The 57,671-nt window shown below is 42.2% G+C and carries 42 protein-coding genes, 1 tRNA gene and 1 pseudogene (1 of these 44 running past the window's edge); 17 read left to right on the forward strand and 27 right to left on the reverse strand.

Annotated features, from left to right (window positions below; genetic code table 11):
• A pseudogene (locus I6E83_RS14830) lies at positions 1-142 on the reverse strand (hypothetical protein); the annotation flags it as partial.
• Positions 143-419: 277 nt separating this feature from the next.
• On the opposite strand from I6E83_RS14830, the gene I6E83_RS04710 reads away from it, so the two are divergent.
• Positions 420-536, forward strand: coding sequence for an AlpA family phage regulatory protein (locus tag I6E83_RS04710; RefSeq protein ID WP_197100184.1), 117 nt, complete (start codon positions 420-422; stop codon positions 534-536).
• Positions 537-900: 364 nt separating this feature from the next.
• The gene (locus tag I6E83_RS04715) at positions 901-1,692 is read left to right on the forward strand and encodes a tetratricopeptide repeat protein (protein WP_197100185.1); all 792 of its coding nucleotides are present in this window, start codon (positions 901-903) and stop codon (positions 1,690-1,692) included.
• A gap of 273 nt (positions 1,693-1,965) precedes the next feature.
• Here I6E83_RS04715 and I6E83_RS04720 read toward each other — a convergent pair.
• Positions 1,966-2,051: transfer RNA gene (locus I6E83_RS04720), tRNA-Leu, on the reverse strand.
• Between the two features lie 159 nt (positions 2,052-2,210).
• Entirely contained in the window at positions 2,211-2,984 is a 774-nt protein-coding gene (locus I6E83_RS04725) for a ferredoxin--NADP reductase (protein ID WP_197100186.1), read from the reverse strand.
• Positions 2,985-3,340: 356 nt separating this feature from the next.
• Between I6E83_RS04725 and tsaA the strand changes: the two genes are divergently transcribed.
• The gene (tsaA, locus tag I6E83_RS04730; protein WP_197100187.1) at positions 3,341-4,198 is read left to right on the forward strand and encodes a tRNA (N6-threonylcarbamoyladenosine(37)-N6)-methyltransferase TrmO; all 858 of its coding nucleotides are present in this window, start codon (positions 3,341-3,343) and stop codon (positions 4,196-4,198) included.
• A 50-nt stretch (positions 4,199-4,248) separates the two neighbouring features.
• Entirely contained in the window at positions 4,249-6,036 is a 1,788-nt protein-coding gene (locus I6E83_RS04735) for a GspE/PulE family protein (RefSeq protein ID WP_197100188.1), read from the forward strand.
• Positions 6,037-6,057: 21 nt separating this feature from the next.
• Here the strand turns inward: I6E83_RS04735 and I6E83_RS04740 are convergent, their stop codons facing one another.
• Positions 6,058-6,729 (reverse strand): acyltransferase, encoded by a 672-nt coding sequence (locus I6E83_RS04740; protein WP_197100189.1) that lies wholly within the window; start codon positions 6,727-6,729, stop codon positions 6,058-6,060.
• A 296-nt stretch (positions 6,730-7,025) separates the two neighbouring features.
• On the opposite strand from I6E83_RS04740, the gene I6E83_RS04745 reads away from it, so the two are divergent.
• Together I6E83_RS04745 and I6E83_RS04750 are read left to right on the forward strand one after the other, a co-directional pair.
• The gene (locus tag I6E83_RS04745; RefSeq protein WP_197100190.1) at positions 7,026-7,814 is read left to right on the forward strand and encodes a TatD family hydrolase; all 789 of its coding nucleotides are present in this window, start codon (positions 7,026-7,028) and stop codon (positions 7,812-7,814) included.
• A gap of 218 nt (positions 7,815-8,032) precedes the next feature.
• Positions 8,033-8,716 carry a TetR/AcrR family transcriptional regulator gene (locus I6E83_RS04750; RefSeq protein WP_110923083.1) on the forward strand — a complete coding sequence of 228 codons (684 nt, stop codon included), beginning with the start codon at positions 8,033-8,035 and terminating at the stop codon, positions 8,714-8,716.
• A gap of 170 nt (positions 8,717-8,886) precedes the next feature.
• On the opposite strand, the gene I6E83_RS04755 is transcribed toward I6E83_RS04750, so the two are convergent.
• The 4 genes from I6E83_RS04755 to ychF all read right to left on the reverse strand — a co-directional run bounded on the left by I6E83_RS04755 (position 8,887) and on the right by ychF (position 13,036).
• On the reverse strand, positions 8,887-9,567 hold the full coding sequence (locus I6E83_RS04755; RefSeq protein WP_110923082.1) for a TetR family transcriptional regulator: 681 nt from the start codon (positions 9,565-9,567) through the stop codon (positions 8,887-8,889).
• 105 nt (positions 9,568-9,672) lie between these two features.
• The gene (locus I6E83_RS04760; protein WP_197100191.1) at positions 9,673-11,106 is read right to left on the reverse strand and encodes a deoxyguanosinetriphosphate triphosphohydrolase; all 1,434 of its coding nucleotides are present in this window, start codon (positions 11,104-11,106) and stop codon (positions 9,673-9,675) included.
• A 79-nt stretch (positions 11,107-11,185) separates the two neighbouring features.
• Positions 11,186-11,815: a hypothetical protein gene (locus tag I6E83_RS04765; protein ID WP_197100192.1), complete on the reverse strand. Its 630-nt coding sequence runs from the start codon at positions 11,813-11,815 to the stop codon at positions 11,186-11,188.
• 129 nt (positions 11,816-11,944) lie between these two features.
• Positions 11,945-13,036, reverse strand: coding sequence for a redox-regulated ATPase YchF (ychF, locus tag I6E83_RS04770; protein ID WP_110923079.1), 1,092 nt, complete (start codon positions 13,034-13,036; stop codon positions 11,945-11,947).
• Between the two features lie 373 nt (positions 13,037-13,409).
• On the opposite strand from ychF, the gene I6E83_RS04775 reads away from it, so the two are divergent.
• Positions 13,410-15,590, forward strand: a complete 2,181-nt coding sequence (locus I6E83_RS04775) for an ATP-dependent helicase (RefSeq protein WP_197100193.1) — start codon at positions 13,410-13,412, stop codon at positions 15,588-15,590.
• Positions 15,591-15,639: 49 nt separating this feature from the next.
• Here the strand turns inward: I6E83_RS04775 and I6E83_RS04780 are convergent, their stop codons facing one another.
• Complete coding sequence (locus I6E83_RS04780) at positions 15,640-20,358, reverse strand: AAA domain-containing protein (protein WP_197100194.1); 4,719 nt, start codon at positions 20,356-20,358, stop codon at positions 15,640-15,642.
• 438 nt (positions 20,359-20,796) lie between these two features.
• On the opposite strand from I6E83_RS04780, the gene I6E83_RS04785 reads away from it, so the two are divergent.
• Together I6E83_RS04785 and I6E83_RS04790 are read left to right on the forward strand one after the other, a co-directional pair.
• Positions 20,797-22,044: an NAD(P)/FAD-dependent oxidoreductase gene (locus I6E83_RS04785; protein ID WP_197100195.1), complete on the forward strand. Its 1,248-nt coding sequence runs from the start codon at positions 20,797-20,799 to the stop codon at positions 22,042-22,044.
• A gap of 59 nt (positions 22,045-22,103) precedes the next feature.
• Positions 22,104-22,442, forward strand: a complete 339-nt coding sequence (locus I6E83_RS04790) for a RidA family protein (RefSeq protein ID WP_197100490.1) — start codon at positions 22,104-22,106, stop codon at positions 22,440-22,442.
• A gap of 755 nt (positions 22,443-23,197) precedes the next feature.
• On the opposite strand, the gene I6E83_RS04795 is transcribed toward I6E83_RS04790, so the two are convergent.
• Complete coding sequence (locus I6E83_RS04795; RefSeq protein WP_197100196.1) at positions 23,198-23,698, reverse strand: lactoylglutathione lyase family protein; 501 nt, start codon at positions 23,696-23,698, stop codon at positions 23,198-23,200.
• A gap of 108 nt (positions 23,699-23,806) precedes the next feature.
• Between I6E83_RS04795 and I6E83_RS04800 the strand changes: the two genes are divergently transcribed.
• Positions 23,807-24,676 carry a LysR family transcriptional regulator gene (locus tag I6E83_RS04800; RefSeq protein ID WP_197100197.1) on the forward strand — a complete coding sequence of 290 codons (870 nt, stop codon included), beginning with the start codon at positions 23,807-23,809 and terminating at the stop codon, positions 24,674-24,676.
• An 84-nt stretch (positions 24,677-24,760) separates the two neighbouring features.
• On the opposite strand, the gene I6E83_RS04805 is transcribed toward I6E83_RS04800, so the two are convergent.
• The 8 genes from I6E83_RS04805 to ppsA form a co-directional block, all read right to left on the reverse strand.
• Positions 24,761-25,894 carry a glycerate kinase gene (locus I6E83_RS04805; protein WP_197100198.1) on the reverse strand — a complete coding sequence of 378 codons (1,134 nt, stop codon included), beginning with the start codon at positions 25,892-25,894 and terminating at the stop codon, positions 24,761-24,763.
• Positions 25,895-25,914: 20 nt separating this feature from the next.
• A complete protein-coding gene (locus I6E83_RS04810) occupies positions 25,915-27,273 on the reverse strand; it encodes a GntP family permease (RefSeq protein ID WP_197100199.1) in 1,359 nt (452 codons plus the stop codon).
• Positions 27,274-27,617: 344 nt separating this feature from the next.
• Positions 27,618-27,842 carry a hypothetical protein gene (locus I6E83_RS04815; protein WP_197100200.1) on the reverse strand — a complete coding sequence of 75 codons (225 nt, stop codon included), beginning with the start codon at positions 27,840-27,842 and terminating at the stop codon, positions 27,618-27,620.
• A 336-nt stretch (positions 27,843-28,178) separates the two neighbouring features.
• A complete protein-coding gene (gene rplI / locus I6E83_RS04820) occupies positions 28,179-28,685 on the reverse strand; it encodes a 50S ribosomal protein L9 (RefSeq protein WP_110923070.1) in 507 nt (168 codons plus the stop codon).
• Between the two features lie 24 nt (positions 28,686-28,709).
• Complete coding sequence (gene rpsR / locus I6E83_RS04825; RefSeq protein WP_010198808.1) at positions 28,710-28,940, reverse strand: 30S ribosomal protein S18; 231 nt, start codon at positions 28,938-28,940, stop codon at positions 28,710-28,712.
• A gap of 16 nt (positions 28,941-28,956) precedes the next feature.
• Positions 28,957-29,361, reverse strand: coding sequence for a 30S ribosomal protein S6 (gene rpsF, locus I6E83_RS04830; RefSeq protein WP_045446907.1), 405 nt, complete (start codon positions 29,359-29,361; stop codon positions 28,957-28,959).
• Positions 29,362-29,652: 291 nt separating this feature from the next.
• A complete protein-coding gene (locus I6E83_RS04835; protein ID WP_227680817.1) occupies positions 29,653-30,636 on the reverse strand; it encodes an RDD family protein in 984 nt (327 codons plus the stop codon).
• Positions 30,637-30,762: 126 nt separating this feature from the next.
• Entirely contained in the window at positions 30,763-33,147 is a 2,385-nt protein-coding gene (gene ppsA, locus I6E83_RS04840) for a phosphoenolpyruvate synthase (protein ID WP_110923068.1), read from the reverse strand.
• A 579-nt stretch (positions 33,148-33,726) separates the two neighbouring features.
• Between ppsA and I6E83_RS04845 the strand changes: the two genes are divergently transcribed.
• The 3 genes from I6E83_RS04845 (at position 33,727) to sthA (ending at position 36,837) form a co-directional block, all read left to right on the forward strand.
• The gene (locus tag I6E83_RS04845; protein WP_110923067.1) at positions 33,727-34,623 is read left to right on the forward strand and encodes a pyruvate, water dikinase regulatory protein; all 897 of its coding nucleotides are present in this window, start codon (positions 33,727-33,729) and stop codon (positions 34,621-34,623) included.
• An 81-nt stretch (positions 34,624-34,704) separates the two neighbouring features.
• Complete coding sequence (locus tag I6E83_RS04850; protein WP_197100202.1) at positions 34,705-35,109, forward strand: DUF4377 domain-containing protein; 405 nt, start codon at positions 34,705-34,707, stop codon at positions 35,107-35,109.
• Positions 35,110-35,187: 78 nt separating this feature from the next.
• On the forward strand, positions 35,188-36,837 hold the full coding sequence (gene sthA, locus I6E83_RS04855; protein ID WP_227680818.1) for a Si-specific NAD(P)(+) transhydrogenase: 1,650 nt from the start codon (positions 35,188-35,190) through the stop codon (positions 36,835-36,837).
• A gap of 156 nt (positions 36,838-36,993) precedes the next feature.
• Here the strand turns inward: sthA and I6E83_RS04860 are convergent, their stop codons facing one another.
• From I6E83_RS04860 to I6E83_RS04880, 5 genes are all read right to left on the reverse strand, one after another.
• On the reverse strand, positions 36,994-38,190 hold the full coding sequence (locus tag I6E83_RS04860; protein WP_197100203.1) for an ABC transporter permease: 1,197 nt from the start codon (positions 38,188-38,190) through the stop codon (positions 36,994-36,996).
• Positions 38,190-39,476 carry an ABC transporter permease gene (locus I6E83_RS04865; RefSeq protein ID WP_197100204.1) on the reverse strand — a complete coding sequence of 429 codons (1,287 nt, stop codon included), beginning with the start codon at positions 39,474-39,476 and terminating at the stop codon, positions 38,190-38,192. The genes I6E83_RS04860 and I6E83_RS04865 overlap by 1 nt, the downstream gene beginning before the upstream one ends.
• 3 nt (positions 39,477-39,479) lie before the next feature.
• Entirely contained in the window at positions 39,480-40,679 is a 1,200-nt protein-coding gene (locus I6E83_RS04870; RefSeq protein WP_197100205.1) for an HlyD family secretion protein, read from the reverse strand.
• A gap of 226 nt (positions 40,680-40,905) precedes the next feature.
• On the reverse strand, positions 40,906-41,772 hold the full coding sequence (locus I6E83_RS04875) for a YihY/virulence factor BrkB family protein (protein ID WP_197100206.1): 867 nt from the start codon (positions 41,770-41,772) through the stop codon (positions 40,906-40,908).
• Positions 41,773-41,822: 50 nt separating this feature from the next.
• Positions 41,823-43,460 (reverse strand): TolC family protein, encoded by a 1,638-nt coding sequence (locus I6E83_RS04880; RefSeq protein ID WP_197100207.1) that lies wholly within the window; start codon positions 43,458-43,460, stop codon positions 41,823-41,825.
• 453 nt (positions 43,461-43,913) lie between these two features.
• On the opposite strand from I6E83_RS04880, the gene glpK reads away from it, so the two are divergent.
• The 4 genes from glpK (at position 43,914) to I6E83_RS04900 (ending at position 48,592) form a co-directional block, all read left to right on the forward strand.
• Complete coding sequence (glpK, locus tag I6E83_RS04885) at positions 43,914-45,497, forward strand: glycerol kinase GlpK (RefSeq protein WP_197100208.1); 1,584 nt, start codon at positions 43,914-43,916, stop codon at positions 45,495-45,497.
• 311 nt (positions 45,498-45,808) lie between these two features.
• Complete coding sequence (locus I6E83_RS04890; RefSeq protein WP_194197425.1) at positions 45,809-46,321, forward strand: hypothetical protein; 513 nt, start codon at positions 45,809-45,811, stop codon at positions 46,319-46,321.
• Between the two features lie 295 nt (positions 46,322-46,616).
• A complete protein-coding gene (locus I6E83_RS04895) occupies positions 46,617-47,645 on the forward strand; it encodes an endonuclease/exonuclease/phosphatase family protein (RefSeq protein WP_197100209.1) in 1,029 nt (342 codons plus the stop codon).
• Between the two features lie 248 nt (positions 47,646-47,893).
• Positions 47,894-48,592 carry a TetR/AcrR family transcriptional regulator gene (locus tag I6E83_RS04900; protein WP_110923056.1) on the forward strand — a complete coding sequence of 233 codons (699 nt, stop codon included), beginning with the start codon at positions 47,894-47,896 and terminating at the stop codon, positions 48,590-48,592.
• Positions 48,593-48,697: 105 nt separating this feature from the next.
• Here I6E83_RS04900 and I6E83_RS04905 read toward each other — a convergent pair whose 3' ends face one another.
• The 4 genes from I6E83_RS04905 to I6E83_RS04920 form a co-directional block, all read right to left on the reverse strand.
• The gene (locus I6E83_RS04905) at positions 48,698-49,471 is read right to left on the reverse strand and encodes a hypothetical protein (RefSeq protein ID WP_110923055.1); all 774 of its coding nucleotides are present in this window, start codon (positions 49,469-49,471) and stop codon (positions 48,698-48,700) included.
• A 135-nt stretch (positions 49,472-49,606) separates the two neighbouring features.
• Positions 49,607-54,925 (reverse strand): SdrD B-like domain-containing protein, encoded by a 5,319-nt coding sequence (locus tag I6E83_RS04910; RefSeq protein ID WP_197100210.1) that lies wholly within the window; start codon positions 54,923-54,925, stop codon positions 49,607-49,609.
• A 131-nt stretch (positions 54,926-55,056) separates the two neighbouring features.
• Positions 55,057-57,204, reverse strand: a complete 2,148-nt coding sequence (locus tag I6E83_RS04915; protein ID WP_197100211.1) for a beta strand repeat-containing protein — start codon at positions 57,202-57,204, stop codon at positions 55,057-55,059.
• A gap of 49 nt (positions 57,205-57,253) precedes the next feature.
• Positions 57,254-57,671 carry the 3' portion of a hypothetical protein gene (locus I6E83_RS04920; RefSeq protein ID WP_197100212.1) on the reverse strand. 50 nt of this gene lie beyond the right edge of the window, so 418 of the gene's 468 nt are visible here — the last part of the coding sequence; the start codon falls outside the window, past its right edge; its stop codon occupies positions 57,254-57,256.

A 57,671-nucleotide genomic window follows, 5' to 3' on the forward strand; every position in this document is an offset into this window, starting at 1 on the left:
AGATGACTTTGCCATCTATGGGACTGGTGTTGTCAAAGTATTCACCATCAACGGGTGCAACCCATTCACCATTGATGAAGTTGTCGTATTTTTCGCGGAATTGGACTTGGCTTTTTTCTGTGTTTGGATAGGGATATAACATTAACTGCTCCTTGTTGTGAGAAAGGCATGTTAAATGCCTTCAACTGATCTTCCTGATCGAGTCTTAATTTCATGCTACTGATATTCTTATTCAAGTTAAAGCTAATTTTTACGTTAAACATTTCAATTATCTATTACTAAAAGTTATAGCTTTAAATAAAGGCGGATGGGTCTCTTTGATAAAACTTTCCATGTTATTTTTTAGTAAAAGTCAAAGGTCAATTTTTTAGTACAAATCGATAATTTTTTATAGCTTAGTTTTTCAGCAGTCACTTTCAATGATTACTGAAAGCTCTGATCGTTGCGATTCAACATTCCCTAAGAAAGTACAGCTGACACAGGTGCGGGTAATGTGGATAGCAAGTGAGATTGCAGAGCAAGTTAATATTGCATAGTGCTCAGCTTAAAATTATTGAACCGCCTTAACGATAAGAATGAGGCGGTTTATTTTTTTTGTATTTATCAGTAACAAGATGAAATAAAAGATGTATTAAAAAACAAATGTTTATATACTTCTATATAGTTATATTTGGAAGGCAGATGTATCGCTAAAGACAAGGTCGAATTGATAGAGTGGTACAGCAAAGCTTTAAAAAATGGGGATATAGTCATTCCACTATAAAAGTATTACAGCATTAACCTCGCTTGAAGTATCACCTATACATCTACACTCGGTTGCCTGGTACTACTTTTAAATCAAATCGACTATAAGCTCAGCTGTGACGCTCATCAAAAACTGAATGAGAAAGAATAGTTATCATGCAAAAACTTAATAAGATATTAATTCATAAAATGATGATAGTAGGATTATCAAGTGGTTTAACCATACCTGCTGTTGCAGATCTTGGCATTGTAAATATGTTAATGAACGAAGGACTCGCTACTACTCAAGCCACTCTTGGCTATATGTACAGTACTGGTGATGATATTAGTCAAGATGATGTTAAAGCATTTGAATGGACTAAAGCCGCTGCTAATAGAGGAAGGGTATTTTCCCAATATACACTTGGAAAGATGTATAGCAATGGCACTGGTGTACGTCAAAACGATGCCAATGCCATTGAGTGGTATGAAAAAGCTGCCAATCAGGGCAATGCTGAGATTCAATTCAATCTTGGAACTTTTTATCAGCACGGTGAAGGTATTCCTCAAGATTATGATAAAGCAGTTCAATGGTATCGAAAATCAGCTGATAAAGGTTTTGCACTAGCTCAGTATAATCTTGCTGGAATGTACGATAAAGGCCAAGGGGTGAGTCGGGATTATGCAGAGACACTCAAATGGTTAAGAAAGGCTGCTGCTCAAGGATATGCGGGAGCTCAAAATAATATTGGTGATATGTACGAAACTGGTAGAGGGGTTAAACTTGATGATGCGAAAGCGGCTGAATGGTATCTGAAAGCTGCCAATCAAGAAATAGCCGAAGCGCAGAACAGTCTTGGCTTGATGTACTTTGAGGGCAGAGGCGTGGAGCAAGATAAAGTTCAATCCCAAGAGTGGTATAGCAAATCTTGTGACAACGGATATCAGCCGAGTTGTGATGAGTTGTAGCCAATTGAATAAGAGAGACTGTGATTTTAAAAACTTAAAATAGATATGTACTTATTAAGTGTTAGTCAAGAGGTTATCATTTGGCATAACTCTGTCAGCTGAAGCCGATGAGTTTTTTGAAAGTATGAGTGTTTTAGCAGAGCAGAATGCTTCTTCAAATTCAGTACACTTAATATGCATAGATAGAGCACGACAGTATAGAACGCCAGATACAACAAAGCCCCTGATATCAGGGGCTTTAGCTATTCTATAAGATAGTATAGAACTATGTATTGGTACCAGTGGTCGGACTCGAACCGACACGCTTATTAGGCAACGGATTTTGAATCCGTCATGTCTACCAATTCCATCACACTGGCATGTTAGGTAATAATATCTATTAGATAGGTATTATCGAATTGGGCTACAGGGTTAACTCTGTATAGGCTGCGTATTATAGCAGGCTATTTTTGATCGTCAAGAATTATTTTAGATAATTTGCGATTAAATCAAAAAAACCGATATATTCTATATGTTATTTATCCTACAAAGGCACGTTCGACCGCATAATCTGCTTGAACACCCATACGTGGTGAAACGGTTAGACCAAAGTCATCCAAAATAGCAGAAACTTCTGCGTTGAATGGCATGCTACCGCAAATCATCACACGATCATCGTCTTTATTCATCGTTGGTAAGCCAATATCTTCAAAGAACTTACCCGATTTCATAAGGTCAGTGATACGGCCTTGGTTTCTAAACTCTTCACGAGTCACAGTCGGATAGTAAATGAATTTTTCGCGGAACCATTCACCAAAGATTTCATCATTGGCCAACTCGGTTTCGAACATCTCACGATAGGCTAAATCTTTGGCATGACGCACGCCATGTACCAAAATGATTTTATCAAAACGCTCGTACACTTCAGGGTCACGTGCTAACGCCAAAAATGGTGCCAGTCCTGTGCCTGTCGATAGCATGTATAAATGCTTGCCTGGTAATAAATCATCTAGTACTAGTGTCCCAGTTGGTTTTTTGCTAACCAACAGCTCGTCGCCTACTTTAATGTGTTGCAGGCGTGAGGTCAGTGGACCATCTGGCACTTTGATAGAGAAAAACTCTAATTGGTCTTCGTAATTAGGGCTAGCAATCGAGTAAGCACGTAATAATGGCTTGCCATCGACGACGATACCAATCATCGCAAATTCACCATTACGAAAACGTAGGCCGTCGTCGCGAGTGGTTTTTATACTAAATAGAGAGTCATTCCAATGACGAACCTCTGTAACCGTTTCGGTGCGAAGTTTTGACATAAAGTCCTCGTTAAGTAGTCGCTGTGTGCGTCAACAGTATTAATTGAATGTGTCATTAGGGGTTAGCACTGCATCAAACTTTTATTATGATGACGATTAAATGGTCAGGCAGTGTCCAAATGTCGACGTATATTTTATATCATTATTAATGAGATAAAGGCCACTATTATCGTGATGCAATCTATTCTCAATAATAATTCTCGCTCATAATACCAAAATTTAAAATAAAAATCCGCCTAGCCGCTACTATGTGGCATGATAAAATGGAATATCGTTAGTGAGTAATTGTGTATCACTGGATAAAACTGGTTTATATTAGCAGGTTTTGGTTATTAGTAGATTTCTTGGAGACTTTTATGTCTGGTGACGATGCACAGTTAGATAGCCATCATCATGCGCCCATAGTGGGCTACCACCGTGCACCATTATCACAAAAATTTGGTGCACCACGTCAGCCAAATTTGGTAGCACTAACCAGTGTTATCGAAATGCTCTCGCCTTACGATACGCCAGCAGCATTCGTGGGCTTGGAAGCGTTTAGCCATATTTGGATCAGTTGGCAGTTTCATCATAACTATATAAAAAAAGACAATTCGGCTAATAAAAATGCGGATACTACAAAAACCACTGGTTTTCGCCCACAAGTACGACCACCACGGTTAGGTGGCAATCAAAAAATAGGTGTGTTTGCCAGTCGTAGTATGTATCGTCCGTCGGCACTAGGGCTGTCTGTCGTCAAGCTGGAGCGCGTAGAGGTTATACAAGGACGAGTATTTCTTATTATTAGCGGTGCAGATATGATAGATGGCACACCGATTATAGATATTAAACCGTATGTGGCGTATAGCGATGCGCTTGTAGAGGCAGAGAGTGGTTTTGCACCTACGGCTCCTACGCTGTTAGCAGTGACGATGACTGAGCCTGCTTATGAGCAGTTTGTAGCGTTAGCTGATACTGGACAGCCTATTGATAATGAGAAAGCGATAAATATAGAGCAGGATACGGTTACGACGCTTATGCAGCAGGTGCAAAGTCAGTTATTACTCTCTGATATCGATATTATTAAGGCACTCATTGCGCAAGATCCTCGTCCAGCGTATCGTCGTACTCAAATAAATATGCCGTTTACTATGCGCTATAAATCTGTTGATGTGAGCTTTCAGTTGATAGCAGTAGATGAACTACAAATAACCGCCGTTGTAGAAGTGATGTAAATTGATATCATTTTTAACCATATATTCTAAAACGATAAAAGAAGAAAAATATGTCTGAGCAGAAATATTCAATAGTGATTGATTTGCGTTGGTGTCTAGATGAGCTATTGGCAGATAAAGTGATTGACCAACGGGGCTATAATTTAGTCATTACTAGTCGCCGTGATAAGACACAGCATCCACTGTTGACGATCAACGAGTTTGGTTTGCCAAATGGCCATGCGCTTGATAATGAATCTGAGAGCAAATTAACATTGCCGTGGCTCAATCAATGGTTGGCAGCTAAAGCGGGTATGCCACTTGTGCGTATCGACCCTCTAAAAGTTGATGTCCCTGCTGTGACGCAGCTGATGTCCTTTGAGTATGCACGCTCACAGCATATTTTGCCCATTGAAGTCACACTGGATGAAGTTGTCATCGGTACAGATCAGCCGTTTCATACCGATTGGCACTCAAATATTGAAAAGCTGATTAAGTCTAAAACTTATCGTACGGTCTATATTAATCCTGAACAGATCAATCGTTATCGACAAGAGTTCTATCAAGTCACACAAGCCATTGCAGGCGCGAATAGTATTCACAAGCGTGCTGCAGCTGATGTCACTAACGTCGAGGCGTTACTGCAGTTAGGTGACAACACCAATCCCGATGCGAACGATCAACATATCGTCAGAGTTGTTGACTGGCTATTGCAATATGCTTTTGAACAGCGTGCCAGTGACATTCATTTAGAGCCGCGGCGTGAGACTGGCAAGGTACGTTTTCGTATCGATGGCGTGCTGCATACCGTCTATGAGATGCCCTTAGCAATTATCGTTGCAGTCACAGCACGAATCAAAATCTTAGGACGACTCAATGTCGCAGAAAAGCGCAAGCCACAAGATGGACGACTCAAAACCCGTACGCCAAAAGGGCTAGAGACTGAGCTGCGTCTATCTACGATGCCTACCGCATTTGGTGAAAAATTGGTCATGCGTGTCTTTGACCCTGAAGTGCTGGTGCGTTCATTTGCGCAGCTTGGCTTATCCGGCAAGCAGCTTGAGACGTGGCATGAGCTGACGGCGCATCCCAACGGTATTATTTTGGTCACAGGTCCAACGGGATCGGGTAAGACTACAACGTTATATAGCACGCTCAAGCAGCTCGCCACAGAGCAGGTTAACGTTTGTACGATTGAAGATCCGATCGAGATGATTGAACCTGCTTTTAACCAAATGCAGGTGAATTCAGGTGTTGATTTGCATTTCGCGGAGGGTATTCGTTCTTTGATGCGTCAAGATCCTGATATTATTATGGTCGGGGAGATCCGTGATGCGGAAACAGCTAATATGGCTGTGCAAGCTTCTCTAACTGGGCATTTGGTGCTTTCGACGCTACATACCAATGATGCACCTAGCTCCATTACCCGTTTGCATGATTTGGGTATTCAGCCGTTTTTAACCTCTGCCACCATACTAGGCGTGATGGCACAGCGCCTGCTACGTACGTTATGTACGCATTGTAAGCAAGCCGTTGATGTCACGCCAGACAGTGAGATTGCGATTCAGTGGCAAGAGTTGGTACAGCCTTGGCGCGCGCCAGCCCCAGCACAAATCTATACTGCAAATGGCTGTGAGCACTGCCGTCATACAGGTTACCAAGGGCGTGTGGGTCTCTATGAAATCATGCCGTTGTCAAATGAACTAAAAAAACTGGTTGCTGCTGATTCGAGCTTAGATGTACTTAAGCAGCAAGCATACCGTGAAGGTGTGCAGCCACTAAGGTTGTCTGGTGCGAAGCGCATTAGTGACGGGGTGACGACCATAGAAGAGGTGATGCGAGTAGTGCCATTGAATTAAGAATCAAATTGTAAATCGCTTTTAGCGCTCCCAACGTACATTTTGACGAATGATTTTTGCTGGCGTGCCGGCCACCATGCAGTTTGGTGTTTCGACTGGCTTATTGACGAAAGCACCTGCTGCAATGATACAACCACTGGCAATAGAGACGTTTTTAGAAACGGTCACATTGGCAGCAATCCAGATATGGTCACCTAAAATGACGTCAGAATGTGCGTTATTTACTCGTGCATTGGTGTCTATATCGTAAACCTTGTGGACATCAGTAGCACGAATCTCAATACCACGAGATATCATGCAAGATTCACCAATGGTCACGCTTTTGTCACGTGCCAAAATATAGCAGTCAATGGCCGTAGTATGGTTACCGATATGAATGTGTAAATGGTTGCCGACAATCAATAGTTGCCCAGAGAATTTGACTTTCTCTCCAATGGTTATGCGATTATGACTGCCATTGATGTCTATGTTTAGCTTATTAAATTTACCATGCTCACCGATGGTAATTTGATTGTCATGACCTTGACGAATGGTAATAACTGACTTGCCAATAATACGGGCATCTGCGGCAATATCGATATGATTACGATGCCCTTTGTCTTGTAATAAAAACCGTTGTCCATATACATATAGCTGTTTAGGTAATAGTGTCTTGATGATAGGAGGCAGGGTAATGGTTTTTTTATGGGTCATAATAAAGGGCTTATGCAAGTAATCAAATAGAAGTCGTCAAAAGGATAAAAGTGTCTGCTGGTTAAGCGTTTTATAGTGTACCGTCAAACAGCACTTGAAAATAGCCTATTCTAGAGCAATAAATACAGTTATCTATAGTCAATCCTCTATAAAAGAGTTACCGCGTTAACCTCGCTTGAAGTATCAGATATACATCTGCACTCGGTTGCCTTGTATCTCTTTTAAACTGAATCAACTATATTCGAAGCTTTAACTTTAATGTTTTTTATTTATCAATTTTTATTAACGAGATTTTTATGTTTACTGATACGCATTGTCATCTCAACCGTTTAGATTTGACGAAATATGATGGTCAACTGTCTGGCGCGATAGCCGCTATGAAAGAAGCCAATGTCACTCGTGCGATGGCAATTATGTGTGATTTTGCTGAATATGATGATATAGCTAATATTGTTAGCACCTATAGTGATGACGTCTTAAATCTAGGCATGAGTGTGGGTATTCATCCTTGTGAGGATATAGCTGTATTACAGTCAGCGACTGTAGACCGTTTGATAGAAACGGCTAGTGCTGATCATGTATGGGCGATAGGAGAGACTGGATTAGATTATTACTGGTCAACCGAAAATAAAAAGGAACAACAAGCCAGCCTTGCTCGTCATATCCATGCTAGCCAAAGTCTAAAAAAGCCACTCGTCATCCATATGCGTGATGCCAAAGAAGACACAATCGATATCTTAAAAGCTGAAGGCGCAGAACATGGCATCATTCACTGCTTTACTGAAGATTGGGATACCGCAAAAAAAGCACTCGATTTAGGGTTTTATATCTCATTTTCGGGTATCGTCAGTTTTAAAAGTGCGCAACAAATCAAAGATGCCGCAAAGAATATGCCTAGAGACAGACTGCTTATCGAAACTGATAGCCCTTATCTAGCACCTGTGCCTAAACGTGGTAAGCCCAATGAGCCAGCCTATGTACCCTACGTAGCCAGTTGTATCGCAGAGATGTATGGCTGTAGTAGCGAAGAGGTTGGCGCATTGACTGCAAAAAACTTTGAAAATTTACTGGCACAGTATCATTAAAATGGTTATGCTATGACCAGTCAGTCATTTATCATGTAGCCTTATAATGACCTGTTTCAAGCAGGCGTAATTATATGATTGTTAATGACTATTTAGAAAATATAAGCATATTCCTTGTCGTCCTCGCGCAGTCTCTGTATGGATCCATACTCTTGATGTTGGTGTGTTAACGTAAACGACAGTCGTATGCTTAATCTTATCAAGTTTTAGGAGAGACTATGAGTCGTCAGCATCAGTTCAAGGTACGAGAAGAAAATATCTTAGCAATGGCAGAGCAATTGCTACTTGAGTCGGGCGATGGTGATATCACTTTAGACAGTTTGGCAGACCAGCTAGATTTGGCTAAAGGTACACTATATAAGCATTTCTCCAGCAAAGATGAGCTTTATTTGCGTATTATTATCCGTTACGAAGAGCACCTGTTTGATATCAATCGCATCGATGACTGTCCATCGGCCGGTGTGGCTCGGATGATTTTTCAGCAGTTATTTAATCCACAAAAAGCCATGCTACTGAATCAAATCGAAGAGCGTTTGGCTGCATCGGTAACGGGCCTAAATCGCTTATTTGGTGAGCTATATGATATCCGCCGTCAGCGTATGAAACGTTTGATTGATATCATCAGTGCTTATTTGAAAGATGAGCACAGCAGTTTGAGTACGCGAGATTATTTATCGTCTATTTGGGCGATGGGTCAAGGTGGTGCTGGACTATTAAATTCGAGCTTTTATCAGCGTTATTTGGGTCGCCGAGATACTTTGCGTTATGCGTTTGTCCAGCAAATACTAGAGTTGCCTAGCCATTATCCTGCTGTGGACGATGAGGTAATGGATGAAGATATGCAAGAATTGGTAGAACAGATTGAGACCGAGTCAGAAGAGCATCGCAATACTAATTATTAAGCGGTTTATTGACTTTTAATATTGACTCTTAATACTGTCTATTCAGTTTTAATGTCGTAAGCAATATCATTATAAATGCTGTGTGTTGTCATATTTATTATGGCAACACACAGCATTTAGTTTTTTATAGCTTTTAAGAATTAATTACACATACCGAGACCTACAGCACGCTAGTCTTCTAATAGGGTTTCTTCCGTAGATTTCCAATTATAAGCACCATAAAATAGCATCTGTGCTTGACGAGTACAGTTATGGAGCATCATCTGCTTGTTTTCTTCAATCTCGTTCAAGTCGATCTCGTCATCATGGTCTTCCGTGTACGTCAGCTCCAACCAGTCGATAATCCAAGAGAAGAACATATTGACCCCAGCTTCGGCCAATAACCGACGGTCATAGTCATTGATATGAGTAAATGCTGGCTGTAGTGCTAGATCATCCGCCAAGCCTTGAGCATGCTTTTTTGTGAGCTCATTGATGGCTTTACGGACAGACTCTGATCCGCCATAACGTTCACTGACCAAAAACTGCCAGTAATAAGGCTGATCGCTCACCATATACAAAAACAGCTGAATACTCTTGGCAATTTGACGATCGAAACTACGCTTGCGGCCAATCTGTAAGCTATCGCTTAATATGGCCAACGTGCCTCCTAATTCTTCAACCACCAACGCACGTCCGAGCGATTCCATATCATCGAAATGTCGATAAAATGCGGTCGGCACCACACCGACTTCGCGCGTGACTTGTCTTAGGCTGATAGAGCTAAAAGATTGTCCTGTCATACATAAATCGAGCACGGCGTTAAAAAAGGCGTGCCGAGTTTGAAGTTTCTTTTGTTCGCGACTGCTCATAATATTTCAAAATTGTCCGGTAGGTGTTTATCATACTCATTTCAGCGTAAAAATACGAATGAAATACGCAACTTGTATTCATTTACTAAACCATGCACTGGTCTTTTAAACCATTGTGCCCCAATGACCCTGCAATTCCTGCGCCAATCGATACGCTTCATGGTCATTCATGCCAGTAATAAAATCTAAAATATTTAAAATATTGAGATAGACATTGTCTGACAATACGCGGCGATGTTCACACAGGTGGGGCTGTAGCAACTTTGACAGACGTTGCTGCTCAAAGGACATGGATTGAGGGTTAGATGTCGCTCTACTACCTGTCCAAGCCAATGGCATAAAAGCATCTAATAGACGATGCAAACATTGATTGGCCATTAGCTCCATGCGTACTTTACTTGGGTGATTAAATATCTTCTCACGTGCCAATTGCTTTGCTTGGTTGATGCCACTTTGCACACTGATATCACAGTGGTCAAATAAACTGCCTTGGAGCTTGCCGGCTAGCAGGGCATCACTATTGGCGACAAAGGCATCGGTCACCGTGTTTACCAAACGCATCATGGCTCGTGCTCGCAATGACGCAAGACTTTGTCTAACGGACATGTGTGTTGGTAAGTTGATACTATCAGGGCGCTCACCAATCAGCTCATAAAATATCGTGGCAACCTCCTGATAAGTGAGCATGTTTAGATTGATGCCATCTTCTAAATCTATGAGTGCGTAACAGATATCATCTGCCGCTTCTAGTAAGTAAGCCAGTGGATGCCGCGCAAAACCATCATGTTGCTCAGAGCGCGGTAGATTCAAGCACGCTGCCAGCTCTTCTAGCTGTTCAGCCTCACTATAAAAACAGCCAAATTTTTGCACGTTAGTTGCAATGCCACTTGAATGTAAGCTGTGAGAAGTATCGTTGCTATGCGTCGCTAACCAAGGGTATTTCATAAAGGCACCTAAGGTCGCACAAGTGAGACGCATGCCGCCTTTATCCGGATGGTGCTCGTTATTGACGAGCAATCTAAACCCTTGCGCATTACCTTCGTATGCCAGTAGGTCTAGCTGCTCATGGTGGCTCAAGGTTTGCAAAATCTCCTGCGGCTCAGGCAACCTGAACCAGTCCCGAATGGCGTATTCTCCTGCATGACCAAAAGGCGGGTTGCCAATATCATGAGCGAGACAGGCGGCTTGTACGATAACGCCGACATCCGCTGGCGAGATACCTGCTGGTAGGCCATTGCCTAATTTATCATGGAGCTTTTCTGCTGCCATCATTGCTAAAGAGCGTCCAATACATGAGACCTCAAGCGAATGTGTTAGGCGAGTATGAATGCCGAGCTGATTGGTCAACGGATGGACTTGAGTTTTTTGATTGAGCTGTCTAAAGGAGTGCGAAAATACCAGTCTGTCATAGTCTTTATGAAACTGGGAGCGGGTACTCGTATTGGCATTAAATTTTTTGGCAGCGCCAAGACGCTGCGAGTTGAGCAGATGAGACCATTGTGTGGTAGGAGACGGCAAAGAGGTTGGTGTACTTAGCATATTAAACATCCGAAACCAAGGGAGCCTATAGCATAGCAAAATAGGGCCCTTGGTACAGATATATAGTCAGAGAACTACATTAAGATTTCTGGCAGTTAAAAAGTACTTCTTCCTCGTCGATAGCCACATTGCTGTCCAATGTTTTATTGAGCAAGGTTGCCTTGTCACCACTTACTTGCCATATGATGCCATGAGTATCATCTAAGCCAATATCACTCGTATAGATGGCTTTATCAGCGTCACTATCAGCAGCAGCTGTTAAATCGTACTCGAGACCATCGATGAGTAGGGTCGCTGTCTGTGGCGTACTGTCGTTACCGTAAGAAACATCGATAGTAGCAGTAGGCTCACAAGAGAATGGCGTGCCTGCACTGGCATGGTCATGACCCTCATGTCCTTCATGATCGTGTCCTTCATGATCTTCGTGATTGTGCCCTTCATGTTCTTCATGATCGTGTTCGTCATGCTCTTCGTGACCTTCGTGACCTTCGTGACCTTCGTGACCTTCGTGACCTTCGTGACCTTCGTGACCTTCGTGACCTTCGTGACCTTCGTGACCTTCGTGATCATGCTCATGGCCTTCTTGATCCTCTACGGCGGTTACTACCTCAGTGTCAGTGCTGGGTTGACAGCCCAATAGTGAACCTGTCACCACACTGCCTATGAGCGCAGCACCTGCGAGTTTAGAAAAAGAGAAATAAGCAGCCATAATATAAATCCTCAAATAAGCAAAAATAAAGATATGTTATAATATAACAATTAGTATGTAAAATAAAGCCGATGATGGAGAATCTCCAACATCGGCTTATTAACTTTAAATGCTATTTACCGCTTAAAGTTATACGTTAAAGCGGAAATGCATCACGTCGCCATCTTGCACGATGTATGTTTTGCCTTCCAAACGCGATTTACCAGCAGCGCCTGCGCCTTTTTCGCCGTTGTATTCGATGAAATCATCATACGCAATGACTTCGGCACGAATGAAACCGCGCTCAAAATCAGTATGAATCACGCCAGCAGCTTGTGGGGCAGTTGCGCCAATAGCGACAGTCCAAGCACGCACTTCTTTAACACCAGCGGTAAAGTAAGTTTGCATATCAAGTAAGTCATAACCACCACGGATTACTTGATCAAGACCGGCTTCTTCCATGTCCATCTCAGCTAGGAAATCTTTTTTGTCGTCTTCATCAAGCTGAGCGATTTCAGATTCGATTTGGTTGCACAGCGCGATGACGATAGAGTCTTCACCAGTGGCGTAGTTACGAACGGCATCAAGGTAAGGATTGTTTTCAAAACCATCTTCACTGACGTTGGCGATATACATGGTTGGCTTTAGTGTGATTAAACCATAGCTTCTGATGAGTTTTTTCTCATCCGCATCGAGATTGGCGGCACGTGCTGCCTGACCATCTGCTAATAATGGTTCGATTTTTTTGAAGATATCAAGCATAGCACCAGCGTCTTTGTCACCGCCTTTGGCCTTTTTGGTCAAGTTGAATATAGCGCGTTCAACAGCTTCTAGATCTGCCAATGCTAGCTCGGTATTGATGGTTTCGATATCATCAATCGGGCTGACGCGACCATCAACGTGGACAACGTTATCATCATCAAAACAGCGCACGACGTGAGCAATCGCATCAGTCTCACGAATATTGGCTAGGAACTGGTTGCCCATGCCTTCGCCTTTTGACGCGCCTGCGACTAGACCTGCGATATCAACAAACTCCATGGTCGTTGGTAGCACGCGTTCAGGATTAACGATATCAGCCAATTTCTTCAGGCGTGGGTCTGGTACTGGTACGATACCCGTGTTGGGATCTTTGGTACAAAATGGAAAGTTTTCAGCGGCGATTCCCGCTTTGGTCAACGCATTAAACAAGGTAGATTTACCCACGTTTGGTAGGCCGACGATGCCGCAATTAAAACCCATAACATTCTCTCAATGTATTAATAAAATCAGTTGGTATAAAGATTGGTTAAATGATAAATCAAAATTGGGCACATTGTAGCAAATTTACCGGAATAGGGGTGAGGTTGTTGTATTGTATACTGAAATTTTGCTTCTTCTCATGACTGGCAATTTTGCCATTTTATCGATTATGGTAAGCTGTGTTATAAAATAATAGTTTGGCTTGTAGGCGTATGACAGGTAAGCGCCTACGACTCGCTACACTGTACGAGCAGTCCTCATTATGAACGCTAAATGTATTAATGTGCTAATTGACGACACGCCCTAGGTATAAATGATAAATGCGCCGTATCGATAAAGGCAGCTAAAATAAAATGAAAGGCAAAACCCTACAATGACTACCACGATCTTTGATACGCGCCACTATAATTATCCGCAGAATTTCATGGAGATTAAGCCCAAGCTGGCACGTTTGGAAAAGGCGATTAAAAAGCTAGAGGCAAATTTAATCGATGCTAATGATGATGCAAATATTGAGCTACTGAATCAAAAGCTCAATAGTGAATTAGGCTTGAAAGTAAACTATGCCCGTGAGTTAAATCCCGACCAATTATTAGCAGCCACAACTATTGAAGGCAAAGTGTTGGTCATTGCAGGTGCAGGCTCTGGCAAGACCAAAACGCTCACGTACCGGACCAGTTATTTGTTAGAAAACGGGGTCACGCCCAAAAGCATCTTGCTACTGACTTTTACGCGTAAAGCCGCCAATGAAATCAAAAATCGTGCAAAGACTTTATTGACTAATAGTTTGTCTGATGAGGATTTGGCCAAGGATAAACTGCCAACTGATAAGCGGCTCAACGATATTACCAGTGGTACTTTTCACTCATTTTGCAATATGTTGCTGCGCCAATATTCAGGTCTACTCGGTATCAATCCGCGATTTACGATTTTAGATACTGGCGACAGTGAAGATGCCATCGACTTAATCCATAAAGAAAAAAAGTATCCTGCGCAAACCAAAAGCCAAGCCTTTCCCCGTAAGAAGACACTGCAAAATATCATTTCTAGCTCTCGGAATAGACGTATTCATATCCGCGATTTAATCGAAAGCAATTATCCTGATATCGCCGTACATATTCCGATTATCGAGCAATTGGCGGTCGATTTTCATGAGTATAAGCGTGCCAATCATCTCTATGATTTTGATGACATAATTAGCCAGGTCGTGCGCCATTTAAAGATCAATGACACCTTTCGCCAAATGCTACAAAACCAATATCGCTATATCATGGTTGATGAATATCAAGACACCAATATTCCGCAAAAGCAGCTGATAGATTTGATTTGTGAGCCTGATTCGGTATCACTGATGGTGGTCGGTGATGACAATCAAAGTATTTATGCTTTTCGCGGTGCCAATTACGAAAATATTCTATTATTTGGTGAGACCTATCCTGATGCCAAGCTGATTAAGCTCGAACAAAACTATCGCAGTACGCCCGCTGTTTTAGATTATATCAACGCCTTGTCAGCGCAAATCACGCTAGGCTATCAAAAGCAACTGTACTCTGGCGCATCGATAAGTGGGCATAAGCCAGTATTTAGCCGCCTAACCAATGAGACAAAAGAAGCCAAATATATCGCTGATAAAATCATCGAGCTAAAGTCAGATCATGAGTACAATGATTTTGCGGTACTGTGCCGTACGTCTTTTCAGTCTAACTATGTCCAGCTAGAGTTTATGGAGCGTCATATTCCATTTATCGTGGTGGGCGGTATTAAGTTCGTTGAAAGGCGACATATCAAAGACGTTTTAGCCTTTATTAAAATTCTTTATAACCCCAATGATACGATTGCATGGCATCGAATTTTGACCTTATTCCAAGGCGTTGGGACAGTTACCGCGACGCGTTTGACCCAAGCGATTAATGCCGATAACAACTCTTTTGAGCCACTACTCACAGCGAAGTTTGCTAAAAAAAGCGAACAGCTTGAGCCTTTATATCATACGCTTACTAAGGCAAGTCAGGCCGAATCAGTAGAGACAGTCATTGAGCATATTTTAGAGTTCTATATTCCTGTCTTAAAAACGATTGAAGAGAATTGGCGAGAGCGTAACGAGGACTTTCGTGTGCTCAAAAATTTGGCAACAGAACACAGCAGCCTAGATAACTTCTTAGAAAACTTGGCACTCGATCCACCCAATGATTCGGTAGCCACAACCAGTCAACCTGAGGAAGAAAGTAAAGATAAAGTCACTATCTCGACCATTCACAGTGCGAAAGGGCTAGAGTGGCCAGTGGTGTTTGTCAATTCATTGGTCGACGGTATCACGCCGCACCATCGCTCTTTGGATGACTTTGAGGAGCTAGAAGAGGAACGGAAATTATTCTATGTTGCTTGTAGTCGAGCTAAGACCAGATTATATCTAACGGCGCCTGATTACTTCGCCAGTTATTCAGGGTATTTTGACAAGCCATCACGTTTTATCGCGGAGCTGTCTGCTGATGAGGTAACGGTAGAGACGGCTAAACATCCTAGTCTGGAAAATGATGATCCAGTGTGGTGGTGATATTGTGAGTATATTACTATCGCACTGGCATTGACTGACTCTTATATATTTAAGCGTCAGTCTCCGTTTCACTATCTATGTTGGTATCAATGTCAGTTTCAATATCGATCTGTGGTGCATCAACAGTTGTGACGACTCTAGATTCAACATATGAGCTGCTATATGCTGTGTCGGTAGTGATTGGATAAATCTCTAAACGCTCTAGTTCTGCCAATAAATCTTGAACAACTTCATTCCTGCGAGTGACAAAAGTGGAGGCAAAGCAGCGCCAGAATTTCCAGCCCGCACGCTCTAAAATACGCTGACGTTGCATATCGCTTTCCCATTTGTCAGGCCCATGATATCTATCACCATCACATTCTATGGCTAGGCTGTTATCGTTTTCACCTTCGACAACTATATCAATTCGGTAGGCACCTGCTTTAACCTGCGGAACCACTCGATAGCCTCTCTCAATCAGAAGATCAAAGATTTCTGTTTCAAAGGGAGACTCACATTTATCACGCAAATCAGAGACTTCTTCTTCATCTTGCATGAAAGGGGCTTGAAAGTGTTTGATAAGCTCTGCTCGATAGTGATCGGCTTGGCTTAGCTCATCCAGTTCAATACTGCGTACCAAATACATTCTATCGCGTGCTCTTGAAGCAGCGACATTCATTCGCTGGGCGAAGGTATCTCTCGTTTGTGCATGAGCAGCTCCAGGTGCCACTATCAATGACAAAAACATGATATCGCGTTCTTTACCCTGAAAGGTTCTGGCGTCACCGCAAGCAATATCAAAAGCAGTCATTACCGCTTCATCCAACTCTTTATTGAGTATCTCCATAATATTATGTGCTTGCTTATTGCCTAGCAATGAGACAACACCGATGGTTTTACCTTTGTAAGCTAGATCAGAAACAAGGGTTTTGATTTCATCGACAATAAATCTGACTTCTGACGGGTTAATATCAGAGCCTTTAATCCGATAGCCATCGGTGACATAAATATCAATCAATGGCGGGTCTAAGCGTTCTGAGGGTTTGGCTTTACGCAAAGGTATCAGCTCATGGTTGTAAAACTCACGTTTTGAGAACTCAATAATAGGTGCCACACTGCGAAAATGTTCTTTTAGCATCACACTGCTATCTGCAAAAACGACTTTGAATAAATCATATATTGAACGATCAGGTGACATTTGTGAGCGATAAACAGGGACTTGATTGCTCAGATACTGTGACATCAGATTGCGAATTTTTTCGATATCGAGGCCCACGCCTTCTGGCGATACTTGCTTATCGTCACCAACGATTAATACTTTCTTGGCTCTCATAATGGCTGGCAATGCCGTTAAATCAGATTGAGAAGCTTCATCGATGATAACCAAGTCAAAACTGCCAAATTCTGCTGGCAAGGATTCAGAAATACGATAATGCGGCATAATCCAACACGGGATAGCAGCACTTGCTCCTGCAGAGGCTTCGCGCGCTTCACGGCGATAATAGTGCGCGCCTTTGCCCGTTCCTTTACCGATACGCATAATGGCAGAGCGGTATTTTTCTAAAGATGCTCTTACGTTTGGTGTCGCATTTTCTGCAACTTTTAGCCAAGCTCTTTTGGTGATGGCTTCTTGATAGAGTCTTGCCAGATTTACTTCTAAATTGCCACGAGTTTTTGCCAGTTGAACCAATTCCTTACGACCATCTATGCTGTCGATAAAGCTTGTCAATCTACCAATTCGCCAAATCTGCTGCCAGTTATCAGGCAGTAAGTCGTCAGGTTGTAAATTATCTGATTGCAAGTTATCCGACACACATGTGCCTTGAGAGTTATGACAAGATTCAAAACGCAATTTCTTTGCCCAAAGTGGTGCACCGTTATCTTCAATGAGTTGGGTAACGTCAGCGACTGTCTGTAAGTCTGTTGCAAGGTTATTCACGCGTTGCAGCTCATTTAACAGTTCTTGATAGTCTGTTTGTAATTGATCGTCAGATAAACGTGGATCACCAATATTTTGAGTGATAAAGACCGTCATTTTTTCAATAATCGCGCCTTTACAATCAGTGAGATTATTAAGTAATGTCTCTTTTAGCGTGAGACTTTCAGCCAGATTATGTCTCTTTAAATGTTGTTTAAGAACACTTTCAATCTCAGCCAAGATATCGGTGTCATAAGGTGCTGCAGAAATAGCATCCCAACCTATGAATATAGTGCTTAACGCCTGCTTGATACTGTGCTGCAAGTGGTTACTAGCAACGATTTCATCGTATAGATGAACGGCTGAATGTAATGCAGACAGATTATCAGGCGCTACCTCAAATATCGGTAAGGACAGCTCATTTGATAAGGCATTCCAGCGAAGGATAAGCGCTTGAGATTTTTTTCTAAACGTTATAAAGTTGGATATATACTGCCAATCTGCCGTACTTGATGGTGCTGATGAGACTATCGTAATAGACTCAAGGCTTTTCTTTTCAGCAGATTTACCAAAAATACCAGCGAGACCAAATGGTTTTTTGCCTTCAGATAAATTTTTCACCGCGTCAACGAGCTCTGGATTTTTATCAAAATCATCAGGAATCGTAATAGGTTTGGTTAAATAAATAGTTCTCTCATCAAAAAGTGCTTTGATCTCATCGTTTAGTATAGTGAAATGGTCGATGATGTCTTGCTTAGTCTCATTAGCTAAATGCTGTTGAATATCTGTGGTCCAATTCTGGCCAGCCGCTCCAATTTTTTGCAGTAAATCAATTAAACGAGATGTATTAGCAGTGGTTTCCTGAGCAATATCTAGCGTGCTAGCACTGTCATTGATTAAGCTTGGTAGTTCTCCTTGCTGCTCAGCTGTTTGCGATTCATTAAGGTAACTTAAATCCTTATGAAGTTGCTTTATAGCGTTGGTAGGCGGCATGTCTGCAACAGCAGGAATCTTTTTATTAAGATAATCCAAATCATTGCCGAGGTTTACTCTTGCGTCTTTTAGCGCTGTGATATCAGCATGAGTAAATCGAGGCTTAAATGTCTCTTCTATGCCCAATTTATCTGGAAAGCTTTCGATAAGCTGCCGGTTTTGAGCAACCTCAGTCGCGGCATCTATGGGCTTAATAGTTTCATTATCGATGGTGATATCATCAAGGTTTAACCGTGCCCAAGCCGTAATTTTATGATCAGTGCTGGCCAACTGTGCATGGATGGTATCAATTTGATTGTCAAACATGAGGATGTCTTTTTTGTAGGCCTCGCGATTGATACTAGATACTTCGCTCGAAATTTTTTTGATGGTATGTTCAAACTGTTTTAGGCCTTCGTTTTCACTGGTCAGCAGGCTAACGGCGAGCGGGCGAATAGATTCAGGCAGTTGTCCTTGTAGTACCTTTAGCGCGGGGTCTTTCATCGACGTGACCAGTACCCGCTTGCCAAGTGCTAAGTAATGACAAATGACATTGGCAATAGTATGGGTTTTGCCTGTACCGGGTGGGCCTTGAACGACCACGCCATCGTGAACATCCAACTGCTGTATGATTTGTACTTGTTCATCGTTGAATGCTTTGGGGAAATATAGCTCGGCTGGCATGCCTGTATACCTTTCACTGCCACTGACCATAGATAGACCACGATAAGCAGGCAATATGATGTCTTTATTTTCTGTAGCAGGTTCTGTCAGCATTGCCTTAAGAGCGCTCGGCAAATCGATATCAGTGGCTGTTTCGAGCTGAATAGATAAATTGTTCAAATCTTGCAAAAATATATTATTACTTCTGGGGCGCGCCATAATGACCCAAGTATCAGTGACGATTAGGTCGTTCTGCGCTTTAGGTATTTTTCGATCATCTGCATTAGTATGATCTGGCTGATAAACGCCAGACGAGTCAAGCAAAGTAACGGCTGATTTTAAGATAGGCTCATAGCTACTTGGCAAAAAAGGACTTAATGACACATCTTCTGAATCATAAAACGCTTTGCTGTTTTTTAATAACTTGGCTAAACCTTGATTTTCTTCTATAGAAAAAGGCTCAGTTTCAAGCGTAGGCGCAGATAGGGTAGGCTTGATGAGTAACGCCATCGTTTTCTGATCTAAGGTGATTTCAACAGATTGTGTCAATAAGGGATACTTTATTTGCTTGCCATTTTGCTCATTGTCAGCGCTTTTTCGTAGGGCAATACCAACACCCCATACTAGCTCTAGCTGTGCATCGGCGAGATTGCCCTGAAGCTGTTGATTCAGCATAAATAGGCTAGAATACAGAGCAATGCTTTGGCGAATGAGCTTCTCTTGTGTTAGCCAAGGTTGCCAAATATTTTTGAGGTACGTATTGAATTCATCTCGTACAGCGTCCCGTGCAGGAAAATCTTTTAAATAAATCTCTGCCTGTAATGGTTCATCTAACTCTAACGATTCATTTTTATGATTACTGTCAACTTCAAACGGAGTGAATACCTCTGTAGAGTCTGCAAACATTAGACCATCATCGATGAATGGTTGCACAGATGTTTTTTCTTTTAATGACGGTTGGTCGCTAAGTTTGACTGGAGATACTAACCAATGTGCTAACAATGAGCTGCTAGGTTTAGGCACTGGATTTTCACGCAATCGCTCTAAACGCAACCAAACATCCTCAGAGCTATCATCTATGATATTTAGGCTGATACCAGGCAGATTTAATACTTGCTCTTCTATACAAGTGAAGTCACTGTGCTTCGTAAAGTCTTGAGTAGGTGCTTTTTTCATCAAAGCACACTGTTTGATGAATTCAATCTGAGAAGCCAGTCTTTGTGCGTAAATACTCATTTATTAAATCTTCCCAATCATCAAAAAACCATCGATTAATATCACTGAAATCCTGCTAATTTTATCTTTCCAATATCGCTTATTCTATGTTCAACTAAAAGTAACTTTAAGAAAAAACCAAACTATAGCACAGAAATTTATATCGATAGATTGCATCTGATATTTGTTAGATTTATCGCTATTAGCCTTTATTATGGTTATAAGTCAACTGATTTGCCCCTATCTTCGTCAATTTTTTTACTAAATTATTACTCAAAAGCCAGTATTATTCCTTTCAAGAATGTCTTTTTTTAAACCACATAACTAAAAGGGTTTAACTCAAAAATATTTTTCAGATAAGGGTTTAATATCTGGCTTAATGCGTTACTATTACCACCTAATTCTGTTAGACCCTCATATTTGATACTCTGTATTAACACCCTAAGAAAAGGATAGGTTATGCGCTATGAAGTGATCGTTATCGGTGCAGGTATGGTTGGCACGTCAGTTGCGTGGCATTTACAAAAGAACAATTCACAAGTACTGATGCTAGACAAGAAGCTGCCAGGGTCAGAGACCTCGTATGGTAATGCTGGATTGATTCAGCGCGAAGCCATTCATACCCATCCTTTTCCTCGTCAATTGACTGAGATGATCAGAGTATTACCGAACCAAGGTACTGATATTCGCTATCGTATCCCAGCGATTCTGCGTTACCATCAAGCGCTGCTACAATATTGGAAATACTCTGTACCTGCGACTGTTAAGCAAATCGAATCAGAGTGGCAGACACTGATTGAGCATTGCACCAGTGAACATCAAACGATGATCGAAGCCTCTGGTGCTGATGAGCTAATCACGCGTGACGGCTGGTTACAACTGCATCGTTCTGAAGAGACGTTTAAAGAAGCGCAAGCAGCAGCCATTGATGCACGCAATCAAGGGGTTGAACATAACGTACTAAACCTTGAAGCACTAAAAGCAATGGAACCTAGTGCCAATTTTGAAGGTTTCGTTGGTGCGATTCATTGGAAAAACTCTTGGCAAGTATCGAACCCAAGCTCGCTAGTAAAAGCGTATGCGAAAAACTTCCAAGAGATGGGCGGCACGATCAAAGAGAGCGATGTAAAAGAAATCGTACAAGATGGTGAAGGCTGGAAAATCATCACTGATAATGACACTTATTATAGTGACAAATTGGTAATTGCAGCGGGTCCATGGTCGAACGACTTGATCAGACCGCTAGGCTATAATCTGCCATTGTTCCCAATGCGTGGTTATCATCAGCATTTCAAAGTGACAGAAAAAAACACCATCAATCACAGCATGTTTGATATGGACAAAGGCTTTGTGATGGGCCCAATGCAGCAAGGTATCCGTATTACGACTGGTGCTGAGATGACCACCATGGATGCGCCAAAGAACTTTGGTCAATTAAAAACGGTTCTGAAGCTGGCTCGCAAAATCTTACCATTAGAAGACGCGGTAGAATCTGAAGCATGGGCAGGATCGCGTCCTTGTATGCCAGATATGAAGCCAGTTATTGGTCCTGCAGACAAGCATGAAAAATTATGGTTCGCATTTGGTCATAGCCATCAGGGTTTCACCTTAGGGCCTATGACAGGGCGTCTGGTTGAAGAAATGATTCATGAAAAGCCATCATTAGTAAACCTTGCACCATTTAGTGCTCAGCGTTTTTCAAAATAAGCACATATCTGCTAGATTTAGCACAGACTTAAATTAATAAACTGAAGGTATATAATATGATAAAGAAGCTACACAGCACTCAACGTATGAGCAAAACGGTAATTCATAACCAGACTATCTATTTATGTGGTCAGGTAGGTAATGCTGAAGACAATATCAAAGCACAGACATTGACTTGCTTGGAAAAAATCCAAACGTTGTTAGAAGAAGTGGGTAGCGACAAATCAAAGCTACTGTCAGTAACAGTATGGATCAAAGACATGGCAGATTTTGCTGCTATGAATGAAGTCTATGACAAATTTTTTGAAGGCATTCAGCCTCCAGCTCGTGCTTGTGGTGAATCAGCCCTAGCACGCCCTGAGCTATTGGTTGAGATGATCGCTATTGCTGCTGAATAAAAACTGCTCGTAGTATCTGTAGTACCGGTATTAAATAGAAATCAAAAAGGCCATGATAGCGATATCATGGCCTTTTTATTTTTTCGGTCTTCTCATGTATTGGTTGTCAGCATTTTTTATAAGCTATCGAAGTAGTCTAAAATAAATTTGCTCAACTTATGTTTTATAAAATTATGAATTTTTTGTGTTACCTGTTACTATACGCCAGAAACAATTCTGAGATAATCTGGATGCCTTAAGACACATTATATTTCTTGATGTCAAGAGAGCGGATAGCAGTCATATTATCTATTATAAATAGCGTTTTTAAACAGATTGTAGTTTATTTTTTTATTAAAAATTTTGAGGAAAATCACGTGGAAATTTTAGGTTCTATTATACTTATAATCGCAGGTATTATGCTTCTTGTTTATAGCATTAAGTTAATTATCATTGCCTTCCAAGAATCAATACTCTGGGGGCTTTTGTATCTGTTTCTTCCATTTGCCAATTTATATTTTATTATCACTCGCTGGCCAGAATGTAAGTCACCATTTTTGAGATCATTGGTAGCTCTTGTATTTATAATCTTAGGAGCTGTGATGGCTTCACCATCGATATCATAATAAAGCATCAGTAGGAAATAAAGCAGTCAGCTATTTACAGTCGTTTACTACGTGACGTTAATAAATAAAAATAGCGTATTCATAATCTGAATACGCTATTTTATTAAGTTGTTATTTTACTATCACATACCATAGTCTGTTCAAGCGAATTTAGTACGCACCTTCGCTATAGATAAGCTCGTAGCTGTGGCTGTATATCTCGACGATGTTGCCAAATGGGTCTTCCATATAAATCATACGATAGGGCTTTTCGCCAGGGTAGTAGTAGCGTGGTTTTGCCATACGTTTTTTACCACCTGCTGCCACCATACGCTCAGCCAGCTCTTCAACATTTGGATCTTGGACACAGAAGTGGAAGATACCTGTTTTCCAGTATTCAAAATTGTTTTCAGGGTTCTCTTGATTCTTAAATTCAAAAATCTCAACACCGATACGGTCACCAGTCGATAGGTGGGCGATACGGAAGCTACCCCAACCAGCCCCAAATACTTCAGTACACATCTCACCAATAGGGCTGTCATCTTCGACAATCTCAGTAGGTTCCATGATAGTGTACCAACCCATTACTTCAGTATAGAATTTCACGGCTGCATCTAGGTCAGGGACTGAAAGACCGATGTGCGAAAAGCTTCTTGGATAAACGTTGTTCATAGCTTGTGCTCCTGTTTGGTGTGCGTTTTCTTTAACGTGGAGCCAGTATACAAACAGAAGATAATTACGTAAAATTATCATTTATTATAAAGATAAGTATATATTGTAATGATAAATATCACATGGTTACGTACTTTTTGTACGCTTGTTGACGTCGGTCACTTTACGCACACAGCCGAGCGCTTACACATGACCCAGTCAGGTGTCAGTCAACATATAAGTAAGCTAGAGAATCAGTTAGATACTGATTTGCTTATTCGTCAGGGTAAGCAGTTCTCATTGACTGATGCCGGTCAACAGCTCTATCAGGAAGCAGAAGATATCTTACAGCGATTGGCACGCTTAGAGCAGCGCATTGGGGAAGACCCTGCTTATGAAGGGTTGGTACGATTGATGTCCCCTGGTAGTGTAGGACTCAAGCTGTATCCAAAGCTATTAACATTACAGCAGCAGCATCCAACGTTAGTGATTGATTACCGTTTTGCACCCAATGCTGATATAGAGCGGGCACTTGCCAAGCATGAGATTGATATTGGTTTTATGACGGATATCTCAGGTGATGAGACAGTCAGTTGTAAGCCAGTGGCTCAAGAAGCGTTAATGTTAATTACCCCAGCGCCAATTACTGAGACAAATTGGGAAGCATTGACTCAGCTTGGATTTATAGATCATCCAGATGGTGCGCACCATGCAAGTATGCTGCTAAGCGCCAATTATACTGAGTTCCAGCACATTAATGATTTTGATAAAAAAGGATTTTCAAACCAGATTAGCTTGATTTTGGAGCCAGTGAGCAGAGGACTTGGGTTTACCGTTTTACCGGCGCATGCGGTTGCCGCATATCCAAATCCTCAAGCTATCAAAAGTCACTATCTACCAGTACCTGTCAGCGAAACTTTATACCTTGCTGTACGGAGTCAGTCTGTACTGCCTAACAGAATGCAAACCGTTATTCATGAAGTGCAAAAATGGCTGTAGAGATTTTAAGATAAACGTCTAAACAAGCGTCAAATATTGCTAATGACCCTATGTATAAAGCTTGTCCTTACTTTAAAGGTTAAGCTATTTTAAAGTCTGCCCAAGTCTGATACTCGCAGCAATATTTACAGCCGTGGTTTCAATATTGTCATAAGCCTGACTCAGCACATTATCGATAGTATCTACCTTTTGAATGCTAGGCATGACTACCTCGAACTGGCTAGTCTGAGCAGGTTTTAAACCATCGACACTGCCGCAGATAGCAATCACTGGGGTGTGGCTGGCTTTGGCAAGTTGGCTGATACCACCAGCGACTTTACCCATGGCTGTTTGTGCATCGAGCTTGCCTTCGCCAGTAATGACAAGATCCGCATCGGCAATATGCTGTGATAGCTTGGTCACTTCAGCGACCGTATCAAAACCAGATTTCAGCTGCGCACCACAAAAGCTCATCAATGCATAGCCAAGACCACCGGCTGCGCCAGCACCTGCGACTTCTTGACAGTCCTGATAGCTGCTCGCGCGAACAGCTGCAAAGTGGCTTAAGGCTTTATCCAAATCGTCAACTTGTTGCGGGCAGGCACCTTTCTGTGGTCCAAATATCGCACTTGCCCCTAATTGGCCACACAAAGGATTGGTCACATCACACGCCACTTCAAACACGGTATCTACCACTTTTGCATGGAAGCTTGTGTCATTAAGTCTGTGCAACTTGGCAAGCTCATCACCACCTTGTGCTAATGGACTGTCATTAATATCATGAAATGTCATACCCAATGCCGTTAACATGCCAAGACCTGCATCATTGGTGGCACTACCACCCAGCCCAATAATGATACGCTCGGCGCCTTCATCTAAAGCATTGGCAATCAGCTCACCGACACCGTAACTGCTAGCGATGACAGGGTTACGCTCTGCGACGGTCAGTAGATGTAACCCACAAGCTTGAGCGATTTCGATAACTGCTGTCGCATCAGGCAATAATAAATACTTTGCAGTGATGGGTCTCATAAGTGGGTCGTGTACCACCACTTCTTTCCAGCGTCCGCCTAATACATAAGACAATACCGCAGAGGTGCCTTCACCGCCATCTGCCATCGGCAATAACGTATAGTCAGCGTTTGGAAACACCTGACTGAAGCCAGAATGAATGGCGTGGCAAACATCCAGTGCTTCTAAGCTTTCTTTGAACGAGTCGGGGGCGATTAAAATCTTCATGAATGTCTCTTTGTATCTGTTTAGATAAACACTAGCGTCAATAGCCAGATAAATACGATGCTAGTCACACCTTGAATACCAGTGGCCATTGAATGAGCTTTATATGCCTGTGACACACTCATACGGCTAAACTGACTGACAATCCAAAAGAAGCTGTCATTGGCATGTGAGATAGTCATAGCACCTGCACCAATTGCCATTACACAAAATACGCGACCCAGCTCGCTGTCTAGACCAATTTGATCCAATAACGGTGCAACCATCGCAGAGGTAGTGACTAGAGCAACTGTGGTCGAGCCTTGCGCAGTCTTTAACGCAGCAGAGACGATGAATGGCATAAAGATACCAAGGCCCAACGCAGACAATGTCGTACCTAAATAATCGCCAATAGGTGTCACTTTTAGCATGGCGCCAAATGCACCACCAGCACCAGTAATCAATAAGATAGGAGCGGCTACGACCAGACCTTGTGAGATGCTGTCACTGATCTGCTGTGTTTTTTGCTCGGTATTAATAAGTAAAAATGATAAAAATAGACCAATGAGCAGAGCCGTTAGTGGATTACCAATGAATACTAAGATATCTGTCAACGTGCCACTACCAAACGGTGCGCTTGGGAAGTTGGCAACAGACGATAAGCAGATTAATACGATAGGCACGATAATAGGTAAAAACGCCATCGTTGCTGACGGCATATTGCTATAGTCATCACGTGTTTTCATGTTTTCAGGTAACGTTGCTGCTGGTGCATCCAGCGCATCTATATTGTCAGGCATCACATTCAGAAAACGATTAGACCACCACCAGCCAGCCAATACAGCAACGGCTGTCACGACCACACCGACCATGATGACCAAACCTAAGTTTGACTCTAGCCCCAAGTTGCCCGCTGCCGCGATTGGACCTGGAGTAGGTGGAACGAAGGTGTGCGTTGCGTATAAGCCCGTGGCTAAGGCAATACTCATCGCCACGCTAGAGACTTTTAAACGCTCGGCTAATGTTTCTTTCAAAGAGTTTAAGATGATGTAGCCTGAGTCACAGAATACAGGTACTGAAACGACTGCACCGACGATAGACATGGTCAAAGTAGGGAAGCGTGGCCCCAAAACTTTGATAACGGTTTCTGCCATCACAATAGCCGCACCAGTTTTCTCAAGGATTAAGCCGATAATGGTACCGAATACAATCACTAGACCGATATAACCTAAGATACCACCAAAGCCATCAGAGATCGTCTTGGCGACAGTATTAAGTGGTACTTGGTAGAATAGTGCTACCAAAAATGCTGACAATATCAACACTAAAAAAGGATGCCACTTTAATTTTGCGGTAGCGAAAATAATAAAAAGAATGGTCAGCACAAGCCAAAATACAATCATCACTGTCTCAATATGGTTTATATCTTAATGAATTATTCACGTGAACAGGCATCAATAACGATACGAATTTTTAAAGGGGCATATTTTATAGTAAATAGACGCTACTAGGAAATACATTCGTGAAATATATGGGGTTATCGATAGGGTTTTTACGATTTACTAGGTATCGCGAAAAGGTAGTACATACATCTTAAGCTGCTTTTAAGAGGATTGTTAGCTTACAGAACAGTGATGATTGAATTTTAACCAAAAAAACTGGCCATATTTAATGACCAGTTGTTATGCAAAGGATATTTATACTATTTGAACGCTAATCAAGATAGCAGGCATAATTTAGTTGGTATTTACGCGATTTTATCAAATCGTGCTTTATTACCTTCTGCTACTATCGAGTCGAAACTCACACAGATACCTTCGTTATCTAATGTTGCGTACCAATGGTCGTCATTACTACCTGTCATTAGCTGGAAATACTTATCGCTGACTATTCTGCCCACGGTATATATCTCACCTTCTGAGTACACGTCATTACCTTTGATACATATTAATTTGTCGTTAGTGTTTATCATATTATCGTACCTTATTATTATCTACAACTCGGAACCAGTAGATTAGATATGGCTATAATAGCAATTCACTGCACGATAATATAGATGCTTTATATATGGTATCTTGTTGTTAAGTATAAGTTTTTTGGATATTTATTATGGCCAGTTACTGGATTATGTCATTACAGAAATAATTAATAAAAGGATAATTATCGCAGTGTTTGAAAGGAGAATATTGTTTGTTTAAACCTCAATTTCAATCAATATCAGGCTACTATCGCAAAGTGCAGACGTAAAAAAACCAGTGACATAACATCACTGGTTTTTTATGTAGACTAAAACTAGATATGCTAAAGATTACTCTTCAGAATAGTCTTCGCTTTCGTCTGCAACGTCGTCTTCGTCATCGTTGTTACCTTCTTCAGAAAGAATAGTAACTAAGATGCTAGCAGTAACGTCATGATGTAGCTGAATATCAACATTATATTCGCCAACTTGACGTAAAGTGCCTTCAGGAAGCTTGATTTCAGCACGGTCTACTTCTAGACCTGAGTTAGTCAATGCTTCAGCAATATCACGAGTACCGATAGAGCCAAATAGCTTGCCTTCGTCGCCTGATTTAGCACGCATGATGACATTAACGTCAGTTAGTGCGTCAGCACGTTCTTGAGCAACAGCTACTTCTTTCGCTTCTTCAGCTTCAAGTTCAGCACGACGTGCTTCGAACTTTTCAATGTTAGCTTTAGTAGCAGGTAGTGCTTTACCCAAAGGGATAAGAAAGTTACGTCCGTAACCTGGTTTCACATCGACGGTTTCACCGAGTTTACCAAGGTTGACGATACGCTGTAACAAAATAATTTGCATGAGTCATTCCTAGTTAATTAACGGTTAACCCTGATGGTTATCAGTGTATGGAAGTAGCGATAAATAACGAGCTTGCTTGATAGCAGTAGCTAGTTGACGCTGATATTTAGTAGATGTACCGGTAATGCGGCTTGGTACGATTTTACCATTATCACTGATATACTGTTTTAGCAATTCAACATCTTTATAATCGATGTGAGTGATGCCTTCAGCAGTGAAACGGCAGAATTTGCGACGGCGATAGAAACGTGCCATGAGTATTCTCCTTTAATTAGTCTTCACTGTTGTCGTTGTCGTCGTTATCGTTTTCACGACTGTCTGGACGACGAGTAGTTGCTTTGCGTGCGCGTTTTTCATCGGCATTCTTGGCTAACTGCGACTCTTCAGTGACAGCGTCGTCACGGCGCATAACTAGACTACGAATGATCGCGTCGTTATAACGGAATAATTCTTCAAGTTCAGCTAAAGTTTCACCGTCAGTTTCAATGTTGAAAAGAACGTAATGAGCTTTGTGAATCTTGTTGATTGGATATGCCAATTGACGGCGGCCCCAATCTTCTAAACGATGGATAACACCGTTGTTGTCTTGAACTAACTTGATATAGCGCTCAACCATGCCGACCACTTGGTCGCTTTGGTCTGGGTGTACAAGTAACACCAGTTCGTAATGTCGCATTATGACTCCTTACGGATTAGTAGCTATTAACCCTATGTTAATAGCAAGGAGATTTATAAGGTAAGCCCGAATCCTATCAAATTTTATAAAAAATAATGAGGAATAAGCTTAGTTTATAAAGCGCCGTATTATAACAGTACTTAGCCATTAACACAAAGGTTAATCTCTACGGTACTGTCAATAAAAAATAAAAATGGTAAATATGTCTTTACCAATAAAAAAAGCAACGATCGTACGCTGCTTTTTTATCATATATAAGACATATCAAAAATAACCAAACTCACAAGACGGCTATTTTATTTTTGGCTCTTTCACTATCTGACTGCTATCTGCTTTTACAACTAAGGTTTTAGCAAGTTTGTCATGCCAACCAATATTTTCAGGGCTTTTCGATGCCATGTAATAGTGAATGGCAATAATCACAAAACCTAAAAAGCTCGTGAATGAGAATAGCAAATTATAGATAATAAATAGCAGCAATGTACGCATGCCGATGAGCTTGATAAAAGAAGGCAGACGATGCGTAGTTTGATCTACAACACGAATACCAGTGATTAGCTTGCCTAGCGATTGACCACGCATGGTGATGAATACTAACTGTAACGCAAATAAGCCAAAGACCATGACTTGCGACATCATTAATGTGCTGCTAGGAAGGCTCTCCATCAGCGTCATTGAGTATTGATAAGCCGCGTCCATATCTTGGATGTTTTGGAACTTAGTGTAATCCACATCCATTTTAGTCAATGCCATGACTAGCGGAAAAATAGCCAGTATGTATAACAAGCCATTTAGCGCAGTTGCCAAGACTCGTGACATGATGGGTGCAAGGACAACATTACCAACGACTTTGTCTTTGCTCGAGGTAGCTTTACTGTTAGTAGATTTATTCAATGACACATTGTGATGCGGCGTATGATGACGATTGGTTGTCATGTCTGCTTTTGCATCCTTACTGGTGTCTTTTGGACGTTCAGGCTTGCCATATAATCTATCTAACGATACTGACTTGCCGTCCTGTGCATCATTGACGTTATCTTCAGGAAAAACGGTAACGTTATTAATGATAGAGTCATTGGCCTGAGGGCTATTAACGTTGGTCGGTCGATAAACCGTCTGGTTATTGGTCAAGTTGCCGACGCGCTGCCATTGGTCTAGGCCGTCATGCCATATCAAATCGTCTAGCAATACTTCACCAGAGGTTAGCATGATATTGAGCTGATCCAAACTATATGGCCCAGCTTGTACGTTATTTCGAGCAAGGAAAATCTGCATAATTGCCTGCATAGTTAGTCATGTCTTCGTACATTATATTAGGGTCTATTTGAAAAAATCAAATAGACCCTAATGGTGGTACTCTTAGTGACTGTGTAAATGACCGCTACGAATGAACGTAATGGCTTACTTTGATTCTTCACCAGCCAAGAATAACCAAGTATCTAATACTGAGTCAGGGTTCAATGACACTGAGCTGATACCTTGTTCCATCAACCAGTAAGCAAGATCTGGATGATCTGATGGGCCTTGGCCACAGATACCGACATATTTGTTTTGCTTACGGCAAGCATCGATAGCCATAGTCAACAGCTTCTTAACCGCAGGATCACGCTCATCAAATAAATGTGAGACGATGCCTGAGTCACGATCTAGACCAAGTGTCAACTGAGTCAAATCGTTAGAGCCGATTGAGAAACCATCGAAGTATTCTAAGAACTCTTCTGCCAATAGCGCGTTGGTTGGTAGCTCACACATCATGATGATGCGCAGACCGTTTTCGCCACGTTTCAGACCGTTTTTCTCAAGTAACTCGATGACTTGTGCTGCTTCGCCAACGGTACGTACGAAAGGAATCATAATCTCGACATTGGTCAAACCCATCTCATCACGTACGCGCTTCAGTGCTTTACACTCAAGCTCAAAGCAGTCACGGAAGTTGTCAGACACATAACGACTGGCACCGCGGAAACCAAGCATTGGGTTTTCTTCTGATGGCTCGTATAGCTTACCACCAAGCAAGTTAGCATATTCGTTAGATTTAAAATCTGACATACGAACGATGACTGGCTGATCCATAAAGGCAACGGCTAGCGTTGAAACGCCTTCGACCAATTTATCAACATAGAAGTCAACAGGTGAGGCATAACCAGCGATACGTTCTTGGATTGCTTGTGATATTTCACGTGGCAAGCTGTTCATGTTTAGCAACGCTTTTGGATGCACACCAATCATACGGTTGATGATGAACTCTAGACGCGCAAGACCAATACCTTCGTTTGGCATTTGCGTGAATGAGAACGCACGATCTGGGTTACCAACGTTCATCATTACTTTGAATGCTAGCTCTGGCATTGTTTCAACAGAGTTGGTCTGTACTTCAAAGTCAATTTGGCTCTCATAAATGAAACCAGTATCGCCTTCAGCACAAGAAGCAGTTACGTCTTGACCGTCAACCAATAATTCAGTTGCATTACCACAACCAACGATGGCTGGAACACCTAGCTCACGCGCGATGATAGCTGCGTGACACGTACGGCCACCACGGTTAGTGATGATGGCAGAAGCACGCTTCATGACTGGTTCCCAATCCGGATCGGTCATGTCTGATACGAGTACGTCACCTTCTTGTACTTTGTCCATCTCGTTTAGGTTGCTAACGATACGTACTTTACCTGAACCGATACGTTGACCGATTGAGCGGCCTTCGCATAAGATTTTTGCATCAGTAGTGTTGATGATATAGCGTTCCATGACATTGCTGTCTTGGCGGCTCTTAACCGTCTCTGGACGTGCCTGAACGATAAAGATTTCGTTAGTATCGCCGTCTTTTGCCCACTCGATGTCCATTGCTTGACCGTAATGCTTTTCGATCGTTACAGCTTGTTTGGCAAGAGAGGTTAGCTCTTCAGTAGACAATGAGAACTGCATGCGATCTTGTTTTTCAACATCGACAGTTTTCACTGATTTGGCAGTACTGCCTTCATCACCATAAATCATTTTCTTATGCTTGCTGCCTAGGTTACGGCGAATAACTGACGGTTTACCATTGGCTAGCAATTGTTTTGAGATATAGAATTCATCAGGGTTTACAGCGCCCTGTACGACCATTTCACCTAGGCCGTAGCTTGACGTGATGAATACCACTTGATCAAAGCCACTTTCGGTATCTAGCGTGAACATAACACCGGCTGCGCCAGTTTCTGAACGTACCATACGTTGTACGGCTGCAGATAGTGCAACACCTTCGTGCTCAAAACCTTTGTGTACACGATAAGAGATAGCACGGTCATTGTATAAAGAAGCAAATACTTCTTTAATAGCAATAAGGACGTTATCAATACCGCGAATGTTTAGGAATGTCTCTTGCTGACCAGCAAATGAAGCATCTGGCAAATCTTCGGCAGTCGCAGAAGAACGTACAGCAACAGCGATGTCTTCGCCGCCACTCATGGCTTCAAATGACTGACGCACTTCTTGCTCAAGATCTTTTGGCAATTCTTGTTCGATAATCCAAGTACGAATCTTTTTACCAGTTTCTGCAAGTTTTTTTACATCATCAACATCTAACGTCTTTAGTTCGCTGTTGATTTTGTCAAGCAGGCCAGTTTCATTCAAAAAGCGGTTAAACGCATTTGATGTGGTGGCAAAGCCGCCTGGTACACTAACACCCAAATCAGACAAATGGCTGATCATTTCACCTAATGAAGCGTTCTTACCGCCGACCATTTCAATGTCGTCTTTTCCTAGCTGATCAAGATTGATTACAAGTGCTGTAGATTGCGCTGCCATGATAACTCCAGAAAATAAGGTTATTTAGTAAAGATTATAACGGTGGATTATACCGCTATATTTTGAGAATTTCGAGGGCTTAAATCAAAAAAATTGTTAAAAACACACAAATTATGGCATTTGCTACATAATTTATGGCAAGTATCACAGATTTTACTTTTTAGAGTTTTTATGAAATATAAGTAAAAGCTGATATAAATGCCATTTGATGATCGTTTATAGGTTCATAAATATAGGGTTTGGGAGTGAAGAAAAAGCGGGTTAGCAGCGACTCATAATAAATACCTATATATAGTAGAAAGTACTAAAGCGATACGAGCAAGAAGGTGCAGTTAGCAGACCTATTGGCATCAATTAAGACATCAAAAGCAGTGTGGGTTTCTAAGTGTGCGCCTGTAACATTAATTTCTATTAGGTGGCTATTATGCGTATAATGTAGGGCATCAAGAATGTAGGCCTGCCATTATATATGTGTCGACTTTTAGTGCTTATATCGAGAGTTAGATGAGTCTAAAGTAGATTGAAAATAAAAACCAAATAAAGATCACCATGTGTGTTTCTAATTGAGGTGTCAACGTTATGTACTCAAGCAATCCATCTGAACCAGTCAAGTCCACTATCCAAAATCATCATGCACTGAATTTGGACAGCTCTCAAACGGTTAGAACGGCATTTTTTATCTCAGATGGTACAGCAATTACAGCTGAGACACTTGGCCGTGCTATCTTGAGTCAGTTTGCTTCAATACCATTTGAGACACGCGTATTGCCTTATGTGGACAGTATTGAGCGGGCAGAGGATGCCGTTGAGCAAATCAATATGGCCTATCAACGAGACGGATTTTTGCCTTTAGTATTTGATACGATTGTTAACCCTGATATTCGTGAAAAAATTAACGCAGCACAAAGCTGTAATTTGGATATGTATGAAGGTTTGATTGGCCGTGTCGCAGAAGAGACAGGTGTAGAGCCAGATGGACATTCAGGTCATGCCCACGATAATGTCGATTCTGAGACCTATAAAGAACGTATTGACGCGGTTCATTTTGCCTTAGACAATGATGATGGTGCACGTACACGTCACTATAATGCAGCTGATATCATTTTGGTTGGGGTCTCTCGCTCGGGCAAAACACCAACATCTTTATACTTAGCATTACAGTTCGGTATTCGAGCAGCTAACTATCCTTTGACCGAAGATGATTTGTACGACAATCAATTACCAAAAGCATTGCGTGAACATAAAGACAAACTGTTTGGCTTGCTCATCGATACCGATCGCTTGGTAAAAATCCGCCAAGAGCGCCGTGCAGGCAGTCGTTATTCGAGCTATCAGCAATGTCAGCAAGAACAGCGTGCGATACAGGGCATTTATATCACTCACGGCATCCCAAGTTTGGATGTGTCTGAGATGTCCGTCGAAGAAATTGCGACTCGTATTTTACAGAAGACAGGCCTCAAACGTCGTATCGGTTAAGGGTTCGTTTAATCAAATCAAATGTTAATCGATTTGACCATAGTCGGTTCAATATAATCTCATTATCATATAGAGAACATTATGAGTTCAGCTTATAAATCTAGCAAAACCCCTTTACTATTGGTAGGCTTGTTGAGTGCGACTGCTTTATTGAGTGCTTGCCAGACATCGCCTTTTGCAAAGGATCCAGTACCTGAGCCACGTTATGTGCCGTCCATCGTATTGGGTGATGCACAAACGTTAACGATTATGCCAAATCGGGTGGCCTGTGCCTCTGCATTACCGATGCAGTGTCTGCTGGCCAAGTCCAAAGATGGTAGTGTGTTTCAGATTCCTTACGATTGGATTGAAGATTTTCAACCAACGCTCGGTACTGAATATGTGATCAGTGCTCGCCCGCAGATCGATGAGGGAAAGCAGAATCTCACTGGGTATTGGACATTACAAAATATTGTGTCACAACGTATGGTGAGCAACCCTCAATAATGTGACTCTGACTCATTTAACTATTGACTCACTCACGGTCTAGATATCAAATAAACCAGTAAATATAAAGAGGATACGATGGGAAGTAAAAAACCAAGCGACGCGACTAATGATATCGGTGAAGATACCCATACCGAAGTATCTAATAAAGCGGATGGTCACATACCTAATCCTGAGCACACTGAAGGCAAAAACAAACAACAAAAGATTGAACAAACCCATGAGCAAGTCACTGATGATGTCATGCATCACCCTGATCTTGTGAATCCGCTCGATGATACGCGGATTGATATCAAGTCTGGTTTTGCCAAAGACTCTCGCCGCCTAAAAAGCGATAATCATGCGTATGAATATGACGCAGTTATTTTAGGGGCAGGTCCTGCTGGTGAAGCTGCTGCCATGAAACTGACGAAATCTGGCAAAAGAGTTGTGGTCGTGGATCCGCGTGACCAAGTGGGCGGTAACTCTACTCATGTGGGTACCATCCCAAGTAAAGCACTGCGCCAATCAGTATTTAACTTAATCAACTTTCGCCGCGATCCGATGTTTACCAAAGCGATGGAATATAAGCAAGTACCGCTAAATGAAGTGCTAGCCAAGGCGCGTCAAGTGATACGTCGTCAAGTGAGCACGCATACACGTTTTTATGAGCGCAACCGCATTGAAGTTATCCAAGGGTGGGCAAGTTTCGTCGATGAGCACACGCTACGCATTGAAACCGATGACAATGTTTATGAAACCATTACTTTCAATAAAGCCATCATTACCGTCGGTAGCCGTCCTTACCGTCCTGATATTCTAGACTTTGATCATCCACGCGTTTTTGATTCTGATAAAATCCTGCAAATGGATTATGTCGTTAAAAAAATCATCATTTATGGTGCAGGCGTGATCGGTTGTGAGTATGCGTCTATCTTTACCGGTCTCGGCTATAAAGTTGACTTAATCAATAACCAAGATCAGCTGCTGAATTACTTAGACAGCGAAATTAGTGATGCCATCGCGCATGACTTTAGACAGTTTGGTGTGCTTATTCGTAGTAACGAGGAGATTGATCACCTTGAAACTCATGATGATTATGTGGTCTTGCACTTAAAGAGTGGCAAGCGCATCAAATCAGACGCCATTCTTTGGTCAAATGGTCGCTCAGGTAATACAGAAGGCTTAAACCTAGAAGCCATTGGTTTAAAAGCCAATAGCCGTGGTCAGCTGAAAGTCGATGATACTTATTGCACTGGTATCGAAAATATATATGCCGCTGGTGATGTGATCGGTTGGCCTTCTTTGGCCTCTGCTGCCTATGACCAAGGGCGATGTGCCGCAGCCTTTATGGTAGGCGACGATGATGCTGAGCCAGTATCTAGCGTACCGACTGGTATCTACACGATTCCTGAAATCTCTTGTATTGGTAAAACCGAGCAAGAGCTGACAGATGAAAAAGTGCCTTATGAAGTGGGTCAGGCGTTCTTTAAACATCTGGCACGTGCACAAATCATCGGTGAACGTTCGGGTGTCCTAAAGATTTTGTTCCATCGTGATACGCTAGAAATCTTGGGCATCCATTGTTATGGTAACCACGCGTCAGAGATTATCCATATCGGTCAGGCAGTCATGAAGTGTAAGAGCAATAACACGCTTGAGTACTTTGTGAATACAACATTCAACTATCCAACGATGGCAGAAGCCTATCGTGTTGCAGCATTGAACGGTTTGAATCGCGTCTTTTAACACAAGCTTATTTAAATCAAGTAATATCAATAAAAAAGCGCCTGCTACTATATTATTAATAGTGTAGGCGCTTTTTTGTGGCTTATTTATTAATCTAAGCATAGCTCAGAGTCTGTAATCCAAGCATATATGCAGAACTTTTAATAGAGCTATGTTTTATGCGACTGTCTGACTTTGTTTATCAGTGTGATACCAACGAATAAGCATGAGCAGCATAAAATAAAATAGCCATAGAGCAGCAAGTGCATAAAAACCAATAGCGACCTGCGAGACGCTTGCGCCCATTTGGTTAAGCTGTACTGATGTGTTGACACCAGGTGTCGTGGGTATCAACCAGCGTATGACTTGTAAAAACGCGGGTAATTGGTCAGCTGGCCACGGATAGCCACTGATAAAAAACATGGGCAGAGAGCTGAAGATGAGAATCTGCATACCACGTTCACGTTGGCGAAACCATAACCCCAATACACAACCAAGAGTTGCCACGGTTGGACAAAACAACAGTAGAAACAATAAGCTGCCGAGCATATTCTGTCCTCGCGGATAATGATGCAGCTCAAATGCCCAGCCATAATAAAAGCAGCCGATGATAAAACTGCACATACTAAGCGCTGCAATACGACCCAGCCAGCCACGGACAGTAGTCCTATGGCGACGCTGCTCATACCATGTGCCAATCAACATCGTCGTTGACATCAAAAGCGTTTGTTGCAAAATTAGAATAGACACGGCTGGCACGACGTATGCACCATATCCTTCAGTTTGATTGTATAAAGGCATAATCTGCAATGGCACCGCTTGGGTATTGGCCTTCGCGGTCGTTGGATAGATGCCTTGAGCCACGCTTTTCTTAACCTCGATACCTGCTGACACCGTACCAACGGCTTTCAGAAATCCCATTTGTACATTTTTATTTAATAAAAAATAACCACCATTGCCCAATACACTGACGCTGGCTTTTTTACCAGACATGACTTGTTGCTCAAGTCCGCTTGGGATAACCATATATCCAGCGATTTCATCTGACCATATGGCGTCTTTAGCATCTTGCTCATTTAGAAAACGCTCTGTATCTAATTGCGGGCTAGCGTTCGCATAACGAATGATAGTCTGTGACAGATTGCTATTGTCATAATCAATAATGCCAACGGGCACATGATTGATGACTTCGGTTGAGTACGGCCAAGGATAAAAGAAACCGTAAATAATAGGAGCAATCATCAACAGTAACAGAACGCCTTTATCCGTAAAAATGTCTTTTAGGGTTTGCAAAAACCCACCAAGAAAATTCTGCGTCTGTGCGTGTGATTTTGCACCAGTCGTGGATGCATTCTCTTTCGGTGAAACTGACATTAGCGTGCTCCCCAGCGTTCAGGATGTGCCAGTGCACGTTTGGTCAATAATGTGGTCAGGAGCATCGCAATCGTCGTGGCTAGGGTAAGTCCATAGACAATCGGTAATGACACCGCAGCAGGCGCATGCATCTGTAACTGCGCAATATGCAATTTTAAGTAATGAGTAAGCGGGAGCACATCTGACCAATGCTGAGCATTGTCACTGATGGCGATATACGGAAAAGTCACACCCGCAAATGCGTAAGACGGTGCGGAAATAAAACCGGTAGAAGACAAGCCCATGCGCAGTGAAAACGAATTTAACGTTAAGATAGCACCGAGAAAGAACGAGAGTATCATCAATAGTAATAGACCAATATAAGTGGCAACAATCGAGCTAATAGCAACGGACGCTTGCGGTGCAGCGAACCAAAGTGCCAACATCGACCAGATGCTATAAGCCAATAATGGCCAAAAATACTTGCCTAATAAGCCGAATAATAATATTGAAACACTCACTTGTCTGGACTGAGTACCATTCTCAGAAAAGCCTGTTTTTTCATTAGTAATGTCATACTGATTATCATGCTGATTTTCATCAACCTTGTTATTAGTAATAACATCGTACCAGTGACCAATATTCTTATCACGTAGCTCACGGCCTATCGTCGTTGCACCAATCACCATTGCCAAAATATGCAGCAGGGCAGGTATGACGGTTGAGGCTAAAAACTGTTGATAGTTAGTCGCGGCATTGAAAAGGCTGATACGCTGTATGCTAATTGGCGAGTAGGCAATTGCTGCTTGCGAGGGTGCCATGCCTTGCTTGACCAAACGCTGTATTTCGACACCAGCGGATAACGTGCTAGCCACCGTTTGCACGCTGGTTTGAATAATGCCCGAATGCGTACCGTACTGCGCGTTTACTTGCAACACCAACGGGGCTGGCTCGCTAGATAAAATATGACGAGAGAAGTCTTCAGGAATAATGACCACTGCATAGATATCGCGTTGCAAGATAGCGGCCTCTGCATCAGATTCTGAGGCATAAAGCTGTTTTACCATCAGCGTCGGACTGGCTTCTAAGTAGCGTACAGCCGTATTGGCAACTGGGCTGTTGTCTCGGTCGATGACTCCAATGGGCAAATCTGTGATCTGAGTTTGTGAAAATATCCACCAAATCAGCAGCACCGTTGCTAATGGTATCCAAACTACCATGGCTAAGTCCCACGGATTTTTGGCTAAAAACCGTCGCTCATAGGCAGCACTACGTAAGAAAGCCCCACTTAGCTTGGTCAGGCGCATGGGCTACTCTGGGCTTTTATTAGTAAGAGTAGGGTTGATGCGCACAATGACACTCATACCTGAGCGAATCCGTGCATCAGGCGTCGTTGGGCGTGCTTTTACCTCAAAAGTACGTACATCAAAGCCATCATCATTATTGGTCGGACGCCAAGTGGCAAAGTCAGACAACGTCGAAGTGGCGTAGACCGTAAACTGCTTTGTATAAGGTTTATTCGCTGAGGATAGTGCTGGAATCGTCCCCGTAAACTGCTGACCAATTGCCAACTGGTTCAAATACGTCTCAGTGACATTAAGCACCACCCATTGGTCACTGGTATCGACTAAAGTGAGCAGCGGCACACCTTGACCGATGACTTCACCTGCATTGACAATGACATTATCTACGATACCTGCTATAGGGCTTCGTAAATTGGCTTCTTCTTTTGCAACTAGTGCTTCATCGAGTTTTGCATCGACTTGTGCCACTTGTGCGGTGGCAGCTGATTTGTCTTCACTACGTGCACCTTCCATCGCTAAGTCGTATTGCAAGCGTGCTGCTTCAGTTTGGTCTTGGGTGGCCAGATATTGAGCGTACGCTTCATCGCGTTTTTGTCTTGCCATTAGTCCTTCTTCATATAGACGGTTGACACGTTGATAGGTGTTTTCTGCCAAGTCTGATGCCGCTTTATTGGCTTGCCATGCCGCTTTTGCCTGAGCGATTTCTTGTGGGCGGGCGCCATTTTCTGCTTTATCTAACTGGCTTTGTGCCATTTGCTTGCCAGCACGTGCTTGATCAATTTTGGCATTAATCTCAGGCGAGTCCATTTCAATGAGCTGTTGACCAGCGGTGACAGCATCACCCTCTGTGACCAAGATTTTAGAAATACGCCCCGGTACTTTTGCAGCGATGGACGTTTGCTGCATTTGCATCTGCCCTTGTAAGGTGATCACTTCAGGTTCGCTGTGCTGATTGCTCTTATATAGACCGTAAGCCACCATGCCTAATACAATCAAAACAAATAGTGCTAGAAGCCCCTTTTTTATCATGGCAGATTTATCAGCTTTTGCTGCATCGCGCTTATAGTGAGGCACTGTCTGCTCTTGTTGAGATTCAGGTATATCTTCTGCAGCATCAACTAAAGTTTGACCATCTTGAGAGACTACTGGCTCGGTTGAATCAGCTGGTTTTTGTGAGTGGTCTGATTCGTTTGGAAATTCAGTCATGACGGTGAGATTCCTAAAGCAGCAAAGTTGAAAATAAAGGGTTTATAATTCGGGCGTGTCATCAATTAGCACATTAATACATTTAGTGGCCTTAAAATGGCTAAATTTCGCTAAACATCGTCAGAAACTTTGTCAATATGTTCATATTAACGGCAATTCCTTCCTTGTTTATCTACAATTTTTCTCATTTTTAGCCTCAGAATCAGAATCTAATTGATGACACGGCCTAGTAAACACGGGTAGCATAAGGTTTGGCGCTTTCTATGGCTTCAGAATTAAAAATCGCACCAAAGGCCACGATAAATGCTGAATAATAAAGCCACAACATAATGACCACAGCCGCTGAAAGTGCGCCAAACTCAGCGCTATAGTTATTAAAATTCTGTACATAAATTGAAAATATAACAGACAACACAATCCAAAGAACGGTTGCCAATGCTGCTCCGGGCATCAGTTTCTTTAGCGCTACCGCATCACGGTTGGGGGCTAGGCGATACAGGCCTAAAAAGCTTAAAAATATGATACCTGCCAATATCGGCCATCTGCTCCAAAGTGCAATTGTCTTAGCTATTTGAGGGAAAGGGAAATAGGCTGCCCCCAAAGGTATGATAGCAATAGAGGAAACCGCGATAATCAACACAACTACTGCTGCAAGGGTCAAACCAACGGCTCTGATGGTGCCTTGTATAAAGCCGCGCTCTTGAGTGATATGAAAGGCAAGATTGATCAGAATAATTAAAAACTTAATACCTTTAGAGCCAGCATAAAGAGCGAGTAAGCTCGATAAAACAAGGCTGAGTGTTAGTGTGGACGTGGTGCTAGAGACCAAGTCGCTCAGACGTGAATTTAGGATTTCATATACTGTGTCAGGTATAAATGGCTGTAAAAGCGCAATCTGTTCTTGCATCTCAGCGGGCGAAAACGCAAGACCATAAAGCAGTACAAACACAGCCATTACTGGAAAAATGGACAAAAACCCAAAAAATCCCACGCTCGCGCAATGTGCCCAAACATTAGAGCTGTTTGCGATACGCCAGGTTTCTAGTAAAGTCTGTAGCCAGCTATTTGTTGATGTAGAAGTTGGTTCTTTCATAAGACAAGTATTCGCAATAGGCTGATTAATTAATTACTCATATCAAATTATTATTCGTTATACAAAGTCGGCAATTGAATGTCGGCAGCATTCAGATAAGCGTTAAACGCGAGAGGCGTGCCGCAGCTTTGCATGAGCGCCGCCAGTGATTGTACGTAGCTGTTTGCTGCTTGTGCTTGTTCAGTACGTGCTTTGAGTGACTGTGTCTGAGCCTGCACCACCTCGATAGGGGTATTCACGCCTTCTTGTAGCCCCAATCGGCGCAAACGTAATACTTCTGCAGCCAGATCAACATTGCTTTGTAATGCTTGATAACGTGATTGAGCATTGTTGACATCGTGCCAGTTTTTTTCTACTAATAATAATAGATTGTCACTGACTTCAATTTCAGACAAATCTGCTTGGCGAATTTTGGCATTGCTCGATGCCAGTGATGCCGTTTTATCTAGTCCGCCCCATAGTTTCCAGCTTGCCGAAATACCAGTAACCCAACTGGGGTCTTTTTCAAGTTGACTATAGCCATACAGCACGACAGTGGGCTTATAACCCGTATCGGACAATGCGTGTAACTGCTGTGCTTGCGCACGCTTGGCCGCTACTTTTTGTAAACCTGGATGATTGGTCAGTGCTAAGTCTTGAAAGTAATTCACATCTGGTAATGGACGACTAGAGACAAATAGTGGGGTGGTAGGTTTGATGCGATATTCGGTACGCAATAGGCGTTGCAAGGCCATCATCGCAAGGCGTGCATCATTGTTGGCATTGACGGATTCGCTTTTTGCATCGGCCAGTGCAGACTGTGCTTCTAACCGATCAACACGAGAGATGAAGCCTTCTTCAAACAGTCGCTGAGCCATATGGTCAGTCTGTTGCAGAGTATCATAAGCATCTTCGCGTAAGTAGGCCGCAATGATAGCCAACTGCGCTTTGAAATACCGCTTAATCAACGTGTTATATAGCTCATTTTTATCCAACAAGCTGTCTGCGACGGCTTCTTGAGTACGAGCATCAGAAGCGCCTATTAAGGCAGTTGTGCGTCCAGCGGTATAGATAGGCCATAAGACCCCAAGTCCTGCACCCGACGTTGATCCCGAGCGTTTTATGTTATAAGAATCTGGGATACGCTCATCAACCAATCCATCAAAATCTGGCAAGTTCGGTATAGCCGGAACAATACTATCTATTTCGTTGACAACACCACTTTTGAGTGATGATAAATCAACATCAGTGTCCAGATGGTAAGCAGTCGCTGATACGCGTGCAAACACCAGTGGGTTGTCTAAGGTGCTTAGCGCATCAGTCTGATAGTCACTGGCGGCGATTGCTGCTTGATTGGCAGCGATTTTCGGCGATACTTGTAATAAAATATTTTGGGCTTGTTCGAGACTTAATAAGCTTGGTACTTCTAAAGAATAACTATCATCGATACTTTTATGAGTAATTGGGTCGATAACCGTAGATAGGCCAATTGGTTGCTGAGCTCTATTCAGTTCTTGGTTTGTAGTGAGTGAGCTGTCTTGGGCATGGGTTTTTTGAATATCGCTTGGATAGTCGGCATCAGTAATTTGTGTCACATTATTCTGGAGCTCAGTATTACTCTCGTTTGCGCTTGCGACATTGGATGCCGCTGAAGCTATAAGCGCAACCATCATCACCGAATTAGATAGAGTCGATAAAGCAAATTTCATAAGTCACATAAGCCATTAATTAGAGTGCAAGGTGTTTTGGTGTCAGATAACGTCTTAACTATAGCGAAAGTATGAACCATTGTAGCTATTTACTGATGGAGAAAAGCCGAAATACCAGTCTATTACAGAGACCAGAACTTTGTTATCAATAACAAAGCGTACACTGTAGTGCCACAATAGTGACGGGTCAATGCTCAATATTCTCCTGTTTTCTATTGTATAGTCAATAGCAGTATGATAGAGAGCTGATTTAGTTTTAAAATATTCGTTTATAAGTAATGTGATAGCGAATACCATGGGTGGCGTATTTTTAAGTTTGAGCGGATTAGTATTAAATAATTATTATTTTTAAATGACATTATTAACTAATGTCAGCAGTAATACGTAATGAATGATTGAATCATTGCACCGATTAATGAATCGTATAAACAATACCAGTAGAAGGTGGGTGGCATGGCAGGATACATTTTGGCTTTAGATCAAGGGACAACATCGAGTCGCGCGATATTGTACGATGACCATGCACGTCCGATAAAAATGGTACAACAGCCGACAACGCTGCAAACACCCAAAGCTGGATATGTCGAGCAAGATGCCCAACAAATTTGGCAGACTCAGATTAGCTGTGCACATGATGTGATTAATCGGGCAGGCCTACTTGCTACCGATGTGGCCAGTATTGCGATTACCAATCAGCGTGAGTCGATTGTTATTTGGGATAAGCAAACGGGCAAGCCCTTAGCGCCTGCTATTATTTGGCAAGATCGCCGTACGGAACGCTATTGTCAAACATTGGCTGTGGAAAAGGTTACTAATGATAGCGATGAAGACATGGCAAGTGAAGTGCAACGCATCACAGGCTTACGTCTAGATCCTTATTTTAGTGCCAGTAAAATTGCTTGGTTGCTCGAAAACAATCCCAAATTGAGCGTGCGTGCTAATAGGGGTGAAATCGCGGTCGGTACGATAGATAGTTGGCTTATCTATAAACTGACTGGCGGAGAGCATGTCATTGATGTGAGCAATGCTTCTCGTACGTTACTATATGACATTCATAAACTGGCGTGGTCACAAGAGCTGTGTGCACGGTTTGCCATACCCATGAATATCTTGCCTAAAGTCCTACCATCCGACGGTGATTTTGGCAAAACTAAAAAAGGATTGTTCGCCAAGCAGATACCCATTCAGGCTGTACTGGGTGACCAGCAAGCAGCGCTTTTTGGGCAAGGCTGCCTCGATGCTGGCATGGCAAAAAACACTTATGGCACAGGTTGTTTTATGCTGATGAATATTGGCCAAAAACCAAAACTCAGTGAGCATAAATTATTGACAACCATCGCTTGGCAAAGAAAATCTATGCCAACTCGTCCAGAGAATCTATCGTTTGATCAAATCGTACAATCGGGCAAGCGTATGCTACAGCCACCCAAAAAAGAAGTGACCTATGCGTTAGAGGGCAGTGTGTTTATGGCGGGCGCGATCGTCCAATGGCTGCGTGATAATTTGGGTATGATTCAAAAAAGCAGCGATGTTGAAGATTTGGCACGACAGGTAGACAGTAGTGAAGATGTGGTTTTGCTGCCTGCATTTACCGGACTGGGTGCACCTTATTGGCGCTCTGATATCAGCGCGAGTATCACGGGCATGAGCCGTGGCACTACTAAATCTCATATTGCGCGTGCAGCTCTAGAAGCCGTGGCTTATCAAACTTACGATGTCCTCATTGCCATGCAAAAAGACAGCCCTCATCCGCTGACTGAGCTAAGAGTAGATGGCGGCGCTGCCAACAATGACTTGCTGATGCAGTTTCAGGCTGATTTGTTGAATGTACCAGTATTACGCCCGAGAGACACAGAAATTACTGCCAAAGGCGCTGCATTACTGGCAGGTCTAAAGACTGGGCTATATGACGAAGCAACGATGCGAGCATCATGGCAAGTTGAGCGGATTTTTGAACCTACAATGTCCAGCGATATTCGTGAGCAACACCTCAATAAGTGGAAACAAGCTATTGATCGAGCATTAAGAACGATATAAACGGTTGAGTATTATCATCAAAGCCCTGTAGTTATTTAGCGGAAGATTACTTAACGTTGTCGAGTGTTCTACAAAAACATTATAAAGATACAGGCTGTAACGCAACGCAATCGCAACTTGGACACAGTTTACATAATCTGCCTATCCGTTGTTATCCATAAATTATTATACTTTAGTCGAATTAAGCAAACGTGCTGATTCTTCAGAAATTGGTAAAATTACAATTTTAAGATTCATAACTTAATAAATAAGTACTTAAGAAATAGGCACTTAATAAATCGAATATATAATAAACAATTAAGGATAATAATATGAGTAACCATGACAGTATTGATCGCAGTGAAGTAAAGCATATGTCAAAAGAGGCAAAGCAAGACCTAAATGCTGACATCATCACTGGTGAGCCAGGCTCACATCCACTAGGAACAGGTATTGGTGGTGTAGGCGGTGCAGCGGCAGGTGCAGCTATTGGTACAATGGCAGGTCCACTGGGTACCTTAATTGGTGGCGCTATTGGTGCTATTGTTGGCGGCGGCGCTGGACATGCAGCAGCAGAAGCTATCGATCCTACCCATGAAGAAGCCTACTGGCGCGCAGAGCATGCCAATGCGGATTACTACAAAGAAGGCTATGACTTTGACCGTGACTTACATCCAGCTTATGCAGTAGGCTATGCTAATCGTGCTAACTATCCCGTAGATGCTCGGTTTGAAGATCATGAATCAGAGCTAGAGCGTTCATGGCACGAAGTAAAAGGCGAATCGCGCATGGAATGGAACGATGCACGTAGAGCATCACGTGACGCATGGAACCGTGTATCATAATGAACAATATAGTTATTTATGTTAATTAGTGAACTAAAATCAACTAGGTGAAACTAACAGCATATTAAGTGTAAGTAAGCAAACAGTGTGTAAGCTTGCACTCTTATGACCAGATTGAGTAAAGTTGTAGATATTGCTCTATTAACAGACAGAATAACTTGAATTTATGCATTTTCGAAGCTCTCAAAGATTTCTTTGGGGGCTTTTTTGCTGTATATTGTTTGTTATATATGCATGTTATTTCCAAAAAACACTATTAAAAACAAATGTTAAGAATAATAATAGTAGGTAATCCATGAATAATAATATAAAAGAGAATAATTCAAAGCAGTTTTACATAGCCACGGCTAATTTGCTAAATTTTGCTAATCCAGATCGTATTTATTACGAGAATGCCCCCGCTTATAATAGTGATGAGTATGAGCACAAACTACAGGGTATTAGTGATTTATTATCAAAAGCACATGCTGATATCATCGCTGTGCAAGAAGTATGGGACAGTGATGCGCTTGAAGCATTGGCAGTCTCGTTAGGATTTAAGGCGGAGCATGTGGTCGTTCCCTTGGCCAGTAATGACGTGTCGAGTCCTTATACCCAAGGTAAAGGCGCACAGAACACGCCTGCTGTTGGCATTATCAGCCGTTTTGAACAGCTGGAAAGCAGCTTGTTAGAAGAGATTTTACCTGAAGCGGTGATTGAGGTTCCTGATATAGGTCCTTATCAGCGATTTAATCGTCCGCCGTTGGTGGTACGTGTTAATGCATATGGCCAACCAATAACGATTATCACTGCTCATCTTAAGAGTAAGCGTGCTTTTTTCTTACGTGATAAAAATGGCATCTTGTTAGAAGATATGGACGATCCTAATATTAGAGTCCGTGCCAAGCTACGCAGTTTATGTATGCGTGCTGCAGAAGCCGCTTCTATTCGTATGTCTATTATAGAGCGCTTGCAGCATACTCATGAGCCATTGATTTTATTGGGTGACATGAATGATGTTACTGGTAGCGTCACCACCCAACTAATGGCAGAAACGGGTGAAGTTAACTATGACAAAAGCATGCGCGATATCGCATTGTTTGATGCTGCTCGAATTCAATCACGCTATGGCTGGATGAAAGATGTGGCATATACCCATATCTATCAAGGCATGCCAGAAGTGATTGATCAACTATTTGTTTCAGAAGAGTTTTTACCTGACAGTAAGTTTTCACTTGGTCAGGTTGAACGGGTGGACTATTTTAATGACCATTTAAAATGGGATTATGCAGATAGAGTCATCGATCATGGTATTATAAGAGCGAAAATAAAACTTAATAATTAGTTTTATTATATTAAATTGCACTAAATGGTCAACTCTATTAGATTGTTGATTTACACATTATTTTTTAACCCATTTATCTCCCTTGCTTGATGGTGTACAAGCGTTTATGATGCGTCTCCGTTAGATGTAGTAGCGCTCGCATTGACGCTATATTACTCACTAATAGGATGTAATTCTTTCATTTCGGATAAGTATTATCCAATGAAAATTGTATTTATAAAACAGGGTGTAACCTTAAGAGACTTATAATGAGCGAAAATAAAGACGAAAAGATTGAAGATGTGTTGGTAGACTCGGAACTGGCAAAAAAACTTGTACCGAATAAGTTTAAGTTTACGAGTCAGCAAGGCCGTGCGCGCCGTCAAAAATTGTTGGCTGGTGCCAAAAAGTTGAGCGAAACGCTACCAATTAATGATATTACCTTGGCTGCTGTCTGTGAAGAAGCGGGTATACCAAGAGCATCTGCTTATCATTTCTTCCCTAATATTGAAGCCATATTTTTAGCATTGCGCTTTTTGAATGCTATTGAAATATTAGAAATCGTAGAGACGGTTGATGTTGGTAATTATGATAGATGGCAGGGCTATCTAACCGCACTGATTGACCAGTGTGTGACGATATTTCATAATGATGAAACAAAAGCAAAGCTCATTTATGACACCAACACGCCTGATTTTGAAGGTGATAGTTTTGGTGAAGACATTAATCATCAAATCGTTGATTTGGTTTACAAACGTCTATCAGAACGCTATGAGATGCCAGGTTTCCACGATATCCAAGATACGTTGTTGATTGCTTATAGTATTGTCAATTCTATATTTACGTTATCTTATCGCCGTCATCAGAAAATCACTGACGACTATATCCAAGAAGCGAACACTGCATTTATTGCCTATTTACGTTGCTACTTACCAGAGAAGCTACCACGTAAAAAAGTATCAGTGTAGAAGAATCGCCTTAAGAATGTATAGAAAAAGCCGACATAATATGTCGGCTTTTTTGTGTTTAAGATTTTAATAACTCCATTAGCAATGAATATGGCTATGATTACTTTATGGAACTGGGGTCAACACTTGCCCTTGGCAAACATCATCACCCGTGTCCAAAGGGGCATATTGCTTATAATAGCGGACGATTAGCTGTTCTAAATTTACATTGGTTTGTGAGTCGTGTGCGTTTACATAAGCCTCGCGTGCTTGTTCAAGCCAACGATCTGCCATACGAAAATGCATACTTGACTCTCGCCAGCCGCGCTCACATTGATTGGTGGCTGCCCAAATGAGAGTCACTTCGCTAAATGCTATCTCACGTGGTGCTGAGGCGATACCATCACTATCTTTAAGAGCATTTAGAGTCGCCCACAGATCAGGTCGCATGAGAGCAGAGTTTGAAGGTATGTCTTGATGTAGTGCGATGTTTTGTATCGTATCAGTCTCTAGCGCTTGCAGTATCGACTCGGCCATTTCTGTCGCTATACTACCAGCAGATGATTTGCTATTCATACTGTCTTGATGAATAGCGTAGTTTAGCCATCCTTGTGCCTGGTAAGCAAAATACTGTTGCTGCGCAGTTTTATCAGCTTGTTGGTAAGGTTTCAGCTGATCTACCATACAGTTCAGGACGCGTTGCTCATTACTTTGGTATCTATAAGAAGGCTTTTGATCTTGAGCATCATTACGACAGTCAGTAAAGCTATGTTTATCTGTGATCTGTGCAGTATCATTTTCTGCCAAAACAGGTGAGACAGTTGTCAGCAGTACGATTGCCGACAGCGCAGTATATATCGACTGTTTGCGAGAAATGGTTTTAATTACAGATGTAAACATGGTGCAAACCTTATATTAAGGTAATAAGTATTGATATTTAGCATCATTATGGCTAGAACTATGACCTATCGGTTGATGCTAAATAACAGAGTAAGTGCAACATTGTTCTCAGTAACTGAGAACAATGTTGTCAAACTATAAGGTAGAGTCACTGGCTAGGCGGTTATTCTTGCGTGGATCTTCACGTTTGAATAAGTCTTCATCAAACTTAAAGCGCAATCTGAAGTAAGCGCCTTCTTGCGTACTGTCATCATAGGCAATATCTTCATCTTCAAAGCCCATGAAGTTATAGCCAATGGATAACCAAAGATTGGTCATTGGGCTATAGCCTACTTCAGCACCAAGCATATAAGCCAAGTCATTTGCTTGCTCGTTCCAGTAAGTACCCGCTTGCATGCCGATATCCCAGCGCTCACTGATGTCATAAAGACCGCGACCATAGACGGCATGAGCAGTGTTATCACTCGTCAACCCATCTGCTTTGTATTCTGTATATTTACCTGCATAGCGACCAGACCATGTCATAGCACGCGTAGGATGGTAGTTACCGTTCCATGACCACACCATGGTATCTTTCTGATAAATATCATCGCCAGTATTATTGTCATCTAAACGATATTCAAACTTTGCAAGCATGTCTAGCTGGTTGCTATCGTAATCACGGTATGCTGCACCTAGCTGAAAACGGTTGATCGTACGATCACCATCGTCATAGTCAATACGTGAATAAATGTCTTTAGCCAGTAAAGTAATATCGTCGGTATAGCGGTACGCAATACCTGCGCTACCGAGTAATGTATCGCTCGTCTCGCCCCAACGTTTCTCAAAACGTCCTGATGCTTTGTAGTCTTCTTTTGCAAGATACTCAACGCCGATACCTGCCGCCGTTGCCGTGTTATCTTCTTCACCTTCAAGAGATTCAACGCGCTCAAATAAGGTATTTAAAGTCAGACCTTCTTGAACATACCACTTGTTTTTTAGACCGATAGCAGCTTCAGCTTCGCGAGCACTAATGGCATCACTCATGCGGTATTCGCTATAGACTTTGCCATCTTTCATATAAGCGGCATCAAAACCGAAAACCGTACGCTGACGTTCATCAGTGTCATCAAGGCCATAAGTACCAGATAAGCTGTTGATCAAGTCATGACGGGCATATAGTCGGCCCAAGCTTCCCATTGGCGTTTCACCACCAATAGACGTTGCATTGCGTGAGCTGTGTTCAATATCTTGCTCATATTCTGCAAATACCAATGAGTTATTTAGCTTTGGCAAATGCGCTGTGATACGGGCGCGAGCAGTGGTGCCTTCGATGTCCTCGTCCGCACTGCTGATACTGCTTAACGCTGACTGATTGATGATGTCGTCATTGAACAAGGTGTCGTTTGTGATGTCCAAAACATCTGTTGCAGCTTGAGTGTTACGTGAGGCAGCGGTTGCGTCTTGTTTGTAGTAGCGCACACCAATTTCACCAACGACGTTTTCAGTCAAGCGATGCTCGATACTGGCTTGTACACCTTCACTGCTAGCATCAGTAGTATGATCTTCTGTACGTATACCTTCTAACGTTAATGCAGTTTGCTTGCTATTTAAAGTACGGGTGATTTCTACACCAGATTCGGTACGCCCAGCAGTCAGTGGCGATGAACCAGTGACAAAACCTTCGTCAGCATCGTTGTAATAAGCTTTGGCACGTGTGTTTTTCTTGTTATCAAAATCAAGCTCGATACGGAATGCGTTGCCTTCGACATTACTGTCGTTCAACTCTGTGGTGTTAATCTGGTTGCTTGGCTGGAAGTTTGGATTTTCAGCTTTGTTCATGGCATATTCAGCGACTAGCTTTAGCTTGTCATTGAATTTAATGACGCTATTCAGGCTAGCAAGCTCTTCTTTGTTAAGTGGATCATCACTATTGATATAACTACCGCCAATAGAAATTTTCTCATTTAACTGTTGCTTGGCTGCGATACCACCAACCAAGTAATCTTCACCACCTTCATCTACTTCTACCGTGACACGGATATAGACAGGGTTGCCATCAATATCTTGACTGGCAATAGGACTCTTTAAATATAGGCTACGGCTAATAGGGTCAATTTCGTAATCAGCAAAACGTGTCAGTGTCTCACGGCTGACGATCAGTCCAGAATTGTTTGCGTCACGAGTGATGATTTCGATGGTTTCAGAGTTTTCTAGTACGGCATCAAAGTTTTCAGCCAATGGGTAAGGGCCTGAGATACCAAGGCCACGAGTCTCATTGACACGCTGGCTTGTACTGGTCTCTGCTAAAAAAGCGGTAACACGAGTATTGCTGTCTTCAAACTGAGCTTTTAGGCCTGTCAAAGTACGGTTGTATTGACCGAGCTTGATACCTTCATCATTATCAATCTGAGTCTTTAGATCGCCATACATAGCGAACGAGCGACCTTTATCAAGGCGTACGTACAGCTTGCTAGTAGATTGGGCATCAAAGCCTTTAGCTGATGAGTCACCATAAACAGGATAGTATTCGCCAGGATCGATATCACGGAATAAACGTTCGCCTTTTTTATCACTGTCATATGCTAATGTCAGCAGATAGTCGCCGCGTACTTTGCCTTTGAGGAACATAGCAGCACGACCAGTCGCTGAATAGTTATCATCGCCAGAAATTTCATTTAGCTCTTGCTCAAATGCGCCTTGAGCATCAGTGATGCTGCCGCCATCAAAGTCTTTGAGCGAGATAGCACCTTCTACAATACCCACAGCAATCAGTGGACGCAGCTGAGCGGTAAACTGTAGAGGGATAACCTGTTTGCTACTGCCAGTGTCGATAACCAGCTCGCCTTTACCCGGTGCGCTAGGCGCGGTCACAGGAATCAATAGCTCGCCGCCTGATACGATAACTTGGGTACCGGCCGTGTCTTTACTGCCATCTTTTAGATTGATACGACCGATATTGGTATCGATAGTAATCGGGGTCGAGGCGATGTATGGACGACCATCACGATCTTTTAGGCTGATGACGACTTGGTATTCGCTGATACCGTCGGCAGCTACTAGCTGGGTTTGAGTACGATAGTCAATCGCTTGAAGGCTATCTGGCGTTAACACTTTGATCGTTTGTTCAGAGATGACTTTACCATTGATATCGGTAGCCACACCGCGCAAGGTATTCTTGCCGCGTTGTAAGTCCACTGCGTAATAATCGAAAGCAGTGACGTTTTGCTTTTCTTGCTCAGCTGTTTTACCTATTTTTTGCTCTGATACTGCTTTGCCGTTGGCATATAGTGTGAATATTGATCCGAGCGGTGCTTGTACCTGTACTATTTGCTTATAAGAACTAAGCTGTTGACCTTCGTTTAAGTTGATAAAGGCAACATCATTATTAGCGACTTCTTTTAGGTATAGCTCTAATTCTTGTTCGACGGGTGGTGCTACTGTCGTCACAGCCATGTCAACGCGTTTGCTTGCTTCACCAACCATATCATTGACGATTGCAGAGTCGCAATTATTACCAAGATCTAAATCGCCATTGATATTACAGCCACTAGCATCGACATTATCTTCGTAGTCACGATTATAGTCAGGCTCTAGAGTCAGCTCCGTTTTGATAGCTTGCTCTAAGGTATCATTTTTAGTACCTACTGATTTGCTGCGAGCGACTAGCTCAGTATTCAAGCGTTCAGTGCTATCACCCATGCCACCAACGATAGCAAAGTCAGCACGATGGAGTTCGCCATACTTTAAATCGACAAAACGGCTACCAGCATCACCAGCATTTCGATTGCTTTGGGTGACCATCTCGGTTGCATGAGGGATGGTGGTGCGGTCTACTTTCAGGACGTGTGTCTTTGCACTGATCCCATAGAAATTATACTTACCTTCAGGATCAGTAACCACAAAGTTACCGTTTTCCATGTAGATACGGACGCCTGCGACACCCAGCTCGCCGTCTTCTTTTTGTTGAATACCGTCACGGTTGATATCGTGATAGACCTTACCAATGATAATGCCATCCGTATTCATGACGCCGCGTTCTACATCAATTTTCCATTGTGCTTCTCTTGAAGCAACACTTTGACCTTGGTCATTGCTAGCCACCGCAGTCGCGCGGTTGATACCGTCACCACCTAATGATGAGGCACCAATCAACACACGATAAGTTATCTTTTTACTTTCGCCAGTTGCCATATTACCTAAGCTTAGCACCTGATATTTGCCATCAGTCTTAAACTCAGTAGTCTGTGCTTGATTGATATCTACATTGGTCGTTGGGCTGACACGCACACTGTTATCAACGTAATCAAAACCACGTGGTAGGGCATCTTTTAGCTGTACATCGTAAGCTGTAGCATTACCGTTATTCGTAACATTGATGGTATAGCTGACATAATCTCCAAGATCAGCGCTTTTGACGTCACTTTCTTTGGTCACGACTAAGCTTGCATTATCATCAATGATATTGATTTGCGTATTTAGATCATCGATACGGACAGTAAAGTCGCTAGCAGTTGGTAACTGATCAGTACCTGTACCGACAGAAGGGTCGATACAAGCATCTAAACTGGCCGTTAAGGTATCGTTGACCAAAGTCTGGATAAATTTATCATCAATCGCATTGGCATTATTTTGTGTCGGGGCAGATAAGCGGTATTTACCGGTGTTATTGCCTGTTTCGATGCCTTTGAGAGAGTAGGTGTCACCCGTTAGTGGAGACTTAACCGTGATCCATACTTGATCTGGCTTATCAGTCTGCACGTTACACTGAGCATAGCTTGCGTCAATGTAGACGTTTTCATTGATTTGTGAGGTGGCTTTGGTTTCATCAAATTGAGGCGTGGTAAATTTTATCTCAGGCTCGATGATAACAAGTCTGTCGATCGCTTCAACCGCTGCTATTGATGGGTCTTCTAGTATGATAGCGCCAATTTTTACATCAGCAGTATCGCCATCTTCACCATTGATATCTGATAGCGCTTGTACGATAAGCTGAATGCTTTCGCTCTGACCAAGTTTGATTTGAGCGCTCAGGTTATCGAGCATGATTTGTCTATCTGCTGAATCAACTTTTCCATTGTTATTAAGGTCTTGATAGACCTTTAAATTAGAAACTGTTGGCGAGATAGCAAGTGTTAGCTCAACCGTTTGCTCGCTATAACTTGTATTGCTCAGTACGTTAACCCAACTTACCTCTGTGTTAGGCATGACAGTACGTAGAGGCTGCTGAGTTAAGCTGATACCGTATGCAGGTAGGTCTGAGACTTTAGCCTGTACCTGATTTGAAATACCGTTTTGTTTGATAGACTCAACGTCATAAGCCACATTAGCAATATTATTGATAGTTTGCACGAGAGTAATAGGCGCAGCAAACGCCATATTTGATTGCATAAGCAACATCGCTAATGACAGCGCAGAAATCTTCGCTGTACACAATGTGATACGATTAGACGGTGTCATGATAGATAGAGTCATATGTCGCTTATCCAATAAAACATAAAGGGGTAGGGTAAGAGCCTTCTAGCTTGGCTAATAAAAATCGATTAGGTCAAGCTAGAAGGGTGTTCTATAAGCAGCATTCGCTACTCATAGATTTATTGAATTAATTATTGATTGGTACCGGTCTGTGAAGGTTTCGCAGAAAATACAACGTTAGCGGTTGTATTAGCTGCTACAGTTGCAAACGTAACTTTTATCACCTGACCAAGAGATTGATCGGTTGCTGTCGGCGAAGCTGAAAAGCTGTTAGCTTGATAAGTAAGCGTAGATGCTAAAGTATCTGATACGACAAGGTTGTTAATTACTCTAGCGCTATCAGTAAAAGTGTTCTTAGATTCTAACTTATAGAAGATACACTGAGCAGCAGTCGCTGTTACATTTCCAGTTGACCAAGCAGCAGAGCTAACAGCAGGATTCGCACCACAACTATCTACTATTTGGTATTTTGTCAGATTAACACCTTGCATAGTCGTAGTAGACGTTGTGGACAATGGATTATCGCCAGTACTAGTAGGTGCAGCAGTACCGTTAACTGGACCTTTAGGCTGAATGGCTATTGTCAAAGTCTCAAAGTCGCCTATGTTATTTACATTAGCTTGTGTAGAGTTTGGATCGTTGCTACCTTCACCTGACGAGGCAACTTGCACGCCAATTTTGACGCTTTCGCCAGGAGCTAGGCCTTTACGATTAGTAGTACTTCCTGTTATGAAAGGAGTAGCAGCGTTCAGCTCATAAATACCGTTCACACCGACGAGTTCAGTTTCACCTGAGTCAAATTTACCATTGTTGTTAGCATCCACGTATACACGTGTGATACTGATATTAGGATCATCGATAATGCCATTATTTCTAGTAGCAGTCGGCTTTATAGACAGTTTTACAGAACTATCATTATCGCCTGTTCCAGCTGCTTCTGTGACATCAGTACCGTTGTTGGTGATGGTATAAGTATAAGTATTGGTAACTTCGTTGTTAGTTGAAGGAGTAACTAAAGCTACTTCTTTGTTTACACCTGGAGTAATAGCAATAGCACGAGTCTGATTAGTCGTTGTCACGGTTGCATTAGTATTGTCATCTTTACCTATTGTAGGCGTAGCTGTATTTTCATAAGTGCTCTCTGTTAGGCCACCTGCAGTAGTACCATCATCAGATCTATCAATGATATCCGGGGTGTTAGCGTTTACATCGCTCTTAGTATTATCTTTAACAACTGCATAGTTGGTAAATAAGCTACTAGTTGTTGCGCTAGTTGCTTTCTTAGCACGGAAAGTAAGCGTAATAGTTTCGCCTACTTTAACGTTTTGACCTGTCACTGAGATGGTTTTACCATCACTAGATATAACAGGTGCAACTGCTGCGCTACCGTTAGAAGATATAGTGGTCGGTGCAATGTAGTTAGCCTCAGTGGACTTTATGGCAACTAAGCCTGTAGGTAAGTCATCAGAAATAACAATGGCAGTACCATCAATATTGCCTTCGTTTTTAACGGTTACAGTGTAATCAACATAAGCATTGGCATTATTTAAATCAAAGTTCTTGTTTAAAAGATTGGTTTGAGCTGATTTTACGATTTTGTATATCGGAGTTGTTGTCTTAGCATTATCAGTGTTGACTGCTGTATAAGTAGCAGGAGCTGTATTTGCAGATTTCGATTTTAAGTAAGTACTTTCAGCAGTAACCGTCAAGATACCGTTAGCGTCCGCAACACGCTTAGTATCAGACTGAGCAGTAACGGTAATGAGCGCTTTTTCACCTGGCGCCAATGCAATTGAATCGTTATTAGCAATAGTTACTTCACCACCAATGTTAGTGCCAGCTGCATTGGTTTTTTGATACTTAATAACACTATTGCCAAGGTTGTAGTCAAAGTTATCGCCAGTTACATTAGCAAGAGTGATCTTGTAAGTGTCGTTAACGTTACCACCGTTAGTCAATGTATGAGTGAAATCTACTGTTGAGCTCGCTTGCGCATTAATAGTACGGTCTTTACCAAAATCATCATCCTTTACATCATCAACTACTGTTGATATTAAAGAGAACGAACCAGTTTCAGTAACATTCACCGTAACTACATTCGACTCTGCAGTCTGTGAAGTGGTATTACCGGCAACCGTATAAGAAGCAGTTGCTTTGTTCGTTACATTAAATGAACCAGAAGTACCACCCGTCGGGGTAGCAGCATTGGCAGTAGTGATGCTCATTGCTGCGGCTAGACCAACAGCCAACACTGAGTACTTAAATGAATTAGGTTTCATACGGTAAATTTCCTAGGGGTTTAATTAGAGGTGTTAAGAGTCAATAGGTTTATCGGTCAACGGTAGTATTGATAGCAACAACAGCTGTCTTCTTCGCCGGTAATAACTTGATATTCCAGCGTAGAGTACGATATTCAGAATATGGAACTTTTACCATCTTGCCATCTACCTTTTTCATTAAAGGCATATCGGCATAATTCTTGCCATCAGTACTGGCTTGTGCACTTGTAGGGTATGCCTCACCAGTGAATGTCATATTTATAGGAATAGGTAGAGTGACCATCAAGTCGTTGATATCTTTATTAATAGTATTGGTGTAAGTTGCCTTGTATTGAATGACAGTACCTACTGGTGCGGTACGTACCGGAGAATATACTGTCTTACCGTCTGCATTTTTGGTAACTTGATTGGCTGTTAGTTCCATTTTTAGAGCATCTGCTGCATGTGCATTACCCAGAAAGCTGGCA

This window comes from Psychrobacter sp. SZ93C1, from assembly GCF_015864635.1.
Classification (GTDB): Bacteria; Pseudomonadota; Gammaproteobacteria; order Pseudomonadales; family Moraxellaceae; genus Psychrobacter; species Psychrobacter fozii.

What these genes read in the sequence shown, in the direction of transcription:
- I6E83_RS04795 (WP_197100196.1), bottom strand. Translation starts at nt 23,698, where the DNA reads ATGAACAACGTTTATCCAAGAAGCTTTTCGCACATCGGTCTTTCAGTC.
- I6E83_RS04880 (WP_197100207.1), bottom strand. Translation starts at nt 43,460, where the DNA reads ATGAAATTTGCTTTATCGACTCTATCTAATTCGGTGATGATGGTTGCG.
- I6E83_RS04760 (WP_197100191.1), bottom strand. Translation starts at nt 11,106, where the DNA reads ATGCTAAGTACACCAACCTCTTTGCCGTCTCCTACCACACAATGGTCT.
- tsaA (WP_197100187.1), top strand. Translation starts at nt 3,341, where the DNA reads ATGTCTGGTGACGATGCACAGTTAGATAGCCATCATCATGCGCCCATA.
- glpK (WP_197100208.1), top strand. Translation starts at nt 43,914, where the DNA reads ATGGCAGGATACATTTTGGCTTTAGATCAAGGGACAACATCGAGTCGC.
- I6E83_RS04800 (WP_197100197.1), top strand. Translation starts at nt 23,807, where the DNA reads ATGATAAATATCACATGGTTACGTACTTTTTGTACGCTTGTTGACGTC.
- I6E83_RS04815 (WP_197100200.1), bottom strand. Translation starts at nt 27,842, where the DNA reads ATGATAAACACTAACGACAAATTAATATGTATCAAAGGTAATGACGTG.
- I6E83_RS04735 (WP_197100188.1), top strand. Translation starts at nt 4,249, where the DNA reads ATGTCTGAGCAGAAATATTCAATAGTGATTGATTTGCGTTGGTGTCTA.
- I6E83_RS04740 (WP_197100189.1), bottom strand. Translation starts at nt 6,729, where the DNA reads ATGACCCATAAAAAAACCATTACCCTGCCTCCTATCATCAAGACACTA.
- I6E83_RS04775 (WP_197100193.1), top strand. Translation starts at nt 13,410, where the DNA reads ATGACTACCACGATCTTTGATACGCGCCACTATAATTATCCGCAGAAT.
- I6E83_RS04835 (WP_227680817.1), bottom strand. Translation starts at nt 30,636, where the DNA reads ATGCAGATTTTCCTTGCTCGAAATAACGTACAAGCTGGGCCATATAGT.
- I6E83_RS04870 (WP_197100205.1), bottom strand. Translation starts at nt 40,679, where the DNA reads ATGACTGAATTTCCAAACGAATCAGACCACTCACAAAAACCAGCTGAT.
- I6E83_RS04755 (WP_110923082.1), bottom strand. Translation starts at nt 9,567, where the DNA reads ATGAGCAGTCGCGAACAAAAGAAACTTCAAACTCGGCACGCCTTTTTT.
- I6E83_RS04875 (WP_197100206.1), bottom strand. Translation starts at nt 41,772, where the DNA reads ATGAAAGAACCAACTTCTACATCAACAAATAGCTGGCTACAGACTTTA.
- I6E83_RS04780 (WP_197100194.1), bottom strand. Translation starts at nt 20,358, where the DNA reads ATGAGTATTTACGCACAAAGACTGGCTTCTCAGATTGAATTCATCAAA.
- I6E83_RS04810 (WP_197100199.1), bottom strand. Translation starts at nt 27,273, where the DNA reads ATGATTGTATTTTGGCTTGTGCTGACCATTCTTTTTATTATTTTCGCT.
- I6E83_RS04805 (WP_197100198.1), bottom strand. Translation starts at nt 25,894, where the DNA reads ATGAAGATTTTAATCGCCCCCGACTCGTTCAAAGAAAGCTTAGAAGCA.
- rpsR (WP_010198808.1), bottom strand. Translation starts at nt 28,940, where the DNA reads ATGGCACGTTTCTATCGCCGTCGCAAATTCTGCCGTTTCACTGCTGAA.
- rpsF (WP_045446907.1), bottom strand. Translation starts at nt 29,361, where the DNA reads ATGCGACATTACGAACTGGTGTTACTTGTACACCCAGACCAAAGCGAC.
- I6E83_RS04785 (WP_197100195.1), top strand. Translation starts at nt 20,797, where the DNA reads ATGCGCTATGAAGTGATCGTTATCGGTGCAGGTATGGTTGGCACGTCA.
- I6E83_RS04910 (WP_197100210.1), bottom strand. Translation starts at nt 54,925, where the DNA reads ATGACTCTATCTATCATGACACCGTCTAATCGTATCACATTGTGTACA.
- I6E83_RS04915 (WP_197100211.1), bottom strand. Translation starts at nt 57,204, where the DNA reads ATGAAACCTAATTCATTTAAGTACTCAGTGTTGGCTGTTGGTCTAGCC.
- I6E83_RS04710 (WP_197100184.1), top strand. Translation starts at nt 420, where the DNA reads ATGATTACTGAAAGCTCTGATCGTTGCGATTCAACATTCCCTAAGAAA.
- ychF (WP_110923079.1), bottom strand. Translation starts at nt 13,036, where the DNA reads ATGGGTTTTAATTGCGGCATCGTCGGCCTACCAAACGTGGGTAAATCT.
- I6E83_RS04745 (WP_197100190.1), top strand. Translation starts at nt 7,026, where the DNA reads ATGTTTACTGATACGCATTGTCATCTCAACCGTTTAGATTTGACGAAA.
- I6E83_RS04900 (WP_110923056.1), top strand. Translation starts at nt 47,894, where the DNA reads ATGAGCGAAAATAAAGACGAAAAGATTGAAGATGTGTTGGTAGACTCG.
- rplI (WP_110923070.1), bottom strand. Translation starts at nt 28,685, where the DNA reads ATGCAAATTATTTTGTTACAGCGTATCGTCAACCTTGGTAAACTCGGT.
- ppsA (WP_110923068.1), bottom strand. Translation starts at nt 33,147, where the DNA reads ATGGCAGCGCAATCTACAGCACTTGTAATCAATCTTGATCAGCTAGGA.
- I6E83_RS04895 (WP_197100209.1), top strand. Translation starts at nt 46,617, where the DNA reads ATGAATAATAATATAAAAGAGAATAATTCAAAGCAGTTTTACATAGCC.
- I6E83_RS04850 (WP_197100202.1), top strand. Translation starts at nt 34,705, where the DNA reads ATGAGTTCAGCTTATAAATCTAGCAAAACCCCTTTACTATTGGTAGGC.
- sthA (WP_227680818.1), top strand. Translation starts at nt 35,188, where the DNA reads ATGGGAAGTAAAAAACCAAGCGACGCGACTAATGATATCGGTGAAGAT.
- I6E83_RS04860 (WP_197100203.1), bottom strand. Translation starts at nt 38,190, where the DNA reads ATGTCAGTTTCACCGAAAGAGAATGCATCCACGACTGGTGCAAAATCA.
- I6E83_RS04865 (WP_197100204.1), bottom strand. Translation starts at nt 39,476, where the DNA reads ATGCGCCTGACCAAGCTAAGTGGGGCTTTCTTACGTAGTGCTGCCTAT.
- I6E83_RS04765 (WP_197100192.1), bottom strand. Translation starts at nt 11,815, where the DNA reads ATGGCTGCTTATTTCTCTTTTTCTAAACTCGCAGGTGCTGCGCTCATA.
- I6E83_RS04750 (WP_110923083.1), top strand. Translation starts at nt 8,033, where the DNA reads ATGAGTCGTCAGCATCAGTTCAAGGTACGAGAAGAAAATATCTTAGCA.
- I6E83_RS04725 (WP_197100186.1), bottom strand. Translation starts at nt 2,984, where the DNA reads ATGTCAAAACTTCGCACCGAAACGGTTACAGAGGTTCGTCATTGGAAT.
- I6E83_RS04715 (WP_197100185.1), top strand. Translation starts at nt 901, where the DNA reads ATGCAAAAACTTAATAAGATATTAATTCATAAAATGATGATAGTAGGA.
- I6E83_RS04890 (WP_194197425.1), top strand. Translation starts at nt 45,809, where the DNA reads ATGAGTAACCATGACAGTATTGATCGCAGTGAAGTAAAGCATATGTCA.
- I6E83_RS04845 (WP_110923067.1), top strand. Translation starts at nt 33,727, where the DNA reads ATGTACTCAAGCAATCCATCTGAACCAGTCAAGTCCACTATCCAAAAT.
- I6E83_RS04905 (WP_110923055.1), bottom strand. Translation starts at nt 49,471, where the DNA reads ATGTTTACATCTGTAATTAAAACCATTTCTCGCAAACAGTCGATATAT.